Raw genomic sequence first — 57,671 nt, 5'->3', positions numbered from 1 at the left:
ACCATACCGGTGAGCCGCCGCGAAGCTTTTCCAGCGAGAGCAGCAGCAGCGGAAAAAGGTACATCATATCCAGCCAAATAACGTTTTGGTAGAAAAGCATGACGTAGCCGCTGACAGCGTAGAGAAAGCTGAGTATCACGATAGCGGGAGTATCGAGCTTTTTCATGAAGCTGCTGCGCACGAAGTAGATCGAGGAGGTAAAAGCGCTCGCCGCCATTTTCAGCACTATCAGTATATTCATGAAAACGAGCATATCGCTTTTCTGCACGAATTTTACGAGCAGGCTGAAAGGGCTTGCGAGGAAGAAAAAGAACACGCCCCAAAAATTCATGCCCGACGCGTTTTTAAAGCTTAAGAACATTCCCGATCTGCCATCGAGAATATCCTTGAACTGGCAGAGGAGCGGCACTACCTGCTGGTTCATATCGCACCAAGCGGCGGTACGGCTGCCAAAGGGGTAGAGCGAGAATTTTTTGAAGATTGCAAACACCGCGAGCGCAACGGCAAGCGGCGAGAGCACCATAGCAAGCCGGCGCTGCTGCCATATCGGCTTTTTCTCCGCCGAAGCGGTAATATAAGTTTTGTTTTTTCCCATTTTTCTTTTCACGATCCTTAATATGATTATCTCTTTTTATACATTTATAATAGTATGTATATTATATCACAGCGGCGGCTAAAAATCAATACTTTCGCGAATTTATTCACTTTAAGAACTTACGAAAACCGCTTAGCCCGCGAAAAAATTTTCGGCAGTTTCGCAGCCAGCCAAGATAGGCTTATGTGCCAATGTATACACGCCTTTCAGTCCAATGTGAAAAAATTTCATATGTTTGTACCAGTTTGGCAAAAAGCTCTTGACAACGGTGGGGGCTTGTGGTATAATATAGACAATACCGTTGGAATGTTATCCCTAGTCGGTATATCCACACAAATCTAATTTATGTAAAGGAAAGTGTATTATGACAGAGCTTGAACGCGTAGATCAGGCGGTCGAGTACTTCCGCCGCTACGATCAGAAAAGATCTGCTATAAAGCAGAACCGCGAAAATCAGGAATATCTCAAAACTTATATACACGACGAAGACCACGTTGTAAAAAACTTTCAGCTCACGACCAAACGCGCTAAAGCGTTGGGAATAAGCGCCGGCGCAGGCTTAGTGTTGTTTTTACTTGTTTTCTTCATCACAAAGAGCATTATTGCGGCTATCGTGCTCGGGGCTTTCGCGCTCATCGGAATTTCCGTATTCTCCGTTTGCCTGCAGCATTACCGCCTTACCGCGGCTAAGCAAAAGCAGGTAGAGATAAACGAAGGCATTACCGAGCAGATAGAGATACTCAAAGCCCGCGAGCCGCAGCTTATACAGGATAAAGAGAACTTCCGCGCAGGTATAGAAAAACGCGTGCCCTTCATATCGGTAGATGACAGAAAATACATCGGCGAGATACGCAAAATGATAGAGTCGGGCGACGCCGCCACTGCTGAGGACGCTGCCGCGATGCTGGAGCAGAAGCTGCTGATGGACCAGTTTACCAACATCATGGAGCAGAGCGAGGAAAAGGTATACACCGCAGAGGAAAATAAAGAGCGCTTCGGCGACCCCCTAGAGCTTATCAAGAAAAAGCGCAAGCCGCTTTTCCGCAGAAAGCCGAAAGTTCAGAACGCTTAAAGCGACACATCACAAAAAATCAAGGCGACCGCTTGTCACGGCCGCCTTTTTTATATGCAGAAATTTCGCGCTATTTTTTGTGCAATTTTAACAATGTTCAAATATTTAAACTCGTTTTCTGAAAGCCGAACCTATCGTCGAAAAAACAGCCGCAGCGGCAGCGAAACTCAGCGATATTGCGAGCTGTTTCGCTGACATTTTCGTAAGCGAGAACACCGCCGCAAGCTGCGGCACGGCCATGCAGAGCACCACGCACGCCGCCGATGAGAGCGCCGCCAGCACTACGAATTTTCCGCCGCGCAGACCCATCTGTAAAAGCGTTTTGTCCTCGCTGCGGCACTCGAAAACGTGTATAAGCTGCGAAAATACCAGTGTGAGCATCGCGCCCGTGCGCGCCGCCGCCAGACCGCTCGGCAGCAGCAGTGTGAAGCAGGCAAGGGTGCAAAGGGCTATCGCCACGCCGCGCGCGACTATCTTCGTCATCAAGCCGCCGCTGAAAAAGCTGTCCTCCTCGCGGCGGGGCGGCTTGCCCATAACGCCCTTTTCCGCAGGCTCTACCGAAAGCGCGGCGGCTGGCAGACCGTCTGTAACCAGATTTACCAGCAAAAGCTGCGCAGGCACTAGCGCCATCGGCAGACCCATAAGTATCGCGCCCAGCATGGTAAGCACCTCGCCGATGTTGCAGGCTATCAGATAGCGGACGAATTTACGGATATTGGCGTATATCGTGCGTCCCTCGCGTACAGCGCTGACGAGCGTAGCGAAATTATCGTCCAGCAGTATCATATCTGCCGCCTGCTTTGTTACATCTGTACCGCTTATCCCCATCGAAACGCCGATCGAGGCTTCCTTTACGGCGGGCGCGTCGTTCACACCATCGCCCGTCATAACGCAGACCATGCCTTTTTGCTTGCAGGCGCGCACTATCCTAAGCTTGTGGGCGGGGGTGACGCGCGCGTAAACGGCTATCTCGCCTATCTGCTCGGCAAGCTCAGCATCGGTCATTTCGTCAAGCTCGCTGCCGGTAACTACGCGCTTTCTGCCCGTGAGAATGCCAGCCTCTTTCGCGATGGCGCAGGCGGTGAGCTTGTGGTCGCCAGTAATCATCACGGTGGATATTCCCGCGCGGCGACATTCGCGAACGGCTTCGGCGGCCTGCGGACGCAGCGGGTCAGACATCGCCGCCAGTCCCAAGAACACCGACGTATCCCCCGCCGAGCCGCAGAACGCTATCACTCGAAGCCCCTGCGCGGCGTACTCCTCGTTTTTTCGCAGCAGCGCCGCCCGCGCGCTTTCCTCCAGCGGTACAGCGCCGCCGTCCTCGAAGCGGTGAGTGCACATCGCGATCATCTTTTCGGGCGCGCCCTTTGCGAACACCGCCTGCCTGCCCTCGCCGTCGCGGCAGGTCACGGACATATACTTGCTCTCGCTGTCGAAAGGCTTTTCGCCGATACGCTCCATCGGCAGCTTTTCGAGGTCGATACCCATATCTGTACAGAGCCGCAGCAGCGCGACCTCGGTCGGGTCGCCCTCGAAGCCCGGCTTTTTGCGGCGTGCACGGCGGTTTCGGCGGCAGGCGGGCGAATTATCAGTACACCTGCGGGCGTTGTTGCAAAGTGCGGCGCATATCAGCAGTTCGCGAAGAGTGCCGCCCATATTGGCGTTTTCAGCATTTTCACCGTTTTCGGGAACACCCTCGCTGTCGAATGTCAGCTCGCGGGCGCGCTCGTCAAGCGTGTAAACACGGCGCACAACCATCTGATTTTGCGTGAGCGTGCCGGTCTTATCTGTGCAGATGACATTCGCACAGCCGAGCGTTTCGACCGAGTGAAGCTTGTGCACGAGCGCGTTTTGCTTCAACATACGCCGCACCGCGAGCGCAAGAGCGATGGTCACGGCTGCGGGCAGCCCCTCAGGGATAGCGGCTATTGCGATGGTGACGGCGGTGAAGAACATATTCAGCACGTCCTCGCCGCGGATAACGCCCGCTATGAAAACCAGCACGCAAACGCCAACGCATATCGCGGCAAGCGCCCTGCCAAGCTCGCCCAATTTCTTTTGCAGAGGGGTCTGCTCCTCTGCGATCTCGGTCATCATCTGCGAGATCCTGCCCATCTGCGCCTTGCTGCCCAGCGCGACCGCCTCGCAGCGCGCCTTTCCCTTTAGCACCACTGTACCCATGTAGCCCATGTACGGCAGATTCAGCTCGCTTATCTGCTTTTCGCCGCGGTAGGCGCATTTTTCTATCGGCAGATTTTCGCCCGTAAGCGCCGATTCATCGCAGCAAAGCCCCGTCTGCGAAAGTATAACGCAGTCGCAGGGAAAACGCTCGCCCGCCTCGACCTCAAAAACATCGCCGCGCACCATATATGCCGCGGGCAGGGCGGTAAGCTCGCCCTCGCGGTAAACGCGCGCCGTGGGTGCGGTAAGCTGCTCCATCTGCTCGAGCGTTTTTTCGCAGCGGTACTCTTGTATAAAGCCGAGCGCCGCGTTCATAACAACTATCACCATTATCGGCACAGCGTCGCGCCAGCCGCCGATCAGCACCGAGATGACCGCCGCTATCAGCAGTATCAGCACCATAACGTCGTGAAACTGACCCGCAAAAATGCGCACGGGGCTTATTTTTTTCTTTGCAGCAAAGCGGTTCTCGCCCTCAGCCTCCAGCAGGCGCGCCGCTTCCTCGTGGGTCAGCCCGATATTCTGCCGCTCAGAGCGCTGCCGCTGAGCAATAACATTCGCCATTTTATCACACTCCATTTTCCTCTTGAACTGTTTGTCCCATACCTAACTATATGGGCGGCGCGGGGAAAATATGTGCAAAAAAAGTCCCCCCTGCGCATTGTCCGCGCAGAGGGGATCACAGGGAGGAGATCATTATCAAAAAGTCATTTGATCTCTCTGGAAAGCTTTATTTATAAGTTCCGCAGTCTTTGCAGACGGTGGCAGAATTCGGGTTGGATTTGCCGCATTTTTTGCATATCCATACTTTGTCCAGCGTTTTCTTAGCGCCGCATCTCTTGCAGAAATTGCTCTTGAAGAGATTTTCTTCGCCGCATTCGCATACCCAAGTGTCGTTTTCGTCAGGCTCGGGCATAGGCGCGGAAGCAGGCTCGAAAGGCATCGGCGCAGGCTGAGGGTTCTGAAAAGGCTGCATATTCGGCATATTCGGATAATATCCGCCGTTAGGAACGTAGCCGAAATTTTTCGGAACGCCCATCTGCGCTTCCATCATCTGCTTTATCGCATGAATATTCAAAGAGATCTCGCAGATCATCATTATTGCGGCAACTGAGATAACAGAAAGCGCAACGCCTGCGATAATTATTGTAAAGCCAACATTGTCGTCAAGGGTATTCATCAAACCCCAGCCTACAAGAACCGATATTATTATCGAAAAAATCATGAATAATATCGCAATGCCTTTTACCAATCTAGTCCAAAACATTTATCAAGACCTCCGCAAATTACTTCTTGGTCTTTTTGGTGACCATGATTATTCCGCCCGCGAGAACTGCCGCGATGGATACGCCTGCCGCAACGCCCGTAGCGGGGTTAGATGTCTTATCACCCGAGGAGGAAGCCGCCGCGGAGGAGGTGGAAGTAGAGGTCGAGCCGCTTGAAGCACCGCTCTCGGTAGAAGAGGGGTCGGCGCTTACCGTGCTGTCGGAAGAGGGGTCGGGGTTGGAAACTTCGTCTAGGAGGACGTAGGCAAACTCGTGGTTCAGCGCATTTTCACCCAGTGCATACTTGTGAGCGGTGCTGTCCTTATAGCAGTAGATGGTAACGTCAATGAACGCACTCGAATCACTGCGATAAGCGTAACTGAAAGCGTAATCGCCTATCTTAGTAACGCTCTTCGGAATAGTGATCTTTTTCAGATTTATGCAGCTTGCGAAAGCCGAATTGCCTATCTCAGTAACGCCGTCCTCTATGTACACTTCTTCGAGTGCATCTGCGCAGGCAAAAGCTTCTTCGCCGATAGTCTTTACGCTTGCTGGCACGGTAATTTTCTTAATAGTCTTGTTTCCGCCGTTCAGCGGGCTGAAAATTCCGGAGCCGATAGCCGAAACGGTCTTGCCGTCTATCTCACCGGGGATAACAAGCTCTTCTGCGTCGCCGGTGTAGGAAGTTATAGTGACAGTGCCGTCCTCGTTTTCGGTGTAGGTGTAATCATTAACAGGCTTTTCATCAGAAATCCAAAAATAACCTAACGCATCATTAAAACGAACATTATACTTATTGCAGCTTCCATCAGAAGAATACCAATACCAGTAAAAATCGTCGCCTTCTTTTGTAAATTTTCCTTCTTCTAATGATATTTCATTTACCTTAGTATCATATACTACGGTTTTAGTCATTGAATCCCCATCATATTTTTTTATAAACAAATACGATGAATCGTGATTATTGGTTTTTCCATAAAAGCAAGTAACAAAAACAGAATTATCAGTATAGAAGGTATCAAAGTCATTTAACTGTTCTTTGCTCTTTTCGTCAACAAGCAATTGCGTATTCGTTGCAGAAACAAAGTAACCCATATATCTATTGTCGGTTTCCTTGTCAGCTACTAATGCTATCGCAACTTTATTTTCGTTCTGGAATAAATCACCGTAAATCCACTTTTTAATTACCCAGCCATCTTCCGTGCCATAAGCACTATCAAGATCTGAAAGCAGTTTGGCTTTCAGCTCTTCCTCAGTGTATTCAGAGGAGGAAGAATCGGGAATATAAAATCTATGACCTTCCTTATCATATTCCACAGCTACATTATAGTCTGTACCGCAGGCTTTACTGCAAATAAGAGTACCATCATCTTCTTTACTTAATATAAAATCAGGTTCTCCATCTACGGGAGGTACATCTATCTTGTTTTCAACAGGACACCATTTTCAACAGAAAAAACTACGTCAAAAGAATGTCCGCCGCCCGAAAATGTGAAAACAGCAAATTCCGTGCCATTGTAGCTAAGATCATGCTCATAAGAGGGCACCATGGTGAGTTTCTCCTTGTTTACCACTTCGGTCACTTCACCGTTACTGTTTATGTAACGTATTATTACAACGTGCTGATGAAGAGTCTGCGGCATTTCGTAAAGGAACAGCGCAAATCCCTCTTTAGCTCCGTCGCCATCGTAGTCTTTGTAGCTCCAATCGGTCAGCTCATACTCAACGCCTTCCTGAACCTTGGCCTTAAGCTCCTCCTCAGTATAAGCCGCCGCGCTTGCCGCTATCGCGCTGCTGTCTAAAAATGCACCGTCTGCCGCTGCGCCGAATACTATCGCCAGCGCCAGCACACCTGCTGCTATCTTTTTCATATCGTTTACCTCCATTATGTTTTTTTGAGCTGCGCCAAAACGCATTTCCCCATAATTTATTCTATCATAATTCGCGGCGGCGCTCAATCGGTTTGCGGCGTTTTTCATTACACTTTGCGGCTTTTCGTTACATTAAAGCAAAAAGCGCCCGCCTTTTTACGGCGAACGCTTTGTGATATTTGTTATATTCGATCAAAGCTTTGCGAGCTTCGCACACTGCGCCTTTACGGCAGGGTAGATCTCGTGGTAAAGCTGGTAGTAGCTTTCGTAAACGGGTACGTTTTCCTCGTTCGGCTGCTGTACCTTGTCGGTCGTGACTACTGCCTTGCAGGCTTCGGGTACTGAGGAGTACACGCCCGCGCCTGTCAGTGCAAGCAACGCAACGCCCAGCGCAGGGCCTTCCTTAGATGCGACCGTCTTTACAGGGCAGTTGTACAGATCGGCGAGCATCGAGCGCCAAAGGGGCGATGTTCCGCCGCCGCCGCAGGCCATCATGTCAGAAACGTTTATATCCATCTCGCGGAACACCTCTACGCAGTCGCGCAGCGAGTAGGATACGCCCTCGAGTACGGCGCGCAGCATATGCTTTTTGGTGTGCATCGCCGAAAGTCCGAAGAACATTCCGCGTGCGTTGGGGTCGAGGTGCGGGGTCCTTTCGCCCATCAGATACGGCAGGTAGAGCAGTCTTTCCGCGCCTACTGGCACAGTAGCCGCTTCCTTATCCATGAGGTAATATTCGTCAACGCCCATGTACTTCGCAGTTTCTTTCTCAGCCGCGCAGAAGTTATCTCTGAACCATTTCAGCGAAAGTCCTGCGCCCTGCGTTACGCCCATAACGTGCCATGCGTTCGGTACAGCCGCGCAGCAGGTGTGAACTCTGCCCTTCGGGTCGATGGCGATGTCGGAGGTGTGCGCAAATACTACGCCCGATGTGCCTATGGTGGTGAAAGCCTTGCCGTCCTCAGCTACGCCGGTACCGATAGCCGCCGCCGCGTTATCGCCCGCGCCGCCTACTACGATAGTGCCCGCATTCAGCCCCGTTAGCTCGGCAGCCTTTGCGGTGAGTTTGCCCGTTACCTCGCAGGATTCGTAGACCTTAGCCAGCATATCCATGTCTATGCCCAGCGCCGAGCATACCTCGCTGCTCCAGCAGCGGTGCGGCACGTCGAGAAGCTGCATACCCGAAGCGTCGGATACTTCGGTAGCAAATTCGCCCGTCAGCACATATCTGAGGTAGTCCTTAGGCAGCAGTATATGACGGCATTTCTCATATATATCAGGCTCATTGTTCTTTACCCAAAGTATCTTCGCGGCAGTCCAGCCGGTGAGCGCGGGGTTTGCAGTGATCTCTATCAGCTTTTCTCTGCCGAGCAGCTTGTTCATCTGCTCTACTTCCGCCTCGGTACGCTGGTCGCACCAGATTATCGACTTGCGCAGCACCTTGCCCTCGCCGTCGAGCATTACAAGTCCGTGCATCTGACCCGATATGCCTATGCCGATAACGTCGTTTTTGCTGACGCCGCTCTTGCCCATTACTGCCTGAATGGTGGTAAGCATCGCGTTCGCCCAGTCGGCGGGGTCTTGCTCAGCGTAGCCGTTTTTCGGCTGATACATCGGATACTCTACGGTGTGCGAAGCTATAACGCTGCCCTTTTCGTCAAAGAGCACGGTCTTGGTACCGCTGGTACCGCAGTCTACGCCTATTACATATGCCATTTTTACATTCTCCTTTATTTTACAGAATTAAACACTGTATTCGTTTACATGAATATTATAACATACGTTCGCGAAAAAATCAAGAGAAAAAATAAAAAAGGGAAACGCCCTATAAAAGCGCTTCCCTTTCAAATTTATTCAGAAGTCAAAAACTTCGGTGAAAAATTCCCGTGCAAATTATTTGCCGAGTCTTTCCTCCAGCTTGTCGAGTTCCTTAACGAGAGCCTCAGGCACTCTTCCGCCCTTAGCAGCAATATCATCGTTGTAATATCTTCTCATCTCAGCGATCTCGTCCTTCCAGAGATCCTTATCAACTGCAAGCAGCTCTTCAAGAGTCTTGTCGTCGATGTCCAGACCCTCGAGGTTGAGGTCTTCGGGCTTAGGCAGGTAGCCGATAGCAGTTTCCTGAGCGCCTACAGTGCCTTCGCATCTCTTGATGATCCAGTCGAGAACTCTCATGTTGTCGCCGAAACCGGGCCAGATGAATTCGCCTTCGTCGTTCTTCTTGAACCAGTTTACGTTGAAGATCTTAGGAGCCTTGTCGCCGAGCTTTTCACCCATCTCGAGCCAGTGAGCCCAGTAGTCGCCTACATTGTAGCCGATGAAAGGCTTCATAGCCATAGGATCGTGACGGAGAACACCTACTGCACCGGTAGCAGCCGCGGTAGTTTCAGAAGAAACAGCCGAGCCCATGTAGGTACCGTGAGTCCAGTCGAAGGACTGATATACCAGCGGAGTGGTCTTAGCACGTCTGCCGCCAAAGATTATAGCGGAGATCGGCACGCCCTGAGGATTGTTGAACTCAGAAGAGATGCAGGGGCAGTTTTCAGCAGGAGCGGTGAAACGGCTGTTGGGATGAGCAAGCTTGTTGCCGGCAGCGGTGTATTCTACGCCGTTTACCTTTTCGCCCTTCCACTCAGTAGCGTTTACAGGAGGATTCTTATCCAGACCTTCCCACCAAGGAGTCATGGTGTCGTTGTTGATAGCAACGTTGGTGAATATAGCGTTCTTCTTAGTAGAAGCGAGCGCGTTGAAGTTAGACTTAGCGTTGGTTCCGGGAGCTACGCCGAAGAATCCGTTTTCAGGGTTGATAGCGTAAAGTCTTCCGTCCTCACCCTGCTTCATCCAAGCGATGTCGTCGCCGACAGTCCAAACCTTGTAACCCTTTTCGGTGTAGCAAGCGGGAGGAATGAGCATTGCGAGGTTGGTCTTGCCGCAAGCGGAGGGGAATGCAGCGGTGATGTACTTAACTTCACCGTCGGGCTTCTCTACGCCGAGGATAAGCATATGCTCAGCCATCCAGCCCTCGTTCTTGCCCTGGAAGGAAGCGATTCTCAGTGCGAAGCACTTCTTGCCGAGCAGTACGTTTCCGCCGTAAGCAGAGTTGATAGACCAAATAGTGTTCTCTTCGGGGAAGTGAACGATGTATCTCTTTTCAGGGTCAACGTCAGCCTTAGAGTGCAGACCGCGAACGAAGTCGTTAGAAGTATCGCCGAGGTTCTCGAAAGCCTTTTCGCCCATTCTGGTCATGATGTCCATATTGAGTACAACATAGATAGAGTCGGTCAGCTCTACGCCTACCTTAGCGAGAGGAGAACCGATGGGGCCCATGGAATAAGGGATAACGTACATGGTTCTGCCCTTCATAACGCCGTCATACATGGGGGTCAGCATTGCCTTCATGTCAGCGGGAGCCATCCAGTTGTTAGTAGGACCTGCGTCCTCTTTCTTTTCGGAGCAGATGAAAGTTCTGTCCTCTACGCGGGCTACGTCGTTCGGCAGAGTTCTGTGATACAGACAGCCGGGGTTCTCTTCCTGATTGAGCTTTATCATCTCGCCCGAAGCGATAGCCTCTTCTCTGAGAGCGTTGAGCTGCTCATCGCTGCCATCGATCCAAACTACCTTGTCAGGCTTGGTGAGAGCGATCATTTCGTCTACCCATGCGTTTACGTTAGGGTTCTTTGTAAGACTTGCCATAATTTTAAAAACTCCTCTCAAATACAATAATAAAATTATTTCCAAAAATTCGAGAAGTATTCCCGCCAAAATATCCGCGGGCTGTGCGCCATAACTAACTGCATAACAGCGCGACCCCTCAAATTTCCTATACAATTTATTATACCTTACTTTCGACGTTTTGTCAACACCTAAATACTTTAACATACCATGAACAAATGCAGGATTACAGCGGCGATCATTCATGTTCACCGCCAAACGCGCAGTTCTCAGCGCATATAATGCGGCAGGCATGAATAAAAAGTATAGATGTCATTCAAAAAGTGTATCAATATAGGACAAAATAAAAATCGTGTGAAAATCGTAAAAAGCGAATATCGGCGCTTGCTTTCGGTCATTTTAAATTTATATGGTGAAAAATTGCAGCAAAATGTAAGAAATAAGCATTGCGAATTTGTGCAGGTCTACAAACTTGTAAGCATAGTTATATAAACCTATTGACAAATTATTTAAACGTGATATAATATTATATAAAGAAAGAGATAAAAACGGACGATAAAGATACACAGTATACATTATATAAAGGCGGTGAGAAAAATGGGAAAAAGCGTATACAGCATAGTGCTTTCCGACGAGGTGGTGCAGGCGGTGGACGAAATGGCTTACCGCATGAACACAAGCCGCTCAAATCTGATAAACCAGCTTTTGGCTGAAAGAGTCAGCCTCACCACGCCCGAAATGCGTATGCGGGAGATATTCTCGCTGGTAGGGCAGGCGCTGGACAGCCGCTTTTTGCCCGCCCCGCAGGCTTCCGACTCGGTAATGGCGGTGAAAACTCCGCTGAAATTCAAGTACAAGCCTACGCTGAAATATTCGGTAGAGCTTTACCGCAGCTTTTCGGGCAAGGCGGGCAGGCTGAAAGTCACCCTGCGCACGCAGAGCGAAGAGCTGATAAAGCTGACGGACAGATTTTTCAGAGATTGGAGCGCGGCGGAGCAGAAATACCTCGGCAAATTTTTCAGCGGCGGCTTTCCCTGCGAGATAGCGCCGAAGAGCTACACGCGCGATTTTTACGAGATAGCGGGCAACGGTCTTGCCGACCGCGAGATAGCCGAGGCGATAAGCGAATACATACGCACCTTTGATAAGGCGATAACGGTGTATTTTGAAAACGCCGCCGACCCCGCGCACGCAAAAGCCCTCTGCGAGGAAACTTACAAAGGCTATCTGCGCAAGGGCGTCAGCATAGTTTAGAGAAGCTTTAAGAACATTAAGAACATGAGAAAAACAACAGCGAAATGAATGTGAAAGGATAGTGAGCTTTATGAACATAAATAAATTTACTACCAAATCGGCAGAGGCTCTCAATACCGCGCAGAACCTTGCCGCACAGTATTCAAATCAGGCGGTAGACCAGCAGCACCTTCTCGCGGCGCTCGCCACGCAGGAGGACGGGCTTATCCCCGAAATGCTGCGCTCTATGGGCGCTGACCCGAAAAGCGTAGCCGCCACAGCCGAAGCGGAGGTCGCAAAGCTGCCGAAGGTTACCGGCTCGGCGGCAAACGACGGAATGTACATCTCGCAAGAGCTGAACACCGCCCTCGCGCTCGCGGAAAAGACTGCGGACAAAATGCAGGACAGCTACATCTCGGTAGAGCACATACTGCTCGCCCTTACCGACTCGCCTAACGACGCGCTGAAGCGGATATTCAAGCAGTTCGGCATCGAGAAAGAAAAGGTGCTCAAGTCGATGCAGCAGCTTCGCGGCAACCAGCAGGTCACGTCGCAAGACCCCGAGGGCACTTACAACGTGCTTAAAAAGTACGGTCAAGACCTCGTGGCGCTGGCGAAAAACAACAAGCTCGACCCCGTTATCGGCAGAGATAACGAGATAAGAAACGTTATACGCATACTCTCGCGCAAGACCAAGAACAACCCTGTTCTGATAGGCGAGCCGGGCGTCGGCAAGACCGCCGTAGTAGAGGGTCTGGCACAGCGTATAGTAAAGGGCGATGTGCCAGAAAATCTGAAAGACCGCCAGGTATTTTCGCTTGATATGGGCGCGCTGATAGCGGGCGCGAAGTACCGCGGCGAGTTTGAAGAGCGGCTGAAAGCGGTATTGCAGGAGGTAAAAAAGAGCGAGGGCAGGATAATCCTCTTCATCGACGAGCTGCACACCATAGTCGGCGCGGGCAAGACCGACGGCGCTATGGACGCGGGCAACCTGCTGAAACCGATGCTCGCAAGGGGCGAGCTGCACTGCATAGGCGCGACCACCCTCAACGAGTACAGAGAATACATCGAGAAAGACGCCGCGCTGGAGCGCCGTTTCCAGACAGTACTGGTAGCAGAGCCGAACGTAGAAGACACCATCTCGATACTCCGCGGACTGAAAGAGCGCTATGAAGTGTTCCACGGCGTGAAGATACAGGACGCAGCCCTTATCGCCGCCGCTACCCTTTCAGACAGATACATCACCGACCGTTTCCTGCCCGATAAGGCGATAGACCTCATCGACGAAGCGTGCGCTATGATACGCACCGAGATGGACTCTATGCCGACAGAGCTGGACGAGGTTCGCCGCAAGATACTCCAGCACGAGATAGAAGAAGCGGCGCTGAAAAAAGAGACCGACAAGCTTGCCGAAGAGCAGCTTGCCGACGTGCAGAAAGAGCTTTCAGAGCTGCGCGATAAGTTCAACAGCATGAAGGCAAAATGGGAGAACGAAAAGAACAGCATATCCAGCGTGCAGAAGCTGAGAGAAGATATAGAAGCCTGCAACGCCGAGATAGATAAGGCTGAGCGCGATTATGACCTGAACAAACTCGCCGAACTGAGATACGGCAAGCTGCCCTCGCTGAAAAAACAGCTTGAGGAAAAAGAGCGCGAAGCGGAACAGCGCACGGGCAAAAACACCCTGCTGCGCGACCGCGTTACCGACGAGGAGATAGCGCGCATAATCTCTCGCTGGACGGGCATACCAATATCGAAGCTGATGGAGGGCGAGCGCGAAAAGCTGCTTGCTCTTGGCGACACGCTGCATAAGCGCGTAATTGGTCAGGACGAAGCCGTACAGAAAGTCACCGAAGCTATATGGCGTTCGCGCGCGGGCATTTCCAACCCGAACCAGCCCATCGGCTCGTTCCTCTTCCTCGGCCCTACCGGCGTCGGCAAGACCGAGCTTGCAAAAGCGCTGGCGCAGGCGCTTTTCGACGATGAGAAAAACATGGTGCGTATAGATATGTCGGAATACATGGAGAAATTCAGCGTAAGCCGCCTTATCGGAGCGCCTCCGGGATACGTCGGCTACGAAGAGGGCGGTCAGCTTACCGAAGCAGTTCGCCGCAGACCCTACTCGGTAGTACTGCTCGACGAAGTTGAAAAAGCGCACCCCGATGTTTTCAATATACTTCTGCAAGTTCTCGACGACGGCAGGATAACCGATTCGCAGGGCAGAACGGTAGATTTCAAGAACACGATAATCATACTCACCTCAAACCTCGGTTCGCAGGCGCTGCTCGACGGCATACAGGAGGACGGCAGCATATCGCCCGAAGCTGTAAAGAACGTAGAGGCTCTGCTCCACCGCAGCTTCCGCCCCGAGTTCCTCAACAGGCTCGACGAGATAGTTTACTACAAGCCTCTGCGCCGCGAGGAGATAAGCAAGATAGTAAAACTCATGATAGCCGAGCTGGACAAGCGGCTTGAGGACAAGCGCATACACGTTGAGGTAAGCGAAAAGGCTATGAACGCGATAATCGAGCAGGGCTTCGACCCCAGCTTCGGCGCGCGCCCGCTGAAGAGATTTATACAGCGCAATATCGAAACGCTCATCGCCAAGAAGATAATCGCGGGCGAGATAGACACCGACAGCACCGTGATGGTAGACTACGGCGAGGGCGGTTTTACCGCAAAGTCGGTGCTCACTCCCGAAAAAGTCGACTGACCGATAGTCCACTTACGCCTTTAAAAAGGCTGTACTCCTATAAATTTTGATAAAGCCCCTCAGATGTGTTCCGAAACGTCTGCGGGGCTTTTCTTTGTTATAAAATATGAACCTTATGTATATTTGAGATAAAATTATTGTTCAGCCATTGACTTTTTTATTTATTGTGCTATAATTTGATTAAGAACGGTGCGTTTTTGCAGGTCGGCGAAGCATTATCTTACAAAAGCTTGCAGAGAGCGCACAAAACGGATAAATGCGCAAATGCATGGGGGATATAAAAATATGAAAGCAAGAATATGCGCGCTCGCGATAGCGGCGGCAAGCGGACTTACGCTAATGGCTCTGCCCGCTTCGGCTCTCGACGCGAACGCTTCAAAGCTCGTGATAAACGAAATATGCACATCTAACAAGGGCGAAAACGGCAACCTCACCGACGTCGCCGACAGCAAGGGCAAGTACTGCGACTGGGTGGAGATATACAACCCCACCGATACAGCCGTAGACCTCAGCGGCATGTACATCACCGATGACGCCGCGAATCCGCAGAAAGCCGCCCTGCCCGAGGGCGCCAGCGTGGCGGCGCACGGCTATTACATAGTTTACTGCGGCAAAAATATCAACAGCGAAGACTACGCTGACAAAGCCGTGGCGAAATTCGGACTTTCGGCAAACGGCGAAAAGGTAACCATCACCGACGGCGAAAACGCCATCGACACTATGGAAGTGCCCGCGCTTGCGGACGACCTTACATACGCGCGCGTGCCCTCCGGCTCGGCAGATCTGGCGATATGCGACCCCACGCCCATGGCGGACAACACGGCTGAAAGCGTGCACAAGCTCGCTGCGCCGCAGTTCTCCCGCGCAAGCGGCGCTTTTACCGAAAGCTTCGACCTTGGCATAACTGCGGAGGCGGGCGCGGACATCTACTACACCACCGACGGCAGTACGCCTGATGAAAATTCACAGAAGTACACGGGCGAGATAAACGTTTACGACCGCACAAGCGATGAGAATAATTTGTCAGCCATGAAGCGCGAGCTTTTTACCGACTGGTACGATAATTCCTGGAACAGCAGCCCATCTCAGCCCGAGGTAAAGGTGGACAAGGGCACTGTTATACGCGCGGTGGCGATAAAAAACGGTCAGACGAGCGGCGTGGCTGCGGCTTCCTACTTCGTCGGCATCGGCAACGACACCTACTACAGTGTTCCGATAATCTCGGTAGTCACCGACAGCGATAATCTTTTCGACAAGCAGACGGGCATATATATGAAAAACAACGCCCACAATAAGGGCAAGGACTGGGAGCGCCCCGTACACATCGACTTCATCGAGGACGGCGAAGCGAAGCTTTCGCAGGACTGCGGCATGAGGATACAGGGCGGCTACTCGCGCGGAGATTATCAGAAGAGCCTGCGTTTTTACGCGCGCAGCTCGTACGGCGCGGACAAGTTCAACTACCCCATCATCAGCGGCATAACCTCGCGCGACGGCGAGGGCAGAGAGGTAGCCGACTTTGAAAAATTCGTGCTCCGCAACGGCGGCAACGACGCGAATTACACCAAATTCAAGGACAGCATGATACAAAGCATGGCGATAGCGGGCGGCATGGACTACGCCGCGCAGTCGGGCAGAGCCTGCGTAGCTTTCATCAACGGCGAATACTGGGGCGTTTACACGCTTCAGGAAGATTACACCGACTCTTACATCAAAGACCACTATGATGTTAAAAAGAAAAACGTAGTTATAATCAAGCCCGACAGCGATAATTACAATCAGCCAAAGGTGGACGAGGGCAATGACGAAGACCTCGCCCTCTGGACGGACGACATCGGCTGGGTATACGCCGCAGACCTTACAAAAGATGCGGACTACGAGAAATTCGGCGAAAAATTCGATATAGAAAGCCTAACGGACTATTTTGCGACCGAGATATACCTCAGCAACGAGGACTGGAGCGGAAAGAACTGGAGCGTATGGCGCTCGCGCGAAGCGGAAGCCGCGAACCCCGATCACAGCGACTGCCGCTGGAGATTTATGCTCTACGATACAGAAATGGGCGCGAACCTTTGGGGCAATGCAGGTGAAAGTCCTACTAACAACAAGCTGGTGCAGGTGTACGAGCTTGGCAGAAAGGACAACGACCCCCTCGCCGTAATGTTCTACAAAGCTATGCAGAACGAGGACTTCGCCGAGAAATTCAACGCCTCGCTCGACAAAGCGGCGGCGGCTTTCAGCTCGGAGAATTACAACACCGCGCTCAGCAATTACAAGGCTCAGTATTATGAGAACCTGCGCAAATACTTCGAGCGCTTCCCCACCGGCAGCGGTATATGGTCGGCAGATCAGGGCATAAGCTGGATGAACACTTTCTTTAACGGCAGCAACAAACGCGGCGACTACTACGAGGTAATGAAAGAGTCGATGGCGCTGATGCTGAAATACGAGAAATTCGACACCTCGCCCTACACTGCGGACAGCGTAAAGGCGCTGAAAAAGGCGTACAACAGCTTAGTCAGCACGGCGAACCAGACGGGCAGCGGCAAGACCGCCCAGCAGAACAAGATCGACGCGCTGAAAAAGGCTTTCGACGAGCTGAAACTCATCGGCGACGATACTGACAGCTCGGGTGCGGACAGCAGCGCGGCAGACAGCTCAAGCAGCAGCGATACTTCCAGCAGCGCGGACACCTCGTCGGCGGCTGAAAACTCGAACTCGGGAACATCTTCGGCTTCCTCCGCATCATCGGCGGCAAGCTCTTCGGGCACGGCAATTTCAAGCTCGACCGGTTCGTCAAGTTCGGCAAGTTCAACAAGCTCGGCAGCACCCGTTACCAACCCGACCACGGGCGTTACGGCGGGACTTTCGGCAGCGCTTATAGGCTTCATGGCGGCACTGGGAGTAGTCGGAAAGAAAAATAAGAAAGACTAAAGAAAGACCCGCACAAAACTGAGATCGGCAGCTTCAATGCGCTGCCATATAACATAGCGCGAACGCCGCTCGTTACCTAAAAAGGGTGCGGGCGGCGCTTTTATTGTAATGAAAACTTCGCTAGGCGGAGTAAGGCGAGTTGAAATCTGCGGCGGGGTATGGTATAATAAAAGCAGTACCGCTAAGAAAGGGGTAAATTTATGGAAAACAACAGAAACAATTACAATACAGGCGGGGCGAACGGCGCTCCGCAGGACGACGAATACATGACCATGTACGCGGGCAACGAGCCGGAGAACGGTCAGAATATGCAAAACGGGCAGTACGATCCGAACGCGCAGTATCAGCAGGGCTACGGCTACGATCAGCAAGGGTATCAAGATCAGCAGTATTATCAGGACTATCAAGACTATCAAAACTATCAGGGCGGCTATCAGCAGGATCATTACCAAACCCAGCCAAACTACTACCAGCCGCAGAAAAAGAAGAGCCACGTTATTGCCATCGCGGGAATGGTATCGGTATTCGTGGTGTGCGTTTCGGCGGTGCTGATAGCGTTTATGCTGCGCACGGGCGGAAAATCGTCCACCAAAGACGAGGGCGACGTAAAGGCGGTAGAGCAGGCGCAGACTGCAGCGACCACCCTCGCGACAACGCCGGCGGCTACAACCGCCCCGCCGGAAACCACCGCTCCCGAGACCACCACCCCCGCGCCGACCACCACTAAGAGGGAAAAGACCGACGCTGAAAAGTACGGCTATGTAGATTACCCGCTGACGCTGGTAGTTCGCGTTGACGAAGCGGGACAGCTGCCGATACGCGACAAGGCGGACAGATACGACTCGAACAAGATAGCCTACATACCCGACAGCACATCGGTAACGGTACTGGGCTACAAAGATACAGGCTCGGAAGTATGGTTCCGCGTAAGCTACGGCGGAACGCAGGGCTGGTGCCGCGGCGGTATGCTCCAGCCCGCCGACCTCAACGACATTTACAGCAGCTCGGGCGTATACGCCATCTCGGGACTGACAAACTGGCGCTCGAAATTCGTAGTGACCTACCCCACATCCTCCGAGGACTACGGCGACGCCACGATAAACGGCACGCTGTATTTCCAGCCCGACCTCAGCAGCGGAGTGCAGATGCGCCTTAGCAGCGTAAGCGGATACGTCAGCGGCAAAGACGGCGATTTTTACTTCGTCATGATCTCAAACGGCATCGGCGGCTGGGTAAACAAGGGTCAGCTCACATTCAATTAAGGCGGCTGATGGATATGAGGATTACGAACATGAAGAAGCTCGCGGCGGTATGCGCGGTATTCGCCATGCTGACGGGCTGCGGAAAATACATCGGACGAAACGGTATGCGCAGCGAGAGCACGGTGCAGACATCTAACATACAGACTGACTCCGCGCCGACGGAAAGCGTGAACGGTACGGAAAGCGCGGCGGAAAGCGGCGTTTCCGAAGCCGAAAGCAAGGCGGAAAGCAAAAAGAAAAAGTCTAAGACTGACGACAGCAGTGCTGACAAGGCAGCCGTCGGCGACATTACCGCGGCGCTGGACGATACTTTCGCTGATCTGACCTCGGCGGGCGGCACATATTCTCTCTGCGCGGTCTCGGACACAAAGCGGCTGGCGGCGGGAAATTCGGGCGGCGAGAACGCGAAAATGATCTCGGCCAGCCTTATCAAGCTGTACGTCGCAGGTGCGGTTTACGAAAAAGCCGACAGTGTTCGCGCGGCGGAAAGCTACTCGGGCGAAACTGACGAGCTGCTTTCAGACATGATCTCGCAGAGCAGCAACGATGCCTGCAACACGCTTGTAACACGGCTGGGCGGCGGCGACGCTGACAAGGGAATAGCGGCGGTGAACAGCTTTTGCGAGGCGCACGGCTACGCCGACACCGAGATGAACAGGCTTATGCTTGATTTTAACGGCAAGGAAAACTACACCTCGCCCGCCGACTGCTGCGCTATTATGTCAGATTATTACAGCGGCAAACTCGCGGGCGCGGAGAGCGTTATCAACTATATGCGCGCGCAGGCGACACGCACGAAGATACCCGCAGGCATACCTGAGGAAGCGGAAGTCGCGAACAAAACGGGCGAGCTTTCCAGCGTGGAGAACGACTCGGCGATAATTTTCGCACCGCAGGGCACGTTTTTCCTCTGCATAATGACCAACGGCGATGCCGACACCGCCGCCGCGAGGACGAATATTACGCAGGCGGCAGGGCTGGTGTATACGGAAATGACGAATTGAAATAAATTTTATAAAAACAAATGATCCCAGCAATTCGTAATAATTTGAACTGCTGGGATCATTTTTATTACTAACGACAACAAAAACTCAAAAGTCAAAGCTATATTTTTCTTCACCTTTAATTTCTTCTAAACAATCAACATAGAGAAATGGAATTCCTCTATCTCTATGTTTGTAAAGATAATTTGCCAAATACGCAACTGCTGACATAAATTCCAAAATAAATTTAGGTTCGACACAATGGTTTGATTTTTCGTAAAAATACCTTAATTCTTGAAATAAATTTGATGCATCGCTTATTTTATCAGATACAATTTTTATATCATATGCTTCGTTAAAAATAGTTCTCATATAATTTACAATGCAATTTTTTGAATTATCGCTCAGCTTTTTCCAATGTTCATAAAGGAGATGTCCCTTGGCATATGAATCATTTTCAAAGTTTTGGATATATTTCAAGCCTATCTCTGTAGAGAATACTGCATTTACGATCATTGGGACGTATTTCATAGAATAATCATCGCAATTCTTAAAGTACTTTTCGTAAGTATCAATACTTATGTCTTTAAAAATATTCATATCAATTATCATACTACCAACTTTATTCTCGTCGATCACTAGATTTGACATATTTTACACTTCCTTTCTCTCTTTAATTCGTGTCAATATTATATCACATTAAAACAGTTAAATCAATTAAAAATTATGCCAAAAATTTTGTCAAATTTTTACTCCCCCGCCTTTCTAGCCGCGCAGGCTTTTTCCGTTTTTGAGATCATGACCAGCAGCATTATCAGGAAAAACGCGAGGTACAGCGGCATCAGGCGCAAGCTGATATGGTTCGCGATAAGCCCGAAAAGCGGCGGCATGAAAGTAGAGCCGACGTATGCGCTAGCCATCTGTATGCCGATTATGCCCTGCGAATTTTCCGCGCCGAAGTTCGCGGGCGTGGAGTGGATGATGCATGGGTAAACGGGCGCGCAGCCCAGCCCGATGATGACAAAGCCCGCCATAGAGCAAACGCCGACGGGCAGCGCTGTAAGCACAACTCCGAAGAGCGCAAGCCCCGTGCCCGAACGTATCATGCGGTTGTCGCCCAGCTTATCGGAAATAAAGCCCGCTATGAAGCGCCCCGCCGTTATGCCGATGAAAAATAGCGAGCCGAAAGCCGCCGCGCGCGTTTTCGACACCCCGCGCACACCCTCCAGGTAGCTGCTCGCCCAAAGCATAGTTGTCGCCTCGGCGGCGCAGTAGCAGAGAAAACCTATCAGCAGGTAGGGCACGCCGCGTATCCTCAGCGCTCCGCCCAAGCCGAGCACCTCGCTTTTCTGCGCTTCGTCAGCGGCGGGCTTGTTTATCTTCCAAAGCGGCAGGGTCAGCAGTATCACGGCGGCTATGCCGAACTGCATACACGAAACGGTGCGGTAGCCGCTCGTCCAGACCGAATGCGCCAGCGCGTAGCTCATGATGTACGGGCTGATTATCGTGCCCACGCCCCAAAAGCAGTGCAGCCAGCTCATGTGCCGCGAGTTGTAGTTGAGCGCGACGTAGTTGTTCAGCGCCGCGTCGATAGCGCCCGCGCCCAGCCCGTAAGGCACGCCCCAAATGCAGAGCTGCCAAAAGCTTTCAGCGGTCGAGAAGCCGAAAAGCGCGGCGGCGGTGAGCAGCACGCTTACGAGCGTTACCCCGCGCGTGCCGAATTTTTTCGTCAGCCGCTCCGACATCAGCCCCGAGATTATCGTGCCGCCCGAGATTATCATGGAAACGAAGCCCATGTACGAAAGCGGCACGCCGAGATCCACGCGAATGGTCGGCCATGCCGAGCCGAGCAGCGAGTCGGGCAGACCCAAACTGATGAAAGCCAGATATATAACGGCGAGAAGCAATGTATACATAAATATCCCTCTTTGTCATAATTTGCACCGCCCGTGCTAAAAAGGCGGCATTTGAAGTATAGCACATCATACATAAAATGTCAAGGAACATAAAAATCAAGTTTTTTAAAATTTTTTTGATTTTTTCGCGATTTTTTGCAACCAAATGCATTTTAAAACGTCTTATTTATGAGGGCGCTTTTTTGCGCCCGCGCATATTTGAAAAAGCTTAAACGGCACAAACAGAAGCACCGCAGTTCAAACGTTCTGCGGTGCTTGTTTTTATATAGTTCCGTTCGCGCGCTCGCTCTCGGCTTCGACGCAGAGGTCGAGTATCTCGCCAGTCATCTGCTCGGTGCACTTCATCGGCTCGAAGCTCGGCTTGCCGAAGTAGAAGCCCTGCAAGAGGTCTACTCCGCACTCTATAACCTTTTTCAGCTCCTCGCGCGTTTCCACACCCTCAGCCAGCACAAGCGTATTTTTCGTAGCCGCTATCTGCACCAGCTTCGTTATTATGTCCGCCTTGCCCTCGTCGCGGTCGCAGCCGCTTATTATCGAGCGGTCTATCTTTATTATGTCAGGCTTCAGCGTAAGCAGTGCGTACTCGCTGTTGTAGCCGCTGCCGAAATCGTCCAGCGCGGTCATTGCGCCTATGCAGCTTATCCACTCTTGCTTAGCGTGGACGTATTCGCTGTTCGCTTCCTCGCTCTCAAACACCTCGAGCACTATGCTGTTCAGAATATCCTTGTTCTCGCGCTCTATCTCGGCGATGTCCTTAGCGTCCATTATGCAGTTCGAGATCGAGTTTATAAATATCTTAGCCCCCTGCGGCACCATTCCCTCTTTGATAAATTCGTGGAATGTCCTCAGCGCCAGCTTCCATGTCAGGCGCTCTATCTCATAAAGCTTCGCGCTGGTCTTAGCTATTCTGATAAAGTCCAGCGGCGCTTTGAATACCTCGCTCTGCGGGCGCATCAGCGCTTCGTAGCCGTATATCCTGCCCGTTCGTACTGAGATTATCGCGTGCAGCGCGTACTTTATGCTCTCGGTGTCGATTATCCTGTTCATCTCCTCTACGCCCGTGATGAGTATAGAGTCTTTGGTGTACTTCGTTATATCAAACTCCGCAATGCTGCCCTTGGTCGAGTGCTTTATCGTGTACATCGCGAAGTCGGCGAAGCGTATCAGCATTTCGTAAGAGGTCGAGTCATCCGGGTACCAGGCTATGCCGCCGCTCGCGCGCAGCTTGTAGTGCGTGCCGTCGCTGAGTATGCAGTAGCTCTCGCCCAGCTTCTCTATCACCTCTGCCACTATCCGCCGTATCTCTTCCTTGGTATCAAAGCCGCTGAGGAATACGTTAAATTCGTCGCCCGACATTCTCGCCACCACGCCGCCGTGGTAGTGGAAGTTTTTCAGCACATTAGCCGTAGCCGCTATATAATCGTCGCCGAAGTCGTGCCCGTAGGTATCGTTGACGTATTTCAGATCGTCTATATCGAACATGAGGAACGCCGCAGTCTTTAGCTTTTTCGGCTCGCGGAACATTTTCTCTATCGTGTGCTGATAAGCGCGGCGGTTCAGCAGGCCGGTAGTAACGTCGTAGTCGCGCTCGTACTTGACCTTCTGCATCTCCATCACCGACTGAGTAACGTCCTGCACCAGACCCAGTATGTTCGCGCCGTCCCTGCGCAGGCTCAGGCTAAACCATTTCTTTTCGCCCGCGTCGTTGGTAAGCGGGTACTGGCGGCTGATTATCACGCCGTCATCGCCGCTGTAAACGTCCGCGAAATGCTTAGCTATGTTCGTGTCGTTATTGTAATCTATCTCAGCCATCAGCCGTGAAAATTCCGAGTACGGTATAGTGCGGTCGCCGCAGCCGGGCAGTTTATCGCAGCTCAGCGTAGAGATCATGCTTTCGCTTATAAACACCGTCTGCTTCACAGTATCGTACATGAAAGCGCCTATGCCCACTACCGCCATGCTGATTATCTTAGATACGCGCGAGGACTGCTCTTTTACATTTATCTGAAGCTGCTTTATCTCGTCGGTAAGGCTGTCGATCTCGGTTATGCCCGAGGACTCGAAGTTTATTATCTCATCGCTGTCGCGGTTTTGCTCCAGCGTTCTGCTTATCTTGCGCACAGGCGCGGTGAGGTGGCGGTTCATGAATATCGTGCAAAGTATACTTATAGCCGCCGATATCACGAACGATACCGTAAAGAGGTGCACCAGCGTAGAGTATATGCTCAGCGCCTCCGCCTTTTCGGAGATCGAGATTATCGCCCACTTGTTATACTTGTACGGCGAATCGGCGTTGTAGATATTTATGTCCTTTATAGTGCCTACTGTCGGCACGCTGACGGTGCTCTTTGTATTGAAATCATATACATTTTTGCCGATGCTGTGCTCGCGGCTTATCACCGTGCCGCTTCCTACCACTCGCTTGTATATCGCGCCAGAGTTTAGCTGAGGAACATAAACGCCGTCATTATCCATATCCACGCCAAGAATGTAGCAAGAGCGCTCGTTCGGCAGGTCATTGCCGGGTATATAGCTGAGCACTGTTTTTTCCATCAAGCCTATGCCGATAACGCCGTATACCTCGCCGCTGTCCGCAACAAGCGGCACGGTATAGCGCATGCTCTCTCTGCCGGTTTCGGATATTGCGGAAAAGCCCGTCCAGCAGCCCAGGTCTGCCATATCTGTCTTAGGATTCTCGCGGGCGGTGCGCAGCGTTTTATAGTAAAACTCAAAGCTGCCCTTTTCCCCGCCCGAAAGCTGCAAATGCGATGTCCAAGCCGAGTCGAGCATAACGTCAAATTCCGAGGCTATATCGGCGCTGCCCGCCTCCAGGAACACATTTTCGCGCTCAGAGGCGAATCCGTCTGTTACATTTACATCGCGCAGATACACCGTTGCCAGCGTATCGGAAGTATCGTCGCCCTTCGGGCCGCTTTCGTAAAGGCTGCCTGTATCCAGCACTATGTAAGCGTCATTCACCAAGCCGCGGTGCAGCATTGAGGATAAAGTATCTACCGAATCATGCAGTATCTGCTTGCAGAGCACCTTATCGGTCTTTATATCGCCGTAATCAGCATTATTCGAGCGCAGCGCCCTTTCTGTGATATCGTTTATCTCCCTGCCCGCCTCGTATACCAGCGGCATTTTGTTTGCCAAAGTATTTTCAACGTAGTTCTTGCGGTTTTCGGTCTTTTCGGAAACGGAATCGTAGGCGTATTTTTTTATATGCGAAAACTCGCCGCTTACGAAAAGCATAGCCAAAAACGTGCCGAACTGCAGCACAGTAAGCGCCAACGTAGCAGCAAACAGCCTCACAAAAAAGGGGCAGCCTCTTCTGCGCTGATTATTATCGGCGGTACTGCCCGCTTTTTTGGTAGATCTGCTCTTCATTTATCTTACGCCCCTAAAAAGTTTACCTCTCTATTATCTTTTGCAGCTCGGTGCAGAAAGAATCGTACCATTCGTCAAACGCTGCGTCGCTGGTGTACTCCGCCAGCACCTCATCTCTGTCGCCGCCCTTGCTTATCTTATCCATAGCTTCGTCGTAAGCGCTCTGAGCAGTGTCCTGAATGCGGCTCTCTAAGAAAGTGCGCACATCGGCGGAATTTTTAAAAGGCGGCATGGTGTAAAGGGTGCTGCTGTTTATCTCGTCGATGGCGAGCTTTAAGGTATCCTTGCAAATATCGGTAAGCTCTTTGCCTTCATTTGAGGTAACCTTTTCTATCTCGCTGAGATCGCAGGCTTCTTTCTTTACAGGCAGGTAGCCGGACTCTGCCGAGAAGTTTATATTGCGTTCCTTTTCGGTGAACCATTTGAGGAACACGGCGCTCGCGTACTCGCTCTTTTCGTCAGATCTCAGTACCGACATACCCGCGCCCTGCTGAACTATATAGGGGTCTTTTCCCTCGAAATTCGGCACGGGCAGCACCAAATTATCTATCGGGTAAGAGTTATCGTCATCTATGCTTACCTCGGAAGGGGTGTACATAGCGCCCGTGGTGGAGCAGATCAGAGCGATTATCTTGCCGGTCTTGGCGTCCTCGCTGCGGAACCTGCCCTGCGCGGTGAACCAGCCCTTTACATACGGAACGTAGTAGTTTTCCCAAAGTTTCTTTAAAGCGGCTTTATCCACATTCATCTCGGCGCTGCCGTCCTTATCGAGCGTAACGTAAGAGCAGCCGAGCTGTTTTCCGCCGATGCTCATGTAATTCGCTATCGAATCTCTGCCGAAAAACGCCTTGCCGTCATTCGGAACGTCGGGCGTGAGGGCGTCGGTATAGTCGTAATACTTGCCTGCCACCTCGGTAAGCCCCTCCCATGTAGCGAGGTCGTCGGTGGTCACGCCGGTCGCGGCGGCGAATTTTTTCCAGTCGGTATCGTTGAGTATCATTACCTCAGTACTCTTAGCCGTCGGGAATATTTTCAGCGAGCCGTCGCCCGCAAATTCGCCCTCTTCGATATATCCGTCAATGTATTCGTCAAGCTCATCATCGGTAAAATACTTGCTCATATCCGCAAGCCCGTCAAGCTGATCTACAACGCAGGCAGTTTCGGCATATGTCGCAAAAATATCAGGCGGCAGGTCTGCGCCGCTGTCTTTTTTAACAGAAGCCACAACGCTGTCCGCAAGCTCGGAAACGGAGTTCTTCGAGTAAGCCTCGACTATGATGCCCTTATCCAGACCAACGGTATTGTTAAATTCCTCCACCGCTTCGTCAAAGCTTATAAGCTGAACGCCGTTGTAATAATGCCATATAGTAATGGTAGTAGGGTCGTCCTTGCTCAGCAGAGAATCATAATTTTTCTCTTTTTTGCCGCATCCGCCCAGCATGCCTGCCGTAAGCGCCGCAGCGACCGCGAGAGCTGCTATCCTCTTCATTTTCATATTACATTCTCCCTCATTTTTAGCTTCGACGTATTAACGTAGTAACACAAAATACCTACCAAGTCGATACGTAATAAGTTCATATACATTATACACCATTTTTCGGTTAATTGCAAGTTAAATAGTTGTATATTTGTAATTTGTTAACAATATATAAAAGTCACAAAAACTGAAGCCTTAGCCTGATGAATTTCTATTATTATAATAGTCGAACAGTTTGTCAATTTCCGAGATAAAAGACCTTCTCACCACACCTCATTAGGATACCTAAGCCCCCACTCTTTTCGCAAGCGGGTCATTATCTCCATCACGTCGCGGGTGTGCTGAAAGCGCAGAACCGAGGTATCTCCGCTGCGCACGGAGGCTTCCATGTCCTGCAATTCGTAATACAGCGCACGCGGAGTGCTGCCCGCCGCTATCTCGCGCACCGCGCCTGTTTCGGCGTCCACTATGCGGGCTTTGTCGGCGCGGGGGTACTCCATTATCTCGATGTAGCCCTTTTCACAGCTTATCACCGCGCGCTTCGGCTGCTTTGAGTGCATGGAAATCGCCGCCGTAGCCATCTGCCCGGCGGGATTTTTCAGCAGTATTGTCGCCATTTCGTCCGAACCCGTCGGCGAAGGCAGCCACTGGCTGAGCACCTCTTCGGGCTTTTCGGTCATGAAGCTGCGTATCAGCGAGAGGGCGTAAACGCCTATGTCCAGCAGCGCGCCGCCCGCTAAGTCCATGTTGAAAAAACGGTTTTTCATATCGTATTCCTTAAAGCTGCCGAAATTCAGCGTCATTATCTGCACCCTGCCAAGCTCGCCGCTTTCCACTATCCGCCAAAGCTCTTTATACAGGGGCATATGCCATATCGTCATAGCTTCGCCGATGATAAGCCCGCGGCGCTCGGCGAAGGCGGACGCTTCTTCCAGCTCGCGGCTGTTCAGCGTTATCGACTTTTCCACCAGCAGGTGCTTGCCGCTCGCGAGCGCTTTTTTCATGTACTCGTAATGCGTGTTGTGCGGGGTGGTGAGGTAGATAATATCCACCTCGGGGTCGGCGAAAACCTCGTCGATAGCGCCGTACACCTTTTCCACACCGTATTTTTCGGCGAAAGCGACCGCTTTTTCGTGAGTGCGGTTCGCCACGGCGTACAAGCGCCTGCCCATATCGCTAAGCGCCTGCGCCATTTCGTTCGCGATGACTCCGCAGCCTATAACTGCCCATTTCAGTTCTTTCTTTTCCATAAAACATCTACCTTACCAAACTTATCAAAAAAAGACCGCAGCGTTTTTCAGCTGCGGTCTTTCAATTAGTCGTTGATCATTCGCCGAAGCCTTCTTCAAACATCTTTACCAGCTCGCCGAGAACTGCCTGCTCGTCGCCGCCGTTCACCACGATCTCTACATCGGTGCCGTTCTTTATGCCCGCTGCCATGATCTGCATTACTGCCTTAGCCTTGATGTCCTTGCCGTTAGCTTTCATGATGACTTCGCTCTCGGGGTGGGCTTTTACCGCCTTTGCGATAAGTCCCGCGGGGCGCATATGTATACCTTCTGCGTTTATTACCTTTACGACCTGTGATGCCATGATAGATCTCTCCTTCTTAAAATTTGATATTGTTTGATTTTTATTCCCGAAATTTTTCTGTTATCAACCTTAGTTTTCAACTTTCTTTTTCAAAAGACCGAGCAGCAGCATACTTACCACCGAGCCTACCGCCAGCGCGATAACGTACTGAAGCGGGTGGCCGACTACGGGGAATACGAAGATACCGCCGTGGGGTGCGCGGAGGGTGCAGCCGAAAGCCATCGAAAGTCCGCCTGCCGCCGCAGCGCCAACCATGCAGGAGGGGATAACTCTCAGCGGGTCGGCAGCCGCATAGGGGATAGCGCCCTCGGTTATGAAGCTCAGACCCATGATGTAGTTTACAGGGCCGCTCTTGCGCTCTTCCTCAGTAAACTTGTTCTTGAAAAACGTGGTAGCGAGGGCTATCGCGATGGGAGGTACCATGCCGCCTATCATTACAGCCGCCATTATATCGAAGTTGCCCGAGGATATTGCCGCTACGCCGAATACATACGCTGCCTTGTTGAAAGGGCCGCCCATGTCTATCGACATCATAGCGCCGAGTATGCAGCCGAGCAGCACCTTGTTGGCATCGCCCATGTTTGAGAGGAAGTTTGCTACGCCGTTGTTCAGCACGCCCATTATCGGGTTTACCGCGCACATGATTATCGCGATGATGCCCAGTCCGCCAAGCGGGTAAATGAGTACCGGCTTGATGCCGTTGAGCGCCTTTGGCAGACGGTCGCAGAGCTTTTCGAGCATCAGCATAAGAAATCCGCCGAGAAAGCCTGCCAGCAGCGCGCCGAGGAAGCCCGAGGGTATATTGCCCGAGGGGTTCGCAAACGTAGCGCCCGATACCGCCATAGCGCCGCCCGCCATGCCTACCAGAAGTCCCGGCCGGTCAGCGATGCTCTTGCCGATGTAGCCCGCGAGTATCGGTATCATGAAAGTAAAAGCATAGTTGCCGATGGTCTTGAACCAAGCCGCCGCCGCGAGGTGCGTACCGAAGTCGCTGTCCTGCGGAGCGCCGCCCAGCGAGTCGATGAGGAACGCGAGGGCTATGAAAATACCGCCCGCTACTGTGAAAGGCAGCATATTTGATACGCCGTTCATCAGGTGCTTATACATCTTTCTGCCAAAGCTCTCATTGCCGCTCGACGAAGTATTTGCCGCGCCTGCGCCGCCCTCGTGATAATATACAGGCGCGTCGCCAGCCTCTATGCGGTTTATAAGCTCTTCGGGTATCTTTATGCCGTCGGAAACTTTGGTGCTTAGCACCTTTTTGCCGTTAAAGCGCGCCATCTCTACCGTTTTGTCCGCCGCTACGATTATTCCGTCGCAGGCGGCTATCTCTTCGGCGGTGAGGATATTTTTCGCGCCGCCCGAGCCGTTTGTTTCTACTTTTATAGATATACCGAGCTTCTTGCCCGCTTTCTCGAGCGCTTCCGCCGCCATGTAGGTGTGCGCTATGCCCGTGGGACAGGCGGTAACGGCGAGCACCCTGTATCCCTCAGCCGATACGACCTCAGCGCGCGGCTCGTCGGGGTACTTTTCGTTTTCCATATCGTCGATGACCTTGAGGAACTCTTCCTTGTCCTTAGCGTTCAGCAGCTTTTCTCGGAAGTCCTCGTCCATAAGAATCGTCATAAGGCGCGAGAGCACTTCGAGATGTACGTCGCCGTCGTTCGGAGCGGCTATCATAAAGAGCAGGTTTGAAGGCTCGTCGTCAAGCGCTTCGTAATCCACGCCCGCGGGCACTGTCATAGCGGCGAGCGAGGGTGCTTTTACCGCTTCGCTCTTGGCGTGGGGGATAGCTATTCCCTCGCCCACGGCGGTAGAGCCTTTGTCTTCTCTTGCGAGTATACCTTTTTTATATACTTCTCTGTCGGCGATACAGCCGCCCTTTACTTGAAGGTCTACCAGCATATCTATCGCTTCGCTCTTGGTCTTTGGTGAGGCGTTTAGCAGTATGCTGTCTTTTTTCAATAAGTCAACTATTCGCATGATTATTCCTCCCTACACGATATTTTTTATCAGAGCGTTTCAAGCAGCTCTGCTATCTTTTCTTTTTGCGCCAGACCGTCCGAGAAAGCGGTAGCGCCGCCCGCGGCCGTGCCAAGCTTTAAAGCGTATTCGTAATCTAACTGATCGCCCTGCTGTATTCCTGCGGTAAAGCCAGCCACCATCGAGTCGCCCGCGCCTACCGAGTTTTTCACCGTGCCCTTGCATACTCCGCAGCGGTGCTTTTCGCCAGTTTCGTCGATGAGCATAGCGCCGTCGCCCGCCATGGATATAAGCACGTTTCGCGCGCCCATTTCCTGAAGCTTTCTAGCGTACTTTTCAATGTCGGCATCGGTAGAAAGCGCAACGCCGAACATCTCGCCCAGCTCGTGGTTATTCGGCTTTATGAGAAAAGGCTTGTATTTCAGCACGTTCAGCAGCAGGTCTTTGGTAGCGTCTACCACTGTTCTGATGTCCCTGCCCGCAAGCTTTGCGAGTATGCGCTCGTAGATGTCCGAGGGCAGCGAGGAGGGAATGCTGCCCGCGAGCACCAGCGTATCGCCGTCGCGCAAGGCTTCAAGCTTTTCAAAAAGCGCCGCCACGGCATCATCGTCAATATCAGGTCCCTGACCGTTCAGCTCAGTTTCCTCTTCTGATTTTATCTTTACGTTTATTCGGCTGTTTCCATTCTCCAGCCGAACGAAATCGGTATCTATACCCATATCCGCAAGGCCTTTTTCAATAGCCTCGCCCGTGAAGCCCGCGGTAAAGCCCAGCGCCTTTGAGTCAACGCCCAGCTCTCTGAGCACTATCGAAACGTTTATGCCTTTGCCGCCGAAATACATTTCCTCGCGCTCAGAGCGGTTGGTCATGCCCAGCTTCATCTCGCCCGTGTGTACAACGTAGTCGATGGCGGGGTTGAAAGTTACAGTATATACCATAGTTACATTACCTCCTTGACGTTTACCTTTGAGATATATTTTTTATTTTCCTCGCTGAGTTTGTCTGTGATGAGCCTTACTCTGCCGAGCTTGGCGAAAGTAACTGCCGAGATCTGACCGAATTTGGAGTGATCTGAAAGAATGTAAGCGATACGGCTGTTTTGCACGGCGGTGGATTTCACGCTGGCTTCGTTGCGGTCCGGCGTGGAAACTCCGGCGGCAAGCGATATGCCGTTCGCGCCGAGAAAGCTTTTTGTGAAATTATAGCTTTGCAGCGAGTTCACACATTCCGCGCCGACTATCGCTTCTGTAGTCAGCTTTATCTCGCCCGCGGGGATATACACGGTAAAGCCGCGCTGCGCGAGCCTTTTTGCATGAATGAAAGCGTTTGTAACGAAAGTAACGTTTTTCTCGGGCAGAAAATCTATCATATAGCCCGTGGTAGTTCCCGCATCGAGGAATACGAAATCGCCGTCATCCACAAGCGAAGCGGCGTATCGGGCTATCGCGATCTTCTCTTCGTTAAAGAGCTTCGACTTAGCCTCTACGTCCTGCTCCACCACGCTGAACGAGTGGTCTTCGGCGGATATTGCGCCGCCGTGCACCTTTTTCAGCAGACCCTTTTCGTCGAGCTGGGTAAGGTCGCGGCGCACGGTAGATTCCGAGGCGCCCAGCCGCTCGCAAAGCTCCGGAAGCTTTACGCTTTTATTCTGTTTCACCATTTCCAAAATAACTGAATATCTTTCCTCAGTAAGCAAATCTATCACCTTTCAGCATTTCCATTTGACTCGCAATGAACGTTATTGACTGTTTCTGATTATAGGATAACACAATTCACTCGCCAAGTCAAGCATTTTCACTCAAAAACACTCAAAAACCGCAAACTTTGTGCAGCCGCACAAATCGCCCGAGCCGTCTTTATGCACTTTGTACAAAAGTTCTCTCAAGTGTGGAGAAAAATATGTGTGCGGGTTCGTAATGGGCATAAAAATACAGCCGCGAGGGGGTGGCTCACGGCTGTTGAAAATACATATTTAAGACAACACCGCACAGCTATTGTGTACGTATTACGCCGTCAGATTTTTCGTCAGATTGCCTAAAGCCGATAGGCGGTAGTTGCGCGGAGTTGCCTTAATTCTTCTCCCCGCCGATCCTGCGCAGTATCATCACCACAAAAGTCTGCAATATCGGCAGGAAAAGCAGCATTGCGGCGGCGGTCAGCACGAACAGCAGCGTCAGCGCTTCGCCAAGCGCCATGCCCATATCGTGCGTCGGCGCAAGGCCGTCATAAACGCGGTACGCCGCCAGCGCGGTCAGCAGTAAAAGCGCCGCCGCCGCGCATATCGCTAAGATGAAAAAAAGCACCTTGCCCGCCGCGCGCAGTTTGTCGCTTCGGGCGAGCATACGGCGGCTTATTAGCGATGCGGGATAGCTGAATATCAGCACACCCGCGGGGAACACCGCAGCCGCCGCTATCCGCATCGAAACGTCCTCGCTGATCGTCGCGATGAGAAAGCCGACTAGCGTGAGCGCGGCAATTATCAGCGAGGCGCGCAGGTAAAGCCCTTTAGCGGGCGCTTTCACATCGCTCACAGCGCGACCTCCCCGCAGACCACGCGCGCGTTTACCGAGATAACGAAATCCTCTATCTTTTTCATATCCGGCTCGGGCGGCAGCGAGGTGTTTGCGGCGGCGTACTCAAGCCTTTTGCGCAGATCCTCCACCAGCTCGAAAAATTCGGGAGTGGGCTTGTCGCCGTCGGTGAGGTATTTGCCGCTGCGAATGTCCATAAGCAGGCCGTGCTCGGCTTCGCGGCAGGTCTTTACAACGCCTTTTTCCAGAATGTCGAAGCACATATACATCAGCCGAACGAGGTGCATCGAGTGCTTGCCGAGCTTGTTGTGCTGTATCGCCCTGCGGTTTCTGATGCCCATGCTGCTGTCCGAACCGTTCAGAAGCATATGCAGCTGCCTGTCGGCATACCCGCCGAAACTTTTTGCCGCCCGCTGAGAGAGGAAAAGCCCAGTGTTATTGAGCAGCTCTCTGCCGATGCTCGTTACCTTTATATACTGGTCGGGGTTCAGCCCCAGCAGCTCTATCGTGTTCGGATTACAGTTCGCGAGAAGCTGCACCAGCTTTTTGAATGAGTAGACCACGGTATCGGTAGCCGTTTCGCTGACCTGCTCAAAATCTCTGCCCAGCAGTATCTCGCGCCTGCTGTTTACAGCGCAGCCGCGTATATCTATGTCGGAATTTTCATTATTAGTGCCGTAAGCGAGCGAACCGCCCAGCCCGAGGAGTATCACATTATCCCCCAGCCTTTCATCATCGCGCAGAAAATCATACTCCGCGGCGGAAAGTATCTCGTCAAAATCCATATTCATAACCATGCTCATTCGCCTCATTTCTTTGTGTCAGTTATGATTTATCAGTTATGCCCTCCAGATATTTTGCGGGCACGCTTTTGGTAAGCCAAACGCCGTTTTCCGAAAGGTAAAAAACATATCCGTCTTTATACATATCGCCCGTGTGCACCTTATAAACAAAAGGCCTGCCGTGCCGTGCGGGTCTAGCTTTATCGCGCCGGGCTTGTGGCGCAGTATCAGACTGATAAATTTGCTTGTTCTCGTCATTTCTTTTTTATCCATAATGCTTTCTTCTATCTAGGTCAGCGTATCTTTTTTATCGGGTGTCTTATGACGGTTTTCCACTTTTCGGGCGCAGACTTTCTCACGTCTGAAAGATATATCTCGTGGTGCAGGCGGCTTTCGCTAAGGTCGTTCTCGCAGCCGTTTTCCGCCAAATATTTATCCATCAGCGCTACGCTTTCAGGCTCGCTGTCGAAACTGCCGATGTGCATTATCTGCACGCAAAGCCCCTCTTCTATCGTGAGAAATTCCGCCGATGAGCAGTCGAGCTTTTTCTTTTTTGAAGCCGTTTCCACCGCCCAGTCAAAGTCATCCCGCGTGATGAAATCGGGCAGGCGGATAACTGAGATCCATTTAAAAGCGGCTTTGTCGGCGTAATTTATACCATCAACGCCCTCATGCCACCAAAAGCCCTCGAGCGGCGGCACTACATATTCAAAAAAGCCCGCTATCTTATGGTCGGTCTTATAGCTCATTTTCAGCGTGTACGCCACGGCATACAGCAAGCCTATCGCCTGCTTGTAAGCGCCGCCCTCTTCGTTAGGGTCGCCCGTACCCCTCACGGCGATGTAGTTCGCCTTTGGGACTTCCACTATCTCGGGCTGTTTTTTCGGCATATAAAACTCCTTGTATTCTTTTTTAAAATCAAAAGCCATCCTGCATTCTCCTTGTCAAATCGTCAAATTCAGAAAAGATCAAGCATACCGTCAAGGTATATCTCTTCGCGCACTTTTAGCTGATACTCGGGCTTTGTCATGTAATACAGCAGAAATTCCAGCACCATCGCGCTGCCCAAGCCCCTGCCCTCTATCTTGAAATTCGTGAAACCCATCGGCAGGTAAACGCTGCGAATATCGTCAATGCCGATGAACGCGGGGCTTTCCATCGCGCGGGAAAATCGGTAGCCCTCGGCGGCGTGCGGCGCTTTGCAGATATGGTCGGCGCACGGCTCGCCCAAATTTTTGCGGCTGACGTTTTCGTAGCAGGCTTTGCGCTCGGTACAGCCAACCCAGCAGCATTCGTTGCAGAGAAACTCCACCTTGTCTTTCAGCGCCTGCGGCAGCTTGCCGAGCTTATCGAAAGCTTTGTTCAGCCGAAAATCGGGCACGGCATAGCGGTAGTCCTCCCGCTCCAGCTCGCGGCGAAAACGCTCAAAGTCGGTCAGTACCTTAGTAGTGGACGACACGAAATAAAGCTGCGGAAAGCGCGTTTTCAGATAGTCGAGCAGCAGGTCGGAAGCGACGATAACGCCGTTTTGCGGGCAATTTTTATCACCCTGCGCGAAAAGTTTGCAGAGGGCGCTGCACTTTTTGTCCGAGAGATGCTCTGCGCCGAGCAGCGAATTGCTGAAAGTCAGCCGCGCGGATATGCCGTACCCGCGCATAAGCATGAGCACCTCGCGCGGGTCGTGGTCGCCGAAGCCCGCTCTGCCGCCGCCCCATACGCAGTCCGCGGGCGCGCCATACACCGAGCCTATCTCGCACCAGTCGTAAAAATACTCGCGGTGTTCGCGGTACAGCGGCAGAAAAGCGGCGTACAGCTCGTAAAACTCGAACAGCCCCGGCAGGTGGTAAACAGCGCGGCGCGGGAGTTCGGCATTGGCGAAAAATTCGGTCAATTCGGTCATGGTCAGGTCACCTCAGTATAATTATAACACAAACGGCGGCTAAGTGTCAAACGCTATTGACATCTGCGGCGCGGCGTGTTATCATATAAGCGAAGGATCATACTATCATACTATCATTTAAAGGCGACAGGCTTATGAAAAACAGCGACAAGAAAAAAATACTTGAACACCTCTCGCGGCAGAACTTCGCCGACGGCTCGAGCGCCGCGTTTTTCACCGACTCGGCAGGAGCAGGGTACATAGTGAAAGTCAAGCGGGGGTTCGGGGTGAGGGTCGCTTGTTTTTACAAGGACGGACACTGCCATGCATGTGTGGTATAATTAAACTAGCAAAAGCGAGCGCTTTGCGGGAAATATCATGGAGGTACAGGTATGAAAAACACGTTTGGCGTAAAGATGGTTTATAATTTTTACCATAGCGCTGTAAAAACGGAATTGAAAAGGCGGGGCTTGCCGAAAGAGCTCGCCGAGAAGATCGACAGCGAGCACAAAAAGATACTCGCGCGGGCGAAAGACATCGGAAGATCGCGACTTCTCAGCTCGTACATCATGGCGAGCTACTTCATCGCGTTGAACCGCGGCACGGGGCTTTCGGCGGAGGAGAATTACGAGATATACCGCGACGGACTGTGCGCCTCGAAACTTTTTCACAAGGTGCTGGGCGACGCCGAAAGCTACCTCGACCCCAAAAAGATGGAAGGCAGACTGCAATGGTCGGCCGAAAGCCACAAGCGCGAGTATGAAAACGACTGGGTGGTAGACATTCTCCCCGGCAACGGCGAATACGATCTGGGTTACGATTATCACGAATGCGGGGCGTGCAAGCTTTGCAATGACGAGGGCTGTCCCGAGCTGGCGGCGTACATCTGCCGCATGGATTTCGTGCTGGCGGACATCATGAACATGAAGCTTGTGAGGACGGGAACTATCGCCGAGGGCGCGCCGTACTGCGATTTCAGATACAGCAGGATAAGGAGCAGTGAAGAGAAGTGAGCTTGGGTGATGAACAAGGTCGCGGGCAGGTGACCGCTTCACACCGCCGTCCCTTTCTTCGGCATGAAAAATCCGCTCATGTCGATGTGCTCAAGCTCCAGCAGCTTGATCTTTTTGTCGATGCCGCCCGCGTAGCCTGTCAAATTCCCGCCCGCGCCGACTACGCGGTGGCAGGGGATTATTATCGAGATCTCGTTGTGGCCCACCGCCCCGCCGACCGCCTGCGCCGACATTTTCGCCAGCCCGCGCTTTTCGGCAAGCCGCCGCGCAAGGTCGCCGTAGGTAACGGTCTGCCCGTATGGTATCTGCAAAAGCAGCTCCCACACCGCCATGCGAAAATCAGTGCCAACGGGGTGCAGCGGCGGCGTGAAATTCGGCTCAGCGCCCGCGAAATAAATATCCAGCCAGCTTTTTGCCTGCGAGAGCGTGTGCGTTTCCCGCTCGGTATGTTCGACGGGCAGGTTATCGGCAAAGTATTTTTCGCCGTCGAACCACACCCCCGTAAGCCCCTGCCCGTCCGCCGCGAGCAAAATATCGCCCAGCGGCGAATCGTAATGCTGAATGTACGTCATGTTTTACACCTCGAATATCAATTTTTTCAATTATAGCATAGTTTAACTGAAAAGTCTATTCCGACTGCCGTATCTCTGCCGATACGGCAGTTTTTCATGCCCTATATGCAACTTACCCCGCACTGTATATGAAATATTCATATGAAACCATATTGAAATTTCACACCGATGGTGATATACTATATATAAAGGAGCGATAACTGATGAATATTACCGAATTTGCAAAGGTGGCGGGAGTGTCAAAATCCGCCGTAAGCAGATATTTTAACGACGGCTATGTGAGCGAGGAAAAACGCAGGCTCATCGAGGCCGCAATAGAGGCTACGGGCTACGCGCCCAGCGTTCAGGCGCAGAACGTGCGCACGAAAGTGACAAAGCTCGTCGGCGTGATAATACCTAAACTTTCCAGCGAGAGCTGCGCGCGCGAGGTCGAGGGGATAAGCCAGGTGCTGAGCGAGCAGGGCTACCAGCTTTTGCTCGTCAACTCCGCCAACGACCCCAAAAAAGAGGTGGAGTACCTGGAGCTTTTCCGCAGCAACCGCGTTGACGGCGTTATCTTCCTCGCTTCGATATTCACGCCGCTGCACGACGCCGTGCTGAAAAAAATGCGCGTGCCCGTCGTCATCATGGGGCAGGAATACAAAGGCGCAAACTGCGTTTGCCACGACGACTGCAAAGCCGCCTATTCCGCCGAGATGCTGATGCTCGAAAAAGGCGGCAAAAAGCCTGCTTTCATAGGCGTTACCGAAAGCGACAAGGCAGCGGGTCTGGCGCGAAAAGAGGGCTTTCTCCACGCGCTCGCCGACAGCGGTATCTCGATCAGCCGCGGCGATATGCTCACGGCTAAATTCAAAATGGATTCGGGCTGCGAAAAGGCGCTGGCGCTGCTGAAAAGCGGAAAAAAGTACGACCACATATTCTGCGCGACCGACAGCATAGCGGCAGGCGCGCTGCTTGCCTGCCGCGAACTGGGGCTGAGAGTGCCCGAGGACGTAATGCTCGCAGGCATCGGCGATTCGCAGCTTTGCAAGGTGACCTCCACCACGCTGACCTCCGTGCACTTACACTACCGCACCGCGGGCATTGAAGCGGCGCAGATGCTGCTAAACTCGCTGAAGCGCGAAAGCCCTATCCCCCGCACTCTAACGCTTGATTTTGAGCTGATAGAGCGCGGCTCTACGGATAAGGATCATGAAACTGTATGAAACCTTGTAAATCCCCAACATAAGTTTATAGTATTTGTCAATAGACAAAACGCGCAGCATGAGCTATAATATAGTTAATGAAATCGGTATCACACATAAGAGTGAAACCGAAAATGAATAGTCCGGACAAAAAATAAAAATTTATGCAAAGGACGGTACGTTTTATGGATCACAGAAGCTCAGCTCGTGAGATACTTTCCGCTATCGGCGGCAAAGACAACCTAATAAGCGCGGCGCACTGCTCTACAAGACTGCGCCTGATAATCGCAGACAATTCAAAAGTACAGAAAGAAACGCTCGAAAACATCGACGTGGTAAAGGGCGTTTTCGAGGCAGCGGGACAGCTGCAGATAATCATCGGCACCGGTACAGTCAATAAGGTATACGATGAATTTATCGCAGAGTCGGGCATTGAGGCGGCTTCAAAAGACGAGCTGAAAACGCAGGCGGCTCAGAAGCAGAACTGGTTCAAAAGGCTGATAAAGACCCTCGGCGACGTTTTCGTACCCATAATCCCCGCGATAGTTGCAGGCGGCCTTATAATGGGCATAATGGAAGCGCTGAACTTCATGGCGGCGAACGGCTTTATCTCGCTGGATACTAACGGCTACGTTTTCACGATATTCAAGCTGCTCTCAAACGCGGCGTTCACATTCCTGCCGATACTTATAGGCTACTCGGCTACTAAGGTCTTCGGCGGCAACCCCTACCTCGGCGCAGTCATCGGAATGTTCCTCATACACCCCGACCTGCAAAACGCATGGACAGTTTCCGCCAACGGCTACGAACAGACCTTCTCGATATTCGGTCTTTTCAACGTGCACATGGTGGGCTATCAGGGTCACGTTATCCCGATAATCATAGCTTCATTCATTCTTGCTAAGATAGAAAAAAAGCTGCACAAGGTAGTGCCCGATATAATCGACCTTTTCGTAACGCCCCTCGTCAGCCTTACGGTAACGGCGTTCCTTGTTTACACCTTCATAGGCCCCGTATTCGTAGCGCTTGAAAACGGCATCATCACAGGCGTTCAGAAGCTGATACTTCTCCCCTTCGGCGTCGGCTCTTTCATAATGGGCGGCTTCTACTCCACCACAGTAGTAGGCGGCATACACCATATGTACACAGTTATCGACATCGGTCAGCTCGCAAAATACGGCGCTACCTACTGGCTGCCGCTCGCCTCCGCCGCGAACATGGCTCAGGGTGCTGCCTGCCTTGCAGTTGCGGTAAGAAGCAAGAACAATAAGATACGCTCTATGGCTTACCCCTCTGCGCTTTCATGTATGCTCGGAATTACTGAGCCTGCTATCTTCGGCGTGAACCTCAGATTTGTAAAGCCTTTCATCTTCGGCTCTATCGGCGGAGCTTGCGGCGCAATGGCGGCTTCAATACTCCACCTCGGCGCTACTGCTACGGGCGTTACCGGCATATTTGCGATACTCCTCACACTCAACCACCCCGTAAAGTATATCATCTCTATGCTCATCGCGATGGGCGTAGCTTTCACGCTGACATGGTTCTTCGGCACCAACAATGAGCAGATAAAAAACGAGAGCAAGCCTGCTGAGAAATCTGAAAAGACCGAGCAGACCGAGCAGACCGAGCAGACCGAAAAGATTGCTGAGATCACCGACACTGCAAACACTGCCGATACTTCAGACAACGGCTTTATCACCTCTCCGCTCAGCGGCAAGGCTGTAAAGCTCGAGAACGTTCCCGACCCAACATTCGCGCAGGGCATACTTGGTCTTGGCGCAGCTATCGAGCCGACCGAGGGCAAGGTAGTAGCCCCCGCTGACGGCAAAGTTGAAACGCTTTTCGACACCCTCCACGCCGTAGGCCTTACGCTGGATAACGGAAAAGAACTGCTGATACACATCGGCATAAACACCGTGGCGCTGAACGGCGAAGGCTTCGTGCCCCACGTTTCAGAGGGCGACAGAGTTACAAAGGGCCAAACGCTGATGACTTTCGACATCGACTTTATAAAAAGCAAGGGATACCAGACCGTTACTCCCGTGCTGGTGGGCAATTCAGACGATTTTTCCGCCGTGGAACAGCTTGCAGCCGAGGGCGCGCAGGTATCCATAGGCGACGAGCTTATAAAAGTTACGGACTGAAACTTAGAGAGGCAAAGTATGGATAATAAAGAGATAATGGAAAACAGAGAGCGCATCAAAAACGCGAAATGGCGTCAGAGATTTCATATCGAGCCGCCCGACGGCTGGCTAAACGACCCGAACGGCCTTAGCTTTTACAAAGGCGAATACCACGTTTATTTTCAGTACAGCCCCATAGCCGCCGACGGCCACACGCCCCGCGGCTGGGGACATTACCACGGCGCAGACCTCATGCACATGGCCTACGACAAAGCGGTAATGATGCCCGATATTCCCGAGGACAGCCACGGCGTTTACTCAGGAAGCGCCATTGAAAATGACGGCGTTCTGCACATATTCTACACCGGAAATGTGAAGATGGAGGGCGACTACGACTACGTTACGGCGGGCAGGGGCGCGAACGTGATACACGTCACCACCGCCGACGGCAGCGAGGTCAGCGAAAAGCAGGTGCTCCTGCGAAACAGCGATTACCCCGACTTCTGCTCCTGCCATGTCAGAGATCCTAAGGTATGGAAAGAGGGCGAGGTCTGGAAGATGGTACTGGGCGCGAGAACTCTCGGCAACGAGGGCTGCGTGCTGGTGTACGAATCCGCAGACCTCATAAACTGGAAGTATACGGGCAAAGTATACAAAGAGGGCTATGGCTATATGTGGGAGTGCCCCGATTATTTCGAGCTGGACGGCAAAGGCTTCCTCAGCACCTGCCCGCAGGGTCTGCCGCACTACGAAACTAAGTGGCAGAACCTCAATGAGTCGGGCTATTTCCCCGCAGATGGCAGGTTGGAAGACAGCCGCTTGGGCGAATTTGCCGAGTGGGACATGGGCTTCGACTTCTACGCGCCGCAGACTTTTCTCGACCCGCAGGGCAGGCGCATACTGATAGGCTGGCTGGGCATGGACAACCGCGTTTACGGCAACGCCACTACCGAACTTGGCTGGCAGCACTGCCTTACCATACCGCGCGAAGTCACTCTCGGCGAAAACGGCAGACTGCGGCAGTACCCCATTGCCGAATTTGACGCACTGAGAAAGGGCGAGCGCCGCCACGCCGACGGCTGTACTGCGAAATACGCTCTGCCGCTGGAGATATGCGGCGAACCGACCGCGGACTTCACCATAACGCTTGACGGCAAGCTGGAGCTGCGCTTCGACAAGGCGAAGCAGCTTTTCACCATGGAATTCAGCGACGAAAAGTACGGCTGCGGCAGAGGCACGAGAAACGCCGTTGTCGCAAACGTGAGAAGCATACGCCTTATCGCGGATTTGTCAAGCATAGAGGTGTATTTAAACGGCGGCGAAACGGTAATGTCAACAAGATTTTATCCTGATGGCGACTGCGCCGAGCTTGAAATAAAGGGCTTTGAAGCGCAGGTCTGGGACTTCTAAATCTGAAATATCTGAACTATCTGAGAGGAGAATTGCAATGGGAAACACACTTTTTGCCATAGGCGAAGCTTTGATAGACTTTATCCCCGCGCAGGCAGGCTGCGCATTTGAGGACGTGACGGCTTTCAGCCCGAAAAGCGGCGGAGCGCCGGCAAACGTGTGCGGAGCTTTTACAGTGCTGGGCGGCCGCGCGAAATTCATCACCCAGCTCGGCGACGACCCATTCGGCAAAAAGATAGCGGGCGACCTAGTACGCGCGGGGATAGACACCTCGCTTATCGGCTTTACCGACAAGGCGAACACCGCGCTGGCTTTTGTAAGCCTTGAAACTGATGGAAACCGCACGTTCTCGTTTTACAGAAACCCCTCGGCGGATATGCTTTTTTCAGCCGAGCAGGTGAAAGCGGAGTGGTTCGCCGACGCATATGCGCTGCACTTTTGCAGCGTTTCGCTGGGCGATTTCCCGATGAAAGAAGCACACAGAAAAGCGATAGCCTGCGCGCGTGAAAGCGGCGCTATGATAAGCTTCGACCCAAATCTGCGTTTCCCGCTTTGGAAAGACAAGCAGGCTCTGCACAGCACGGTGAATGAATTTATACCGATGGCGGACATCGTGAAAATTTCGGACGAAGAGCTTGAATTTATCACGGGCGAGAGCGAGATAAGCGCCGCCCTGCCGAAGCTTTTCGCGGGCAACGTAAAGCTTGTCATATACACCTGCGGCGCGGAGGGCGCGTATGCTTTCACCAAAAACGCGCAGGCGCACGCCGCGAGCGAGCGTGTAAAAGCCATCGACACAACGGGCGCGGGCGACGGCTTCATAGGCTCGTTCCTCTACGCGCTGAAAACGCTCGGCGTCACGGCGGACAGCATTTCAGACCTCAGCAGTGAACAGCTGGAGCGCTGCACAGCTTTCTCAAACAAATTCTGCGGCGAGAGCGTACAGCACGAGGGGGCTATCGACTCATACAGAAAGATAGCTTTTGAACAACGCGGCTGCTAATATGCAGGTCACAAATAAAAAACCACCGATACGGCTTTGCGGCTGTATCGGTGGTTTTTTGTTCTTATTCAAATGTATTGTTCGCAAAAAGAGCTTTACAAAGCCTTGTCGATAAATTTCGGGTCGATATGGGCGTTGGTGTAAATGATGTAATCATCAGCTGCTGAGCCGTCGATCATTGCCGAACCCTCATAAAGCGAAGCCGTAAGCACTATCTTATAATTAGAATAGAATGCATTTTCAACCGCTTCAAGATCCGCACCCGTCTTTACATCAAAGTCGATATATACATCAAACAGCCCTGCATTGTCGGGTTCTTCAAAATTATCCCTCGCAGCTGAATATTCCAGCTTTGTTTTGCCTAGTTCACCGCTATTAAAAGTTTCAAGCGTCTGCTCGTCTACACCTTTGATAGTAACGCTGTTCAGATAATCTGAAAGCTTCAGATCGTCAGTATAGCCGTCCTGCTTGCATTGCAGTTCGATCGTCCAGCGTATTTTAAGATTCTTTTTATCTAAAGCAGAAAGCTGCGAGGCATCGTAGATGCCGTTTGTATGGATCAGCGACTTCGTTTCTGTTTCTTCATCAAATGTATTGATGCCCAGCTGGTCGTTCGCTTTTGTCTGTCCATCGCCTCTGTCCTCATCGGGAGTGCCCGAAGATATAGGGTGGTAAGCGTTGAATTTCAGACTTGCGTCAGTCATCGCGTTGCGGTAGTACAAGCATTTTTTGGAGTCCTCCACGGTGTCAGATACGCTGCTGCTGTATGTAGTATCGGCAGCATCATATGCAATACTTGATCTGGCGCTGACATATGTTCCTACATCAGTATTCTCAGCCGAATTCTGCCGTTCGGGGAACTGTGTGACTATACCGCTGTGAGTATAAATTATCTTAAAAGATGTTTTGATCTTAACTTCCGGAGCAACTCCCGTTTCTCCTGCCGTCAGCCATGGTCTTAGGTCGATCGCTTTTTCGTTATTTTGCTCAGATATTTCAAAAAAGTTCGCTGACGCTTTTCCGCAGACCGTATTGTATTCAAGCTTTGGAGGGTCTGTGAGTTCCACACCTGTACTATCATACGCAGCTATCGTATCAGCACCTTTTATCATCTCTATACCGTCAATATCGCCGATCATCTTTTCCGCCACTCCGCCATTAGTGTTTCTTTTGTTCATAAATATATGGCTGCTGTGGTAAATGGAAATATTATTGTTTTTTAAGAGTGCTTTCAGAGCACCTATAAGACCTTTGTCAGTTGTATTGAACGTTATAGTTGAAACAGTTGTGATATTTACATCATTATTCTCGTCATCCATTTCAACGTTTGTATTGCCCTCAAGCGTTTCGACCTCTATAGTATTGCTGAAAAGGTCGGCAAAATTTAGCTGTACTGAGTGATTATTTTGCACTGCACCATTTATCTTGCCGCTTACATTCGGATAAAGACTTGAAGGCGTAGTTAGCTGAAACTGATGGAACAGTACATTTTCAGCTTTAGCCGTAGTCATTGTAAGATAGTAGTCCTCTGTCAGATTTTTTGTATCGGTCGAGAGGTCAAAGCGGTCTGTGTCGCCATCATTAGCAGTGCGGATAGTGGTTTTCTTTCCGCCTATCATTACCGTCATATTTCCTTTTTCGTCCTCAACGAAAGACCCGTCAGCTTTAGTTGTCTTAGTAAATTCCAGCTGACTGCTTACCATATCCGAAAAATCTGCTTCGCTAAAGGCTTTGCCGCTGCTGTCTGTAAAATCAGAAAACGGAAGCTGAAGTATTTCACCATTGTACTTTTCTTTGCCTGTTATAGTGTAATAATACTCTTTGTTCTTATTGTTTTTGTCTATAAGCACAAACTGCGTTCCTTTAGGTATAGTTTTCTCAGTTCCGCCGAAGTTGACATTCAGGTTCAGTACCTTATTATAGTTCCAGTCAAGTCCCGAAGAGCCGCCCATTATATCTTTTATGAAAGTATCAGCAGGGTAAGCCCAGCGCAGATAAGCGGTAACAGGGGTATCGTAGTTTTCGACAAGTACCTTAGGCTTGCTGCCGTTAAAGCCGTTATCGCCCGTTTCATTTGTATATTTGCTCGGGTAATACTGCGTGCCGCTGAATGCCGTAGTGTAGAAATCATACTGATATATCTTTCGCGTCATCACCGGCACATAGACGTGGTAGACCACAGTAGGGGATTTGCTGACCGTAGGGTCGGTATACTGCACATCAATGAGAGTAAACTGTCCTCTGGTATCGCTATCGAATTTATCCGGCTTGGCTTTGAATTTATTGAAGAATTGCTTCTTATCATCAAGTCCATATTCTACTGTCAACTCGTTGATTGATTCTGACAGCGTAACATTATCACCGTTGATATTTGCCTTATAGACTTTAACAGCACTTGCTTTTGACACCTGATTATTTGTAAGAATACTCAGATACGAATTTATTTGTTCTTTTATATCCTCTGTGTTATCGATCAAGATCACGGGAATATCCTTTAAAATATCCTGCTCTGTGCTGAAATTCAGTTTGTTATAATTCGATATATCATCTTTTATATTGGTATAGTGTTTTAGGTTGGTTTTATCTTCGCACTCTGCAATTATGCTTTCCACCGCCTCTGCGCTTGTTCCGTCGCCAGTGAGGAATTTTGCGCCTGTGCCGACATTCTTGACAGGGCTGCTGGTCGCATATGGGAAATTGTCGTCGCTTGTATCGACGCGGCTGATGTTAGCCGCCTCTGTAATGTCCGACAAATTCTCTCCCCTTGTGCTTTCGTCAAGGCACGCGCCGTTGTAGTCGGCGGGGATAACGGTAGCGGTATTGCCTGTACCACCAAAATTTTTATCAATAGTTTTGTCCGAAACCTTATTAGTTCCCTGAACGCTCCAGCCAACGATCTTGAATGTTTTACTGCTGCTGAATCCGCTGAACAGACCATAGTATGAAGAAGTAGTTTCAAGGTTTACGTTATTTACTACAATGTTATATGCAGATATGTTACCGTTGGTATTATTGCCAATGATACCTCCGATTCTTGATAATCTGTTTTCTCCTTTTATGGTACAGTTTTCAACTTTGCTGTTGCAGATATTTCTTGAATAATTATTCGTTCCTATCAGACCGCCTGCACCATTAGAAGCATTAGTTTGACTGATCGTATATCACGAAACGCTGCAGCCGTCAATGTGATTGGTATATTTTATTTCGCCAAATTTAACTTCTCCTGTTCCAGTGGCAGGAAAATAACCGAACAGACCGCCTACATGTTCAATACCGCTAAGTTTACTATTGCCATTTCCCTCAACATTACAGTTATAGGCTTTTACGTTCAATCCGGTATTTGCATTTCCTATCAGACCGGCGACATTTTTACCATACATATCAACATTCTTCAGATTAAAATTTATAAGCAGAACGTTGCTTTTATATGCTAATCCTATCGCGCTGCCAACTCCGTTGAGCGCAGGATTGGTAGTTTCCGTGTTATTTCCCATATGTTTATTTTCGGGCGCTGTAACAGTAACATTTCTTATTATTACTGTACTTAAAGTACTAGTACTTTCACACAGCTGACCGATAATGCCGCCGCAGTTGGTATTTACTTTGGTAGTGTCAGACGTAACAGATTCGTTAAATTCGCTTGTTTTCTCGGTAAGGGTATTTACATACAGATTTGCCTTTCCCTGAATATAGCCTATAACTCCGCCTGCCGCTGCCAGCGTTCCTTTTACGGAAAGATCATTGGCTGAACATTCATTGATGTAAATAGACAGCGATTTGTCGGGCACATAGCCGATAAAGCCGCCGGTCACTCTTTCGCCGCTAATAGTCAAAACATTAAGAGATACATTCCAGAAATTGTATTCGCGTGTATCAGACGCTGTATATCTTAACGAACCGATAATGCCGCCTGTATTCGCCGCCTTGTTTGTGTCAGACGTCATTTTGATCTTTTTATTATCACCCCATTGCTCTTGCGTTAAAGTTCCCGACAAAGTAAGGTCATGAATGGAATTTGATTTTTCTTTGCGATCATCATCAGTTTTAGCTTTCACATCAAAATACAGGTCATTAAAAAGACCAAGACCTATTTTGTCTGCGTTATTGTCGGGGGTATCTGTATTTCTGTAATAGCAATCCCACTCACTGCTGTGGTTTTTAAGATTAGTATTCAGCTTTATCGTACTGCCGTTTCCGTCAAGACCGTAAAGCGCAAGGATATTTTTGCAGATGTCATTATCCTCAATTTCCTGTGGATAAAGCTGACCTATACCTCTGAAACAGTTCGGCAGGTCGTATTTTGCATTTTCAGCAAGCTCCATATAGTGATAATTGCCGCTGCCGGTTATCGCCCTTGCAGGGTAGCTGCCGTCTGTGTCAGCCTTAGTATACTGCCTTATGATGTAAGGAACAGCATCCGCCTTACCCGCGCTGTCCTCTTTCGCAAGCGTGAAATCACTAGGCTGTGTTGTATCATCTGTACCCACCGCCGAATATTTTGCAAGGTGCGTGGTCTTATTCTCCCCGCCGTATGACTTTTTCACAGTATAGCTGCCGTCAGTTCCAGCGTTGCCGCACATCGACTGCGTTATCTCAGACAGAATGAAAAGCGACTGAGAGTCGGGAACGACCATTGTTTTGACATCTTTGCCATTTTCCTGCTTGAAGCTTATCTTGCTGTCAGAATCAGGGTTCAGGTCAGGGATAGGATAATTCTTATCGCTGTTATCAAGAATGGTGCTTGCTATACTGTAACTGCCAGCTTCATTAAAGCAGTAGGCGTTTACAACTCTGCCGACTATCTGATTTACATAGAGATAGTTATTCAGTACGTCAACATTTTGTTTGCTTGTATTCTTGTAAACCTCAAAATTATTTTTGCCGAGCGGCGAGATCTTCTCACTGCCCATATTTCTGAACACAAGTCCGCCGTTTACAACCGCACCGACATATCCGCCTACGGGTATAACTGTGGTGTTCTTATAATAGTCGTTGTTGTTCTTAGAAGTTTTCAGCTGTATTTTTGTATTGGAAAATGAAACGGAAACATCGTCAATAATATTGTCGCCGCCCAGTATTCTTCCAATTACTGCGCCGTATACGGGCGTACCGTTATCGTAAGTCAGCTGACCATCTGCACCATTTTTATCGTTTGTTAAAGTGATAGTTTTCGCCGTTACTTTTATATCCAGATCTTTCACAACACAGCCGTTTGAAACAGATACAAAAGGCTTATCAGAGGGGTTTTCAATGACCATTTTATTGCCATTATAATCTTTTCCCACAACAACTCCTCTGAATGCGTAATCTGAGCCTGCTTGTCCAAGTCCTGCAAATTTTTCAGACAGGGTTATAGTACCACCATTCTCAGCATTGCCCTCAACAAGGTAATACGCCCCCGCAAGGTATGAACAAACATCTGCTTTTGTTATGTTTATGCTTTTGCTGGTATCCTCTACCCATTCATCGCCTGATTTTTTCACAGCAACGAATTCTGAGCCATTATATTCGATTCGTGTATGACCTTTGCCGCCGGCTTTGTCGGAATCCCACTTTTCAAAGTTTTTGTCTTTAGTTGCAGCATTAAGATAATCGTTATCTATATACATCGAAAAGCCTTTGCTGACGTTGCCGCTGCTGAGAATTTCTGCTACCATTGAAAGCGTTGTGCCGTCGTCTATGATAAATGGGTCGTTGTATGTGCCGCAGCCCTTGCCCATTTCCTTGCTGACGTGGTTTACAGCTATTTCGTGAGCATTAGTTACTGAACCACCGTATTCGGTTGCTACATAAGGCAGGAAACTTGAGAAATCAAAACCGCCCTTAACACCGGAAGTTGAAGAAGTAGCCGCAGTTGCCTTTGCATTAGCACTTTCCGGTGAAGTAAAGTGGTTCGTATCATCAGCGGCGTGCTTATCCAAATAACGTCTTTGGTCGTTATCCCCTGCGTCGGGAGCAAACTCCGCTGAGTGAGATATCTCTTTTCCGTAGGTAACGTTATGCTTTGCGCTGCCGTCAGCAGCCCAGTCTTCATCATAGTTATAGTTGTATATCGCAGAAGAACCGCCCTCAGAAGTGTACTGCAATGTATGTATCAGCGTAGCCTTAGTGAATATAGAACTTTTGGTTTTATAACTTTTTTCAAAAGCCGTCTGTGCAGCCGCATTGACATCACTAGTCGTTTTTCTGCCGTCAAGGCGCATATCGCTGAACTGTATAGTCATCTGCAATACTTTGTCGCTGCCTGCCGTGCCTATCAGCGCACTTGCTGCTTTTTCGTTATCAGCATAGCCGCTTGTTGAAACTCCGCTGATCTTTGTTTCAGTATAGCTGCCGATATTGCGTACCAAGAGCGCCATATTTGCAGTATTGTAGTCAGCTTCATTGAGGTTCTTGATAGTAAGACCATCAAGAGCAAGTCCGGATATTGTAAAGCTCGCCTTTTGAGTTGAAGAACCTTCCAAATTGCCGCAGATCAATGCGCCCGAACCCTGCACGTTGAGTTTTTCCGCCGCCGAAGCAAGGCTGTTGCGGTATGCCGCCGCCGTTCCGGAGATAGTGCAGTTTGTAAGCGTTATATTTTTTGTGACATTTCTAAACAGACCACACTGCATAAGATAGTGCTGGCTGTAAGCCCGTGTAGAATATTTCGTTCCGTGCGCATTCTGTATTTCCTTATTGTATAATTTGAAGGTGACTCTGTTGCGCGCTATGGTATTAGAAACATCAACGGGGTAGTAGGAAAGCCCTGTAAGATCTATAACTGTTTCTTCTGTCGGAAATGTGCTATACTTACCGAAATAATCATTGCGGATATTCTTTGCCGCATAGGTATAAGCGCTCCAAAGAGTTGCCTTTTCTCCGCCCGTCTGTGAAGCCTTTTCACGCAGATAGTCAAGGTTATAATAGTAGCGTGTGTACTGATTCGGCTGTGTCTTTCCGAGATCAGTTTTCGGCTTATACTCGTTGGAATTGCTGCTATCCATATTAAGTTTATTGCCGCTTGTACGGATAGAAACAAAGCCCTCGCCGGAAGCTCCTATGTCGTCGCCCTTCATAGTCCTGCCGACTATCTCATCATAAGTGCCGGCAGTGCCTGTATAGGTCATGCCCGCGCAGTCATAAGCGCTGGGGTCAGTTATCTCAAGATAAAGGCGCTTTGGTTCAACTGCGTTGTTTATTTCCGTATTATTTGTTTCTGTAGTATTTGGCAACGTTCTGTCTTCATAGCCCTTGCCAACTATAAGACCGACAACTGAACTGCTCGAGTCTGTAATGCTTGAACTGGTATATTTTAAAGAATTTACCTGCCAGTAGCCATAGGAGCTTGTAACAAGTCCGCCTATTGTTTTTGAAGCTGAATTTTCGACAGTGATCTTAGAGCCGTCAACCGTAACGCCCTTATCGTGAGAAGAATTTTCGCCGATCGTGACGTTCACGTTGTTCCAAGAACCGCCAAGCAGACCGCCTGTGCCGTTGTTGTCTGAGCTATCTGTAATGCTAAAATTGCTGACCTTGACATTATTCAATTTGATCTCGTGTTTGGTAGTTTGATGTTCAACAACGCCGATAAGTCCGCCGTAGCCGTAGAAATGGTATTCTTTTTTGCCGTCTTTTTTTAAGTTTATCGAGTTTTTCATCTCTCCGCTTACGGTAATGCCGTTTACTGTAACATTTGAGCCGGAGTTTTTCACATGACCGATAGTGCCTGCCGAAACGCCATTATATGAGCTGTTTGCATTGCCAGCAAGCGTCATTTTAAAGTTAGATGTGCAGTTATTTAAGGTAACATTCGCAGTATCACTGTCCACTCCGAAAATTGTACCTACGTCTATTCTGTGCGCATCTTTTCTCATTATTATCTTGACATTTGACTTCACATTTTCCGCTGTTGTATTTCCGCTAAACTGCGCAGCAGCCGCGCCGCAGTAAATATCGTCAGCGTTTGCGTCGATACAGATACTGCCGTCAAGAGTTAGATCTTTAATAGTCGCTTTGGAAATTTCGGCAAAAAGCCCCTGATATTTGTGGTCGTATACTGCGCCGGTGTTGCCATTGTCTTTTCCTGCTTCATTTTTGGCTTCATCGGCACCCCTGTATCCGTAAGCCTCGCCTATCGCCAAAGTTATCTTATGGTTTCCGCCGTCAAGAGTACGGGTAAAATCAGTGTTTCCGCCGTCATCACGGGTAAGACCGCGCAGACCTGTACCTCTCAGATCAACATCGCCCGTAAGCGTGATATTCTTTTTCAAGATACTTGCTGAAGTTTCACAGCCGCTAGTAGTAAATGCACCCGACTTTGTTGCAGTATTATGCTGTATACAAAGTGCCAGCTTCATAAAATCAACAGTATTTGCAATTTTATATTCGTTATTTTCGGCAGTAAGACCTTTCAGCGTAACTGTATGTGCAGTTGTATCATATGATACAACGCCCGCTTCTTCAATCGTTTTGTCGCCTATAAGCCTTATGACCTGTCCCCACGGAGAAACATCTTCTACTTTTTTGGTTTCTTCCTTAGGTCTTATATAAGTCCAGCCTTTTTTTGTAGCAGAGTCATAGTTTGAGCCGCTTCCCAAAGCATATATCAGACCATCGTCTTTGCCGCCGTCGGTCTGCAAGTTTACAAGAAGGGCATTTGTCACACCTGTTAATCCGCTTAAATCCGTTTTGCCCGAAAAGCGAACAACGCTGCCGTAGTTGCCGTAATCGACTACTTTATCCACAACGCCAGATTCTACATTTCCGGAAATGGTGTTTTCACCGCAAATATCCAGAAAGCTAGAATAAACAGAATAAGCGATACCGCCGGAGTTGCCTTTTGCTTCAGTTTCGTTTACAATAATTTTGTTCGTTCCGTCGATTTTAAGATAGGTTCTGCCTTTGCTTTCTTTATACCAGCCTAAGTCGCCGACAATTCCGCCGCCGTTCTGGGAATTGTCGCCGTTAAGAGTTAACTCTGTCTTGACGTTTTTAATAGTGAAAGTATTTTTAAGATTACCATTTACATTCAGAATTTTTCCGATAATTCCTCCGACAGTACCCTTGTTAGATTTAACTTTAAAGTCAACATCACTATTTGCATCTTTTGCTGTTTCATTGTATATTGTAATTTTTGCCGCACTACTTTCGGTGTCATTTCCTTTTAATTCAAATCTTCCTGCAAATCCGCCGCCCGCATTAGCGGATACGTTTATCGCCCCAGTAAGATTATAATCGCTCAGATCAATGTCGAATTCAGCGCCCTCGGCGGCAGAGTAAACACCGAAAACTCCGCCCGCACCGCTCTCCGACGGAGCACCCGTAACTGTGGCATTAAGCGTTCCGCTGTTTGTATATGATACGCCATTAGCAAACGCGATCTTTGCGCCGTTCGCCTTGCCAACAAGACCGCCTGCGGCTTTTCCCTTGTTTTTGTCCGCTGCCGTTATCATCCGTTCATCGGTTATTTTAGGCATTTCATTTATCGTCAGAACAGCCCCTGTGTTCATCTGCCCGATAACGCCGCCCGCAAATTTATTTGCTGAAACACTGCCTAAAGACTTGCTTGTTGCGCCTTTACCACTTGTGTCTTTGATTGTTTTATCAAGCCAAAGATTCAACGCCGAATTTTCACCCATAGTGCCGCATATGCCGCCTGCGGTATCTCCGCCGACAACGTCTGCATTATTTAGGTATCCCACATGAATATCAGCTTTAGCGCCATCGCCAAGATCGCCGATAACGCCGCCGTATCGGGCGGACGCGTCTACGACGATATGCCAAGTCTGGGTTTTCTCGCCTTTTACAACGTGCTTTGCAAAAAGCGGCTCAGTGCCTGTTCCGCCGGCTTTTAAGTAAACAGGTTTATCTTTATCACTACTATTTTGGTTTGTTACAACAGCGTCAGTTGTGACATAGTTGAAAAGTGAAGAGTTTTCCCACGTCAATCCGGTAAAAACGCCATAAGGGTTACTTTCAGTCGCCAAAACGATGGTGACCTTGCCCGCAAAGGGGTGGTCAGCCGTACCTATGCCGACAAAATTTTTTAAATTACAAGCGCTTTCGTTTAATGTTATGGTGAGCGTATCCTTTTCATTATAGCCGACAAGCTCGCCGCTGTCCTCTAATGTTCCGTTTACATAAGCTTCCAGATCTTGACCGCTAGCTATACTTACTTCTTTTGCGTACTCTCTGTATTGAGGCTCTGCCGCTGCCGCTTTCATAGCTGCGTCCGGAATAAGACCGCTTATCTTGCTTATAATGTCAAGATCGGGCATATTATCCGCTATCTGCTGCATTGGCATACCGGTAGTCATGACCGCCGCCGCTATCACAAAAGCAAAAATACGGCGCAGCAAGCCTTTATGTTCTCTTCTGAAACTGCTTTCAGGCTGAGTATTTTTTCCTTTCCTTTTAAGCATTTTATGCTCCATCTGTTTTTCTCCTTATGAGGGCGTAAATTCTGTTTTAATATATTTCTCGCTGAATTCGTCAAGGGCTGTGCCGTTTTTTTGATAGAAATGCACAGCATAACGGCTGACAGCATTTTCAACGGTCGTATCTACTGAAAATGTAATTATCGTTTTGCCGTCGTTTTTAGTGAAAGTATATCCCTGCAATTTGCTGAATATTTCAAGATCATTTTTATCCAATTCTAATATAGCATTATCATACGTCAGCGTAATAGTACCTTTTCCCGCTCCGCTGATAACGTAATTGTAGGCGTCGAAATCTGTCGGCTTTGTACCCGTAATAAGATTGTCGGTAAATTCTCCGCTCCATTCAAGGCTTTGGCTGCTTCGTGAAACGGCTCTGAGTTTACCGCTTATCGCCTTTATATCCTCGTATTTTCCGACAGGCGCTGCAGTTATTTCTACCGCATACTTCGGCGTTGACAATGTATCGGGGTCGCAGTGCAAAATAAATTTCATCTTAGTCTTTGTATTGGCAGGCAGCTTAAACAAGCCGCTATACTCGCCATTCGACTCCGGCCCGTTTATAGCAGTTTCTGTATTTGTGATAGGACTAAGTGTATACTGCGTACTTTCAGTATCTCCGTCAAGATAAGCAAGCTTATATTTATCGCTTGTTGTTTCAGATGTGATGTCTGTACCATCGTAATTCACAAGTTTTGCCGTTATGCGGAAATAAATATCTGAGCCGTATACGCCCATGCCCTTTTTATCATAATTGCATACGTCAATTGTCACAGCAGGATCTGTGGAGTTTTCCGCAAAACCTATACGCTGCACTTCTGAGCCGCTCACGTACAAATATCGTGACGAAAAAAGCATCTCGTCGCTTTCGGAAAGAGAGATAACTCTTTTAGAATGTGTAGTACCCATATACGCCGCATATGTAGCCGCCCCGCTTAAAAGTACGGCGACTATTATCAGCCATACGGTTATCCACGAATTTCTCAGTATTTTGAGTTTCTTTTTTATTCTGTCGATAATTTCGTTATTCAAAATAACAGCCGCCCCCTTTCCTAAAAATATTGCAGTGCCGTTTTAATCTACGCTCTTTCTTGCGGTGATATAAAGCATATCGGTCTCTTTATTATTAGTGAGGTTTTTGTTTTCCCATTTTATTTTGAGCACATAGTAATCTACAAAGCCTACGTCACCGACTTGTCCCGTTACCGGCAGTCCTGTTACCTGCCAGTATAGCGGCTCGGCATATTCGTTGACTTTATCATAGCTGCTATAATTATGCGTATGAAACGTTGTTCCGCCGCCGATATTTTCTTCGCCTTTGCCAATGGTATGGCTATTTTCGCCAGCCTTAGCGTTCAGGAAGCCGCCTTTAACAGTTACGTTGCCCTGCATCTTATCATCAGTTGAATTAGATGTCTGATACGGATAATAATAAGTATTTCCGTCAAGCCCAGACTTATATTCTGCTATCTCATAGCCGCTTCCTACTGTCGGCTTTTCGGTTATGCCCTTTGAAATAACGTCTTCATATGTTTTGCTGTCTACACGGTACAGCTCGTAATCAAAATCTATATTAGTCGTTCGTGCTATTTGAAGATCATATTTTGAAAGATATTTACCTGTAACGCAAAACACATATGTGCCCTCTGTTATGCGCGTTTTGTTTTCGTCATCAAGACGCTCCTCAACGTTTATATTTGAGAGGTCTATCATCTCAACAGGCTCTTCGTTGCCCGCGCCTATCTTGATAGTAGTCGGGGCGTTTATCTTTATTACCGTCGCTGTTTTGCGCTCGCTCGTGAACCATGCAAATACCGGCAGACCTATCACCAGCACCAGTGTTACAACGGCTGCTGCGGAAGCCTGTATCTTCTTTGAGCGTGAAAGTCCATTCCATTTCAGCTGTATCGTTTTCATTAGTTCTTTGAATTTTACCACTCGGCTGCCGCACCTCCAATGCGAATCAGTTTACTGAATTTATCGGGCTGACTGTCATTTCTGCCATGAGAAACATTATATAGTCGCCGATGTCCTCGTCAGCATTATTGTACTGAATACTAAGTCTTGAATAATTCTTTGTTATATCATCTTGAGTAAGTTTGCTTTCGCCATAATAGCCTTTTAAAAAGCCGCCGGGGTCTTTATTAAGCTTTTTAAGCACCTCGTTTGTGCCGTTTATCGTTTGGCATATTACACCCTTGCTGGAATTTTCCAAGACCGCCTCTCCAAGCGTTTCGGGCCACACCCAGTAAACGGTCACTTCGCAAGGCTGAAGCTCGCCGTCGTTATTTTCGGCGAATTTTATCTCTTCTTCAAGATCATCATCTAACATATCGGAATAATATTTACCGTCATGATGCCTGAAAAAAAGTATGTGGCTGTCAACGTAGGCCGCCAGCGTTTTATCGCTCTCGCCAAGTGCGACCGGCGACGGCTTTGCATCATAATCAGTTTTTCCGTCTGTAGTAGTAGGGTACTGTTTTTTATATGGTGTGATCTTCAAATTATAGTTGACTTTTATAGTCTGCTGTTCTTTCGGAACTATCCAAAAGCGGAGAACGCCATGGCTTCCCGGGTGGATACCTGTATCATCTTCATTAGTATCGCTGTCTTTATAGTTATTCGCATTATTGTCCTTAGTCACAAGCCACTGTATGCTCTGCCCATCGGCAGTAGTAAGCACGACGCTGTCAGAATCAAGCCTTTTATATGATGAGTCGAGGCAGCTGTCTAAAAAGCCCTCCGTGCCCTCAGTTTTTAGTTCAAAAGGCAGTGATGCCGACTTCATATCGCCGCCCGCAACGTCAGCGTTCTTATTCATAGTGAACCATGCAAATGTATAGACAAAAATAATCAAGCACAGCAGCACGGCAGAAGATGCAAATTTTATAAAAGCAGTTCTGCGTTTGTTTTTATTAGCGTCAATATTTGAGATATGCCCCTCTGCATTTCTAATTTTCGCAATAATTTCCACCTCGCCGAATGCATACACTTATACATTATGTATTATAAAATAAAGTAGAAAAAAAATCAAGCACTAAGATGTTAATATGACAAATAAAAAAAGAAATTTTATCAAAAAATGTTTGGCCGCGATAATCATCTGCCGCCGCCGGCAACAGCAAGAAACTTTTTCGGTGCGTTTAGAATAGGCTGAAACTATAAGCCGAAAAGTTTGACTTTATGTTTATTATATGGTATTATCAAACCAATTTCACACTGAGTACCACCGAGTCACACTGAGTCACACAAAAAAATCCGATTCCATGGGGCTTTTTAATGGTAGAAAGCTCAAAAACAGCGAAACAGCGCTGTTCTGAAAAATCAAGCATTTTGAAGATTTTTGGTAGAAATTTGGTAGAAAGCCAACGGTAAAAAAGTTGGTAGAAACTTGGTAGAAGCCGAAAACAACCCTAAAACGGTAGAAAGTCTGTTGACAAAGCAAACTGAATAATGGACAATAGCGGACGGTGTTTCATAACAGAAGCGCTGTCCGCTATTTTTATGCCTAAAAATTGAATATTGCACATCGCTTCTCACTGAGCCTGTATGAAAACAGGTCGCTGAGGAGCTTTTTTTATTTCAGATGAACTATGTCAAGGAGGTCTTTCTATGCCGAACCCTACTGAAATCAGTCTGCTCAATTACAACTTTGAAGCTAAAGCCTGTAATGAACTGCTGACGGCAATGCTCAACCATTCAGACTTTGACTACGTTACGGTCGATGAGCTTCGCCGTTACAGTGAGCTTTCACAGTTCACCTTCGATGAGCTTCGTACCGCTGTGTATGAGCTTTGCAAGAGAGGTTTCCTCCTTGTAGTGCAGAAGCCGTATGGTCATGTCTATGCGGTCAACAAGCTGCGAATATCCAACATGGAATTTGTGTACGGAGCGTAAGCAGAGGTGAGAGAAATGGACAAGAAAACAAAAGCAAAAAAGACAATACCAGATACGATCTGCCGAGTACATAGGTCAGGCGGTTATGCCGTTCTGAGCAATTGCTTCGTGCGGTCAACAAATATCGGCTGCGATTCGATAGGTCTGCTCGGCAAGATCAATGACCTACCACCTACATGGAATTTCACGATTGCCGGACTTGTGGCTATCTGTGAGGACGGTGAAACAGCGATCAAGTCTCAACTTGCTGAACTGGAACAGTGGGGATATGTCAAAAAGACCTTGCTGATGCCAAACGAGTCTCCTACGGGCAGGATCAGCTATCTCTATGACTTCTATGAATACTCGGAACTGGACGATTCTATCCCGAAGTATGACATTGAAATGGAGACATTTACAGCAGATAACGCTACCCTGAACCGTGTGAAGAAGGACAGCAATTTCACTATTATCAGTGCAAAGCTCCTCAGAACCAATAAGATCAGAAACAAACTGATCGGCTTTATGCTGAAAGTTCTTTCTCTGCCGAATAGCTGGAATTTCTCTATGTCAGGACTGAAAGCTATCTGCAAAGAGGGCAAGACTGCCGTGCATAACGCTGTGAACAAACTCATTGATATGGGCTACCTTGTTCGCACAAAACTCCTGTCGAATGAGAGCGTGATGATATAGTATAATAAAACTTGACACTCCAACCTCAAAGAAGTAAAATAGAAAGA

At 49.8% G+C, this 57,671-nt stretch carries 40 protein-coding genes (1 of these 40 running past the window's edge); 14 read left to right on the top strand and 26 right to left on the bottom strand.

The genetic code is table 11. The features are described 5' to 3' along the window. Positions 1-595 carry the start of a YfhO family protein gene (locus LI114_RS06545; RefSeq protein WP_227219983.1) on the bottom strand. It extends 2,117 nt beyond the left edge of the window, so the window shows 595 of its 2,712 coding nt (coding positions 1-595); the start codon lies at positions 593-595; the stop codon falls past the left edge of the window. 364 nt (positions 596-959) lie between these two features. Between LI114_RS06545 and LI114_RS06540 the strand changes: the two genes are divergently transcribed. Continuing rightward, positions 960-1,667, top strand: coding sequence for a hypothetical protein (locus LI114_RS06540; protein ID WP_227219982.1), 708 nt, complete (start codon positions 960-962; stop codon positions 1,665-1,667). 105 nt (positions 1,668-1,772) lie between these two features. Here LI114_RS06540 and LI114_RS06535 read toward each other — a convergent pair whose 3' ends face one another. From LI114_RS06535 to LI114_RS06510, 6 genes are all read right to left on the bottom strand, one after another. Further along, on the bottom strand, positions 1,773-4,412 hold the full coding sequence (locus LI114_RS06535; RefSeq protein ID WP_227219981.1) for a cation-translocating P-type ATPase: 2,640 nt from the start codon (positions 4,410-4,412) through the stop codon (positions 1,773-1,775). Between the two features lie 166 nt (positions 4,413-4,578). Next, positions 4,579-5,115: a zinc ribbon domain-containing protein gene (locus LI114_RS06530; protein ID WP_227219980.1), complete on the bottom strand. Its 537-nt coding sequence runs from the start codon at positions 5,113-5,115 to the stop codon at positions 4,579-4,581. A gap of 19 nt (positions 5,116-5,134) precedes the next feature. Beyond that, on the bottom strand, positions 5,135-6,430 hold the full coding sequence (locus LI114_RS06525) for a leucine-rich repeat protein (RefSeq protein ID WP_227219979.1): 1,296 nt from the start codon (positions 6,428-6,430) through the stop codon (positions 5,135-5,137). 101 nt (positions 6,431-6,531) lie between these two features. Then, the gene (locus LI114_RS06520) at positions 6,532-6,984 is read right to left on the bottom strand and encodes a hypothetical protein (RefSeq protein ID WP_227219978.1); all 453 of its coding nucleotides are present in this window, start codon (positions 6,982-6,984) and stop codon (positions 6,532-6,534) included. Positions 6,985-7,176: 192 nt separating this feature from the next. After that, on the bottom strand, positions 7,177-8,700 hold the full coding sequence (gene xylB, locus LI114_RS06515; RefSeq protein WP_022128624.1) for a xylulokinase: 1,524 nt from the start codon (positions 8,698-8,700) through the stop codon (positions 7,177-7,179). Positions 8,701-8,877: 177 nt separating this feature from the next. Further along, positions 8,878-10,677 (bottom strand): phosphoenolpyruvate carboxykinase (GTP), encoded by a 1,800-nt coding sequence (locus tag LI114_RS06510; RefSeq protein ID WP_022128623.1) that lies wholly within the window; start codon positions 10,675-10,677, stop codon positions 8,878-8,880. A 576-nt stretch (positions 10,678-11,253) separates the two neighbouring features. On the opposite strand from LI114_RS06510, the gene LI114_RS06505 reads away from it, so the two are divergent. The 5 genes from LI114_RS06505 (at position 11,254) to LI114_RS06485 (ending at position 19,802) form a co-directional block, all read left to right on the top strand. Further along, complete coding sequence (locus tag LI114_RS06505; protein WP_022128622.1) at positions 11,254-11,910, top strand: CopG family transcriptional regulator; 657 nt, start codon at positions 11,254-11,256, stop codon at positions 11,908-11,910. 70 nt (positions 11,911-11,980) lie between these two features. Next, positions 11,981-14,602 (top strand): ATP-dependent chaperone ClpB, encoded by a 2,622-nt coding sequence (gene clpB / locus LI114_RS06500; protein ID WP_227219977.1) that lies wholly within the window; start codon positions 11,981-11,983, stop codon positions 14,600-14,602. 285 nt (positions 14,603-14,887) lie between these two features. Beyond that, positions 14,888-17,536, top strand: a complete 2,649-nt coding sequence (locus LI114_RS06495; protein WP_227219976.1) for a CotH kinase family protein — start codon at positions 14,888-14,890, stop codon at positions 17,534-17,536. Between the two features lie 200 nt (positions 17,537-17,736). After that, entirely contained in the window at positions 17,737-18,798 is a 1,062-nt protein-coding gene (locus LI114_RS06490; RefSeq protein WP_227219975.1) for an SH3 domain-containing protein, read from the top strand. 14 nt (positions 18,799-18,812) lie between these two features. After that, the gene (locus tag LI114_RS06485; RefSeq protein ID WP_227219974.1) at positions 18,813-19,802 is read left to right on the top strand and encodes a serine hydrolase; all 990 of its coding nucleotides are present in this window, start codon (positions 18,813-18,815) and stop codon (positions 19,800-19,802) included. A gap of 87 nt (positions 19,803-19,889) precedes the next feature. On the opposite strand, the gene LI114_RS06480 is transcribed toward LI114_RS06485, so the two are convergent. The 13 genes from LI114_RS06480 to LI114_RS06415 all read right to left on the bottom strand — a co-directional run bounded on the left by LI114_RS06480 (position 19,890) and on the right by LI114_RS06415 (position 35,353). Beyond that, positions 19,890-20,432, bottom strand: a complete 543-nt coding sequence (locus LI114_RS06480; RefSeq protein ID WP_227219973.1) for a hypothetical protein — start codon at positions 20,430-20,432, stop codon at positions 19,890-19,892. A 98-nt stretch (positions 20,433-20,530) separates the two neighbouring features. Then, on the bottom strand, positions 20,531-21,697 hold the full coding sequence (locus LI114_RS06475) for an MFS transporter (RefSeq protein ID WP_227219972.1): 1,167 nt from the start codon (positions 21,695-21,697) through the stop codon (positions 20,531-20,533). A gap of 261 nt (positions 21,698-21,958) precedes the next feature. After that, on the bottom strand, positions 21,959-25,087 hold the full coding sequence (locus tag LI114_RS06470; RefSeq protein ID WP_227219971.1) for an EAL domain-containing protein: 3,129 nt from the start codon (positions 25,085-25,087) through the stop codon (positions 21,959-21,961). 22 nt (positions 25,088-25,109) lie between these two features. Further along, the gene (locus LI114_RS06465; RefSeq protein ID WP_227219970.1) at positions 25,110-26,582 is read right to left on the bottom strand and encodes an extracellular solute-binding protein; all 1,473 of its coding nucleotides are present in this window, start codon (positions 26,580-26,582) and stop codon (positions 25,110-25,112) included. Between the two features lie 245 nt (positions 26,583-26,827). Next, positions 26,828-27,814, bottom strand: a complete 987-nt coding sequence (locus tag LI114_RS06460; RefSeq protein ID WP_227219969.1) for a Gfo/Idh/MocA family protein — start codon at positions 27,812-27,814, stop codon at positions 26,828-26,830. 76 nt (positions 27,815-27,890) lie between these two features. Beyond that, the gene (locus LI114_RS06455) at positions 27,891-28,157 is read right to left on the bottom strand and encodes an HPr family phosphocarrier protein (protein ID WP_022128612.1); all 267 of its coding nucleotides are present in this window, start codon (positions 28,155-28,157) and stop codon (positions 27,891-27,893) included. A gap of 69 nt (positions 28,158-28,226) precedes the next feature. Continuing rightward, the gene (locus LI114_RS06450) at positions 28,227-30,140 is read right to left on the bottom strand and encodes a fructose-specific PTS transporter subunit EIIC (RefSeq protein ID WP_227219968.1); all 1,914 of its coding nucleotides are present in this window, start codon (positions 30,138-30,140) and stop codon (positions 28,227-28,229) included. A 29-nt stretch (positions 30,141-30,169) separates the two neighbouring features. After that, positions 30,170-31,078 (bottom strand): 1-phosphofructokinase, encoded by a 909-nt coding sequence (gene pfkB, locus LI114_RS06445; protein WP_022128610.1) that lies wholly within the window; start codon positions 31,076-31,078, stop codon positions 30,170-30,172. Between the two features lie 2 nt (positions 31,079-31,080). After that, positions 31,081-31,845, bottom strand: coding sequence for a DeoR/GlpR family DNA-binding transcription regulator (locus LI114_RS06440; protein WP_319638293.1), 765 nt, complete (start codon positions 31,843-31,845; stop codon positions 31,081-31,083). Between the two features lie 364 nt (positions 31,846-32,209). Further along, a complete protein-coding gene (locus LI114_RS06435) occupies positions 32,210-32,671 on the bottom strand; it encodes a hypothetical protein (protein WP_227219966.1) in 462 nt (153 codons plus the stop codon). Further along, positions 32,668-33,474 carry a DNA polymerase beta superfamily protein gene (locus tag LI114_RS06430; protein ID WP_227219965.1) on the bottom strand — a complete coding sequence of 269 codons (807 nt, stop codon included), beginning with the start codon at positions 33,472-33,474 and terminating at the stop codon, positions 32,668-32,670. The genes LI114_RS06435 and LI114_RS06430 overlap by 4 nt, the downstream gene beginning before the upstream one ends. A 272-nt stretch (positions 33,475-33,746) precedes the next feature. Beyond that, positions 33,747-34,382, bottom strand: coding sequence for a GyrI-like domain-containing protein (locus tag LI114_RS06420; protein WP_227219964.1), 636 nt, complete (start codon positions 34,380-34,382; stop codon positions 33,747-33,749). Between the two features lie 29 nt (positions 34,383-34,411). After that, positions 34,412-35,353, bottom strand: coding sequence for a hypothetical protein (locus LI114_RS06415; protein WP_227219963.1), 942 nt, complete (start codon positions 35,351-35,353; stop codon positions 34,412-34,414). Between the two features lie 134 nt (positions 35,354-35,487). On the opposite strand from LI114_RS06415, the gene LI114_RS06410 reads away from it, so the two are divergent. Both LI114_RS06410 and LI114_RS06405 read left to right on the top strand, forming a co-directional pair. Next, positions 35,488-35,673 (top strand): hypothetical protein, encoded by a 186-nt coding sequence (locus LI114_RS06410; protein ID WP_227219962.1) that lies wholly within the window; start codon positions 35,488-35,490, stop codon positions 35,671-35,673. A 51-nt stretch (positions 35,674-35,724) separates the two neighbouring features. Next, on the top strand, positions 35,725-36,345 hold the full coding sequence (locus LI114_RS06405) for an L-2-amino-thiazoline-4-carboxylic acid hydrolase (RefSeq protein WP_227219961.1): 621 nt from the start codon (positions 35,725-35,727) through the stop codon (positions 36,343-36,345). Positions 36,346-36,383: 38 nt separating this feature from the next. Here the strand turns inward: LI114_RS06405 and LI114_RS06400 are convergent, their stop codons facing one another. Beyond that, positions 36,384-36,917 (bottom strand): methylated-DNA--[protein]-cysteine S-methyltransferase, encoded by a 534-nt coding sequence (locus tag LI114_RS06400; RefSeq protein ID WP_227219960.1) that lies wholly within the window; start codon positions 36,915-36,917, stop codon positions 36,384-36,386. 203 nt (positions 36,918-37,120) lie between these two features. Here LI114_RS06400 and LI114_RS06395 point away from each other — a divergent pair, with 203 nt between their 5' ends. The 4 genes from LI114_RS06395 (at position 37,121) to LI114_RS06380 (ending at position 42,637) form a co-directional block, all read left to right on the top strand. Then, the gene (locus LI114_RS06395) at positions 37,121-38,122 is read left to right on the top strand and encodes a LacI family DNA-binding transcriptional regulator (RefSeq protein WP_227219959.1); all 1,002 of its coding nucleotides are present in this window, start codon (positions 37,121-37,123) and stop codon (positions 38,120-38,122) included. 164 nt (positions 38,123-38,286) lie between these two features. Further along, complete coding sequence (locus LI114_RS06390) at positions 38,287-40,245, top strand: PTS beta-glucoside transporter subunit IIBCA (RefSeq protein ID WP_227219958.1); 1,959 nt, start codon at positions 38,287-38,289, stop codon at positions 40,243-40,245. Positions 40,246-40,263: 18 nt separating this feature from the next. Then, positions 40,264-41,634: a glycoside hydrolase family 32 protein gene (locus LI114_RS06385; protein ID WP_227219957.1), complete on the top strand. Its 1,371-nt coding sequence runs from the start codon at positions 40,264-40,266 to the stop codon at positions 41,632-41,634. A 37-nt stretch (positions 41,635-41,671) separates the two neighbouring features. Continuing rightward, the gene (locus LI114_RS06380; protein ID WP_227219956.1) at positions 41,672-42,637 is read left to right on the top strand and encodes a carbohydrate kinase family protein; all 966 of its coding nucleotides are present in this window, start codon (positions 41,672-41,674) and stop codon (positions 42,635-42,637) included. A 95-nt stretch (positions 42,638-42,732) separates the two neighbouring features. Here LI114_RS06380 and LI114_RS06375 read toward each other — a convergent pair whose 3' ends face one another. The 5 genes from LI114_RS06375 to LI114_RS06355 form a co-directional block, all read right to left on the bottom strand. Continuing rightward, a complete protein-coding gene (locus tag LI114_RS06375) occupies positions 42,733-45,390 on the bottom strand; it encodes a hypothetical protein (protein ID WP_227219955.1) in 2,658 nt (885 codons plus the stop codon). Between the two features lie 408 nt (positions 45,391-45,798). Next, positions 45,799-53,052 (bottom strand): hypothetical protein, encoded by a 7,254-nt coding sequence (locus LI114_RS06370; protein ID WP_227219954.1) that lies wholly within the window; start codon positions 53,050-53,052, stop codon positions 45,799-45,801. 12 nt (positions 53,053-53,064) lie between these two features. After that, a complete protein-coding gene (locus LI114_RS06365) occupies positions 53,065-54,087 on the bottom strand; it encodes a hypothetical protein (RefSeq protein WP_227219953.1) in 1,023 nt (340 codons plus the stop codon). A gap of 42 nt (positions 54,088-54,129) precedes the next feature. Further along, a complete protein-coding gene (locus tag LI114_RS06360; protein ID WP_227219952.1) occupies positions 54,130-54,993 on the bottom strand; it encodes a hypothetical protein in 864 nt (287 codons plus the stop codon). Between the two features lie 25 nt (positions 54,994-55,018). Further along, positions 55,019-55,876 (bottom strand): hypothetical protein, encoded by an 858-nt coding sequence (locus LI114_RS06355; RefSeq protein WP_227219951.1) that lies wholly within the window; start codon positions 55,874-55,876, stop codon positions 55,019-55,021. A 791-nt stretch (positions 55,877-56,667) separates the two neighbouring features. Here LI114_RS06355 and LI114_RS06350 point away from each other — a divergent pair. Beyond that, a complete protein-coding gene (locus LI114_RS06350) occupies positions 56,668-56,952 on the top strand; it encodes a hypothetical protein (protein ID WP_029534795.1) in 285 nt (94 codons plus the stop codon). A 15-nt stretch (positions 56,953-56,967) separates the two neighbouring features. After that, positions 56,968-57,624, top strand: coding sequence for a hypothetical protein (locus tag LI114_RS06345; protein WP_227219950.1), 657 nt, complete (start codon positions 56,968-56,970; stop codon positions 57,622-57,624). The last annotated feature ends 47 nt before the right edge of the window (positions 57,625-57,671 follow it).

This window comes from Ruminococcus sp. 210702-SL.1.03 (genome assembly GCF_020559915.1).
Taxonomy (GTDB): Bacteria; Bacillota; Clostridia; order Oscillospirales; family Ruminococcaceae; genus YE71.
This window is presented reverse-complemented; position numbering and strand designations above follow the sequence as displayed.

Bases quoted from the DNA above. Each gene is read 5' to 3' on its own strand.
- LI114_RS06540 (WP_227219982.1), top strand. From the start codon at position 960: ATGACAGAGCTTGAACGCGTAGATCAGGCGGTCGAGTACTTCCGCCGC.
- LI114_RS06535 (WP_227219981.1), bottom strand. From the start codon at position 4,412: ATGGCGAATGTTATTGCTCAGCGGCAGCGCTCTGAGCGGCAGAATATC.
- LI114_RS06530 (WP_227219980.1), bottom strand. From the start codon at position 5,115: ATGTTTTGGACTAGATTGGTAAAAGGCATTGCGATATTATTCATGATT.
- LI114_RS06520 (WP_227219978.1), bottom strand. From the start codon at position 6,984: ATGAAAAAGATAGCAGCAGGTGTGCTGGCGCTGGCGATAGTATTCGGC.
- xylB (WP_022128624.1), bottom strand. From the start codon at position 8,700: ATGGCATATGTAATAGGCGTAGACTGCGGTACCAGCGGTACCAAGACC.
- LI114_RS06510 (WP_022128623.1), bottom strand. From the start codon at position 10,677: ATGGCAAGTCTTACAAAGAACCCTAACGTAAACGCATGGGTAGACGAA.
- LI114_RS06505 (WP_022128622.1), top strand. From the start codon at position 11,254: ATGGGAAAAAGCGTATACAGCATAGTGCTTTCCGACGAGGTGGTGCAG.
- clpB (WP_227219977.1), top strand. From the start codon at position 11,981: ATGAACATAAATAAATTTACTACCAAATCGGCAGAGGCTCTCAATACC.
- LI114_RS06495 (WP_227219976.1), top strand. From the start codon at position 14,888: ATGAAAGCAAGAATATGCGCGCTCGCGATAGCGGCGGCAAGCGGACTT.
- LI114_RS06490 (WP_227219975.1), top strand. From the start codon at position 17,737: ATGGAAAACAACAGAAACAATTACAATACAGGCGGGGCGAACGGCGCT.
- LI114_RS06485 (WP_227219974.1), top strand. From the start codon at position 18,813: ATGAGGATTACGAACATGAAGAAGCTCGCGGCGGTATGCGCGGTATTC.
- LI114_RS06480 (WP_227219973.1), bottom strand. From the start codon at position 20,432: ATGTCAAATCTAGTGATCGACGAGAATAAAGTTGGTAGTATGATAATT.
- LI114_RS06475 (WP_227219972.1), bottom strand. From the start codon at position 21,697: ATGTATACATTGCTTCTCGCCGTTATATATCTGGCTTTCATCAGTTTG.
- LI114_RS06470 (WP_227219971.1), bottom strand. From the start codon at position 25,087: ATGAAGAGCAGATCTACCAAAAAAGCGGGCAGTACCGCCGATAATAAT.
- LI114_RS06465 (WP_227219970.1), bottom strand. From the start codon at position 26,582: ATGAAAATGAAGAGGATAGCAGCTCTCGCGGTCGCTGCGGCGCTTACG.
- LI114_RS06460 (WP_227219969.1), bottom strand. From the start codon at position 27,814: ATGGAAAAGAAAGAACTGAAATGGGCAGTTATAGGCTGCGGAGTCATC.
- LI114_RS06455 (WP_022128612.1), bottom strand. From the start codon at position 28,157: ATGGCATCACAGGTCGTAAAGGTAATAAACGCAGAAGGTATACATATG.
- LI114_RS06450 (WP_227219968.1), bottom strand. From the start codon at position 30,140: ATGCGAATAGTTGACTTATTGAAAAAAGACAGCATACTGCTAAACGCC.
- pfkB (WP_022128610.1), bottom strand. From the start codon at position 31,078: ATGGTATATACTGTAACTTTCAACCCCGCCATCGACTACGTTGTACAC.
- LI114_RS06430 (WP_227219965.1), bottom strand. From the start codon at position 33,474: ATGAGCATGGTTATGAATATGGATTTTGACGAGATACTTTCCGCCGCG.
- LI114_RS06420 (WP_227219964.1), bottom strand. From the start codon at position 34,382: ATGGCTTTTGATTTTAAAAAAGAATACAAGGAGTTTTATATGCCGAAA.
- LI114_RS06415 (WP_227219963.1), bottom strand. From the start codon at position 35,353: ATGACCGAATTGACCGAATTTTTCGCCAATGCCGAACTCCCGCGCCGC.
- LI114_RS06410 (WP_227219962.1), top strand. From the start codon at position 35,488: ATGAAAAACAGCGACAAGAAAAAAATACTTGAACACCTCTCGCGGCAG.
- LI114_RS06405 (WP_227219961.1), top strand. From the start codon at position 35,725: ATGAAAAACACGTTTGGCGTAAAGATGGTTTATAATTTTTACCATAGC.
- LI114_RS06400 (WP_227219960.1), bottom strand. From the start codon at position 36,917: ATGACGTACATTCAGCATTACGATTCGCCGCTGGGCGATATTTTGCTC.
- LI114_RS06395 (WP_227219959.1), top strand. From the start codon at position 37,121: ATGAATATTACCGAATTTGCAAAGGTGGCGGGAGTGTCAAAATCCGCC.
- LI114_RS06390 (WP_227219958.1), top strand. From the start codon at position 38,287: ATGGATCACAGAAGCTCAGCTCGTGAGATACTTTCCGCTATCGGCGGC.
- LI114_RS06385 (WP_227219957.1), top strand. From the start codon at position 40,264: ATGGATAATAAAGAGATAATGGAAAACAGAGAGCGCATCAAAAACGCG.
- LI114_RS06380 (WP_227219956.1), top strand. From the start codon at position 41,672: ATGGGAAACACACTTTTTGCCATAGGCGAAGCTTTGATAGACTTTATC.
- LI114_RS06370 (WP_227219954.1), bottom strand. From the start codon at position 53,052: ATGGAGCATAAAATGCTTAAAAGGAAAGGAAAAAATACTCAGCCTGAA.
- LI114_RS06355 (WP_227219951.1), bottom strand. From the start codon at position 55,876: ATGAATAAGAACGCTGACGTTGCGGGCGGCGATATGAAGTCGGCATCA.
- LI114_RS06350 (WP_029534795.1), top strand. From the start codon at position 56,668: ATGCCGAACCCTACTGAAATCAGTCTGCTCAATTACAACTTTGAAGCT.
- LI114_RS06345 (WP_227219950.1), top strand. From the start codon at position 56,968: ATGGACAAGAAAACAAAAGCAAAAAAGACAATACCAGATACGATCTGC.